This is a genomic window from Variovorax sp. OK212, from assembly GCF_900112425.1.
Lineage (GTDB): Bacteria > Pseudomonadota > Gammaproteobacteria > Burkholderiales > Burkholderiaceae_C > Variovorax.
Genome location: NZ_FOLP01000003.1, coordinates 674,797 through 730,885, shown reverse-complemented (window position 1 = coordinate 730,885; position 56,089 = coordinate 674,797). Strand labels below are relative to the sequence as shown.

The 56,089-nt window shown below is 69.0% G+C and carries 51 protein-coding genes (2 of these 51 running past the window's edge); 24 read left to right on the top strand and 27 right to left on the bottom strand.

Annotated elements, in window-relative coordinates; genetic code table 11:
• The 14 genes from tssK to BM004_RS13710 form a co-directional block, all read left to right on the top strand.
• Window positions 1-861 carry the 3' portion of a type VI secretion system baseplate subunit TssK gene (gene tssK / locus BM004_RS13775; protein ID WP_093214031.1) on the top strand. The gene continues 495 nt to the left of window position 1, outside the view, so only the last 861 of its 1,356 coding nucleotides appear in the window; its start codon lies off the left edge, out of view; it ends in the stop codon at window positions 859-861.
• Window positions 862-877: 16 nt separating this feature from the next.
• Window positions 878-1,534: a hypothetical protein gene (locus BM004_RS13770; RefSeq protein WP_093214028.1), complete on the top strand. Its 657-nt coding sequence runs from the start codon at window positions 878-880 to the stop codon at window positions 1,532-1,534.
• A 52-nt stretch (window positions 1,535-1,586) separates the two neighbouring features.
• Window positions 1,587-2,969 (top strand): type VI secretion system protein TssL, long form, encoded by a 1,383-nt coding sequence (gene tssL / locus BM004_RS13765; RefSeq protein ID WP_093214026.1) that lies wholly within the window; start codon window positions 1,587-1,589, stop codon window positions 2,967-2,969.
• Between the two features lie 21 nt (window positions 2,970-2,990).
• Window positions 2,991-7,043: a type VI secretion system membrane subunit TssM gene (gene tssM, locus BM004_RS13760; RefSeq protein ID WP_093214022.1), complete on the top strand. Its 4,053-nt coding sequence runs from the start codon at window positions 2,991-2,993 to the stop codon at window positions 7,041-7,043.
• A 3-nt stretch (window positions 7,044-7,046) separates the two neighbouring features.
• Window positions 7,047-7,817 (top strand): type VI secretion system-associated protein TagF, encoded by a 771-nt coding sequence (gene tagF, locus BM004_RS13755; RefSeq protein ID WP_093214020.1) that lies wholly within the window; start codon window positions 7,047-7,049, stop codon window positions 7,815-7,817.
• Window positions 7,814-8,878 (top strand): TagK domain-containing protein, encoded by a 1,065-nt coding sequence (locus tag BM004_RS13750; RefSeq protein ID WP_093214017.1) that lies wholly within the window; start codon window positions 7,814-7,816, stop codon window positions 8,876-8,878. Before tagF ends, BM004_RS13750 begins: the two co-directional genes overlap by 4 nt.
• Before the next feature lie 71 nt (window positions 8,879-8,949).
• Window positions 8,950-10,083 (top strand): type VI secretion system baseplate subunit TssG, encoded by a 1,134-nt coding sequence (gene tssG, locus BM004_RS13745; RefSeq protein WP_371269469.1) that lies wholly within the window; start codon window positions 8,950-8,952, stop codon window positions 10,081-10,083.
• A gap of 20 nt (window positions 10,084-10,103) precedes the next feature.
• Entirely contained in the window at window positions 10,104-11,198 is a 1,095-nt protein-coding gene (locus tag BM004_RS13740) for a type VI secretion system protein TssA (protein WP_256219889.1), read from the top strand.
• The gene (locus BM004_RS13735) at window positions 11,198-11,800 is read left to right on the top strand and encodes a hypothetical protein (protein WP_093214014.1); all 603 of its coding nucleotides are present in this window, start codon (window positions 11,198-11,200) and stop codon (window positions 11,798-11,800) included. Before BM004_RS13740 ends, BM004_RS13735 begins: the two co-directional genes overlap by 1 nt.
• Before the next feature lie 137 nt (window positions 11,801-11,937).
• Window positions 11,938-12,297, top strand: a complete 360-nt coding sequence (gene clpS / locus BM004_RS13730; protein WP_070060554.1) for an ATP-dependent Clp protease adapter ClpS — start codon at window positions 11,938-11,940, stop codon at window positions 12,295-12,297.
• 67 nt (window positions 12,298-12,364) lie between these two features.
• Window positions 12,365-14,686, top strand: a complete 2,322-nt coding sequence (gene clpA / locus BM004_RS13725) for an ATP-dependent Clp protease ATP-binding subunit ClpA (RefSeq protein ID WP_093121422.1) — start codon at window positions 12,365-12,367, stop codon at window positions 14,684-14,686.
• 174 nt (window positions 14,687-14,860) lie between these two features.
• Window positions 14,861-16,306, top strand: a complete 1,446-nt coding sequence (gene cls / locus BM004_RS13720; protein ID WP_093121424.1) for a cardiolipin synthase — start codon at window positions 14,861-14,863, stop codon at window positions 16,304-16,306.
• Complete coding sequence (gene sbcB / locus BM004_RS13715; RefSeq protein WP_093214011.1) at window positions 16,307-17,746, top strand: exodeoxyribonuclease I; 1,440 nt, start codon at window positions 16,307-16,309, stop codon at window positions 17,744-17,746. It abuts the gene before it with no gap.
• Window positions 17,747-17,760: 14 nt separating this feature from the next.
• Entirely contained in the window at window positions 17,761-18,201 is a 441-nt protein-coding gene (locus tag BM004_RS13710; protein ID WP_093214009.1) for a DUF3574 domain-containing protein, read from the top strand.
• A 36-nt stretch (window positions 18,202-18,237) separates the two neighbouring features.
• Here the strand turns inward: BM004_RS13710 and BM004_RS13705 are convergent, their stop codons facing one another.
• Window positions 18,238-19,215 carry a Bug family tripartite tricarboxylate transporter substrate binding protein gene (locus BM004_RS13705; protein WP_093214006.1) on the bottom strand — a complete coding sequence of 326 codons (978 nt, stop codon included), beginning with the start codon at window positions 19,213-19,215 and terminating at the stop codon, window positions 18,238-18,240.
• A 69-nt stretch (window positions 19,216-19,284) separates the two neighbouring features.
• On the opposite strand from BM004_RS13705, the gene BM004_RS13700 reads away from it, so the two are divergent.
• The gene (locus BM004_RS13700) at window positions 19,285-20,127 is read left to right on the top strand and encodes an NAD-dependent protein deacetylase (RefSeq protein ID WP_093214004.1); all 843 of its coding nucleotides are present in this window, start codon (window positions 19,285-19,287) and stop codon (window positions 20,125-20,127) included.
• On the opposite strand, the gene BM004_RS13695 is transcribed toward BM004_RS13700, so the two are convergent.
• From BM004_RS13695 to BM004_RS13675, 5 genes are read right to left on the bottom strand one after another with little or no spacing between them, the layout of a single operon-like run.
• A complete protein-coding gene (locus BM004_RS13695; RefSeq protein WP_177206501.1) occupies window positions 20,124-21,374 on the bottom strand; it encodes an immunity 26/phosphotriesterase HocA family protein in 1,251 nt (416 codons plus the stop codon). The genes BM004_RS13700 and BM004_RS13695 overlap by 4 nt on opposite strands.
• A gap of 18 nt (window positions 21,375-21,392) precedes the next feature.
• The gene (locus BM004_RS13690; protein ID WP_093213999.1) at window positions 21,393-22,325 is read right to left on the bottom strand and encodes an alpha/beta hydrolase; all 933 of its coding nucleotides are present in this window, start codon (window positions 22,323-22,325) and stop codon (window positions 21,393-21,395) included.
• The gene (locus tag BM004_RS13685; protein WP_093213997.1) at window positions 22,322-23,182 is read right to left on the bottom strand and encodes a sterol desaturase family protein; all 861 of its coding nucleotides are present in this window, start codon (window positions 23,180-23,182) and stop codon (window positions 22,322-22,324) included. Before BM004_RS13685 ends, BM004_RS13690 begins: the two co-directional genes overlap by 4 nt.
• A 1-nt stretch (window position 23,183) precedes the next feature.
• Window positions 23,184-23,474: an EF-hand domain-containing protein gene (locus BM004_RS13680; RefSeq protein WP_093213996.1), complete on the bottom strand. Its 291-nt coding sequence runs from the start codon at window positions 23,472-23,474 to the stop codon at window positions 23,184-23,186.
• 15 nt (window positions 23,475-23,489) lie between these two features.
• Complete coding sequence (locus tag BM004_RS13675; protein ID WP_143072431.1) at window positions 23,490-23,945, bottom strand: hypothetical protein; 456 nt, start codon at window positions 23,943-23,945, stop codon at window positions 23,490-23,492.
• A 195-nt stretch (window positions 23,946-24,140) separates the two neighbouring features.
• On the opposite strand from BM004_RS13675, the gene ompR reads away from it, so the two are divergent.
• Window positions 24,141-24,863: an osmolarity response regulator transcription factor OmpR gene (gene ompR / locus BM004_RS13670; RefSeq protein WP_093213994.1), complete on the top strand. Its 723-nt coding sequence runs from the start codon at window positions 24,141-24,143 to the stop codon at window positions 24,861-24,863.
• The gene (locus BM004_RS13665) at window positions 24,860-26,269 is read left to right on the top strand and encodes an ATP-binding protein (protein ID WP_093213991.1); all 1,410 of its coding nucleotides are present in this window, start codon (window positions 24,860-24,862) and stop codon (window positions 26,267-26,269) included. The genes ompR and BM004_RS13665 overlap by 4 nt, the downstream gene beginning before the upstream one ends.
• Here the strand turns inward: BM004_RS13665 and BM004_RS13660 are convergent.
• The 8 genes from BM004_RS13660 to BM004_RS13625 are packed head-to-tail and all read right to left on the bottom strand — an operon-like array spanning window position 26,218 to window position 33,734.
• Window positions 26,218-27,126: an isocitrate lyase/PEP mutase family protein gene (locus BM004_RS13660; protein ID WP_093213989.1), complete on the bottom strand. Its 909-nt coding sequence runs from the start codon at window positions 27,124-27,126 to the stop codon at window positions 26,218-26,220. The two genes, BM004_RS13665 and BM004_RS13660, sit on opposite strands and share 52 nt — an antisense overlap.
• Before the next feature lie 31 nt (window positions 27,127-27,157).
• On the bottom strand, window positions 27,158-28,372 hold the full coding sequence (locus BM004_RS13655) for an ABC transporter substrate-binding protein (RefSeq protein WP_093213987.1): 1,215 nt from the start codon (window positions 28,370-28,372) through the stop codon (window positions 27,158-27,160).
• 54 nt (window positions 28,373-28,426) lie between these two features.
• Window positions 28,427-29,170 (bottom strand): ABC transporter ATP-binding protein, encoded by a 744-nt coding sequence (locus BM004_RS13650; RefSeq protein ID WP_093121449.1) that lies wholly within the window; start codon window positions 29,168-29,170, stop codon window positions 28,427-28,429.
• Window positions 29,154-30,005 (bottom strand): ABC transporter ATP-binding protein, encoded by an 852-nt coding sequence (locus BM004_RS13645; RefSeq protein WP_093121451.1) that lies wholly within the window; start codon window positions 30,003-30,005, stop codon window positions 29,154-29,156. The genes BM004_RS13650 and BM004_RS13645 overlap by 17 nt, the downstream gene beginning before the upstream one ends.
• Window positions 30,002-30,988 (bottom strand): branched-chain amino acid ABC transporter permease, encoded by a 987-nt coding sequence (locus BM004_RS13640; RefSeq protein ID WP_093213985.1) that lies wholly within the window; start codon window positions 30,986-30,988, stop codon window positions 30,002-30,004. The genes BM004_RS13645 and BM004_RS13640 overlap by 4 nt, the downstream gene beginning before the upstream one ends.
• Before the next feature lie 10 nt (window positions 30,989-30,998).
• Entirely contained in the window at window positions 30,999-31,862 is an 864-nt protein-coding gene (locus BM004_RS13635) for a branched-chain amino acid ABC transporter permease (RefSeq protein ID WP_093121456.1), read from the bottom strand.
• Between the two features lie 16 nt (window positions 31,863-31,878).
• Complete coding sequence (locus tag BM004_RS13630; RefSeq protein WP_093213982.1) at window positions 31,879-32,424, bottom strand: LeuD/DmdB family oxidoreductase small subunit; 546 nt, start codon at window positions 32,422-32,424, stop codon at window positions 31,879-31,881.
• Complete coding sequence (locus BM004_RS13625; RefSeq protein ID WP_093121461.1) at window positions 32,421-33,734, bottom strand: 3-isopropylmalate dehydratase large subunit; 1,314 nt, start codon at window positions 33,732-33,734, stop codon at window positions 32,421-32,423. Before BM004_RS13625 ends, BM004_RS13630 begins: the two co-directional genes overlap by 4 nt.
• Window positions 33,735-33,894: 160 nt before the next feature.
• On the opposite strand from BM004_RS13625, the gene BM004_RS13620 reads away from it, so the two are divergent.
• Window positions 33,895-34,710, top strand: coding sequence for an IclR family transcriptional regulator (locus BM004_RS13620; protein WP_093121463.1), 816 nt, complete (start codon window positions 33,895-33,897; stop codon window positions 34,708-34,710).
• Between the two features lie 30 nt (window positions 34,711-34,740).
• On the opposite strand, the gene BM004_RS13615 is transcribed toward BM004_RS13620, so the two are convergent.
• The 12 genes from BM004_RS13615 to BM004_RS13560 all read right to left on the bottom strand — a co-directional run bounded on the left by BM004_RS13615 (window position 34,741) and on the right by BM004_RS13560 (window position 49,640).
• Window positions 34,741-36,021 (bottom strand): amidohydrolase family protein, encoded by a 1,281-nt coding sequence (locus tag BM004_RS13615; RefSeq protein ID WP_093213980.1) that lies wholly within the window; start codon window positions 36,019-36,021, stop codon window positions 34,741-34,743.
• Window positions 36,022-36,079: 58 nt separating this feature from the next.
• Window positions 36,080-36,532 (bottom strand): hypothetical protein, encoded by a 453-nt coding sequence (locus tag BM004_RS13610; RefSeq protein ID WP_093123243.1) that lies wholly within the window; start codon window positions 36,530-36,532, stop codon window positions 36,080-36,082.
• A gap of 8 nt (window positions 36,533-36,540) precedes the next feature.
• Window positions 36,541-37,464 carry an ABC transporter permease gene (locus tag BM004_RS13605; protein WP_093213977.1) on the bottom strand — a complete coding sequence of 308 codons (924 nt, stop codon included), beginning with the start codon at window positions 37,462-37,464 and terminating at the stop codon, window positions 36,541-36,543.
• Between the two features lie 145 nt (window positions 37,465-37,609).
• A complete protein-coding gene (locus BM004_RS13600) occupies window positions 37,610-38,674 on the bottom strand; it encodes an ABC transporter permease (protein ID WP_177206506.1) in 1,065 nt (354 codons plus the stop codon).
• The gene (locus tag BM004_RS13595) at window positions 38,674-40,269 is read right to left on the bottom strand and encodes an ABC transporter ATP-binding protein (RefSeq protein ID WP_093213972.1); all 1,596 of its coding nucleotides are present in this window, start codon (window positions 40,267-40,269) and stop codon (window positions 38,674-38,676) included. The genes BM004_RS13600 and BM004_RS13595 overlap by 1 nt, the downstream gene beginning before the upstream one ends.
• Window positions 40,266-41,000 carry an alpha/beta fold hydrolase gene (locus tag BM004_RS13590; RefSeq protein WP_093213970.1) on the bottom strand — a complete coding sequence of 245 codons (735 nt, stop codon included), beginning with the start codon at window positions 40,998-41,000 and terminating at the stop codon, window positions 40,266-40,268. The genes BM004_RS13595 and BM004_RS13590 overlap by 4 nt, the downstream gene beginning before the upstream one ends.
• A 77-nt stretch (window positions 41,001-41,077) precedes the next feature.
• Window positions 41,078-42,061, bottom strand: coding sequence for a 5'-methylthioadenosine/S-adenosylhomocysteine nucleosidase (locus BM004_RS13585; protein WP_256219887.1), 984 nt, complete (start codon window positions 42,059-42,061; stop codon window positions 41,078-41,080).
• Window positions 42,058-44,913 carry a polysaccharide deacetylase family protein gene (locus BM004_RS13580; protein WP_256219886.1) on the bottom strand — a complete coding sequence of 952 codons (2,856 nt, stop codon included), beginning with the start codon at window positions 44,911-44,913 and terminating at the stop codon, window positions 42,058-42,060. Before BM004_RS13580 ends, BM004_RS13585 begins: the two co-directional genes overlap by 4 nt.
• A 21-nt stretch (window positions 44,914-44,934) precedes the next feature.
• Complete coding sequence (locus BM004_RS13575; protein WP_093121483.1) at window positions 44,935-45,936, bottom strand: BMP family protein; 1,002 nt, start codon at window positions 45,934-45,936, stop codon at window positions 44,935-44,937.
• A gap of 179 nt (window positions 45,937-46,115) precedes the next feature.
• Window positions 46,116-46,745 (bottom strand): uracil phosphoribosyltransferase, encoded by a 630-nt coding sequence (upp, locus tag BM004_RS13570; protein WP_093121486.1) that lies wholly within the window; start codon window positions 46,743-46,745, stop codon window positions 46,116-46,118.
• Between the two features lie 40 nt (window positions 46,746-46,785).
• Window positions 46,786-48,192, bottom strand: coding sequence for a URC4/urg3 family protein (locus BM004_RS13565; RefSeq protein ID WP_093121488.1), 1,407 nt, complete (start codon window positions 48,190-48,192; stop codon window positions 46,786-46,788).
• On the bottom strand, window positions 48,189-49,640 hold the full coding sequence (locus tag BM004_RS13560) for a GTP cyclohydrolase II (protein ID WP_371269428.1): 1,452 nt from the start codon (window positions 49,638-49,640) through the stop codon (window positions 48,189-48,191). The genes BM004_RS13565 and BM004_RS13560 overlap by 4 nt, the downstream gene beginning before the upstream one ends.
• 285 nt (window positions 49,641-49,925) lie before the next feature.
• Here BM004_RS13560 and BM004_RS13555 point away from each other — a divergent pair, with 285 nt between their 5' ends.
• Both BM004_RS13555 and BM004_RS13550 read left to right on the top strand, forming a co-directional pair.
• Window positions 49,926-50,516 (top strand): sigma-70 family RNA polymerase sigma factor, encoded by a 591-nt coding sequence (locus BM004_RS13555; protein ID WP_177206500.1) that lies wholly within the window; start codon window positions 49,926-49,928, stop codon window positions 50,514-50,516.
• Complete coding sequence (locus tag BM004_RS13550; protein WP_093121491.1) at window positions 50,513-51,154, top strand: NrsF family protein; 642 nt, start codon at window positions 50,513-50,515, stop codon at window positions 51,152-51,154. The genes BM004_RS13555 and BM004_RS13550 overlap by 4 nt, the downstream gene beginning before the upstream one ends.
• Before the next feature lie 28 nt (window positions 51,155-51,182).
• On the opposite strand, the gene BM004_RS13545 is transcribed toward BM004_RS13550, so the two are convergent.
• Window positions 51,183-52,700, bottom strand: coding sequence for a helicase HerA-like domain-containing protein (locus BM004_RS13545; protein WP_093213965.1), 1,518 nt, complete (start codon window positions 52,698-52,700; stop codon window positions 51,183-51,185).
• 100 nt (window positions 52,701-52,800) lie between these two features.
• Here BM004_RS13545 and BM004_RS13540 point away from each other — a divergent pair, with 100 nt between their 5' ends.
• The 4 genes in view from BM004_RS13540 to BM004_RS13525 are tightly spaced (at most 16 nt apart) and all read left to right on the top strand, a layout consistent with a single transcriptional unit that may run on beyond the window.
• Window positions 52,801-53,112 (top strand): phosphopantetheine-binding protein, encoded by a 312-nt coding sequence (locus BM004_RS13540; protein ID WP_093121496.1) that lies wholly within the window; start codon window positions 52,801-52,803, stop codon window positions 53,110-53,112.
• Between the two features lie 4 nt (window positions 53,113-53,116).
• Window positions 53,117-53,761 carry a COG4648 family protein gene (locus BM004_RS13535; RefSeq protein ID WP_093121498.1) on the top strand — a complete coding sequence of 215 codons (645 nt, stop codon included), beginning with the start codon at window positions 53,117-53,119 and terminating at the stop codon, window positions 53,759-53,761.
• A 16-nt stretch (window positions 53,762-53,777) separates the two neighbouring features.
• Entirely contained in the window at window positions 53,778-55,505 is a 1,728-nt protein-coding gene (locus tag BM004_RS13530) for an ApeI family dehydratase (RefSeq protein ID WP_177206499.1), read from the top strand.
• Window positions 55,505-56,089, top strand: partial view of an acyl-CoA synthetase gene (locus BM004_RS13525; RefSeq protein WP_093213962.1) — the 5' portion only. The gene runs 438 nt beyond the window's last position; only the first 585 of its 1,023 coding nucleotides appear in the window; its start codon is at window positions 55,505-55,507; the stop codon falls past the right edge of the window. Before BM004_RS13530 ends, BM004_RS13525 begins: the two co-directional genes overlap by 1 nt.

Here is a 56,089-nt window from a genome sequence, read left to right as displayed (position 1 = left end):
TGGATCGGCCTGCCGCTCGCCAAGGTCACGGTCCTGCGCTCAGACGGCAGCATCGCGATCGATCCGAACCTCATTCCGCCCGTCGCCGGCTACGGCGCGAGCCCGTTGTTGGCGGACTGGCTCACGAACCTCCATGGCCTGTGCCGGCTGCGGGCACAGTCGCTGGCAGCCCGGCTCAGCGGCAATGACGGCAAGTCGAGTGAAGCGGCGGAGGTGTCCGACTTCCTGCTGCTCCAGATACTCAACCGCTACGAACCGTTGTTCGAGCATTGGCTGCGGGTGCGCGAGACCTCGCCCGAATCCATCTACACCGCGCTGCGGACCCTGAGCGGAGAGCTTGCCACCTTCGTGCGCGCAAGCACGCGCCGCCCCCGGGCGCATCCGGCCTACCAGCACATCGACCCTTACCTGTCCTTCAGGGAACTGATGGGTGACGTCCAGGCCTTGCTCAACGACGTGCTGGTGCGCAGCGCGCAGAGCATTCCGCTGGCCGACCGCGCCAACGGCGTTCACGTCGCGAGCGTCGACCCGTCGGAGCTGCAGGGCTTCTCGAGCCTGGTGTTCGCGGTGGCGGCGCACACACCGCCCGACCAATTGGCCAGCCAGTTTCCGGCGTGCTGCAAGGTCGGCCCCAGTGACCGCCTCGCCGAACTCATCCGCTCGCACCTGCCGGGCATCCCGCTGCAGGCACTGCCGGTGCCGCCTCGACAAATCCCGTTTAACGCGGGCTTCGTCTATTTTCAGATCGACCCGCGAGGCCCGCTGTGGGAGCACATGGCCAGGCATGGCGGCCTGGCGCTTCACGTGGCGGGAGAGTTTCCGGGCTTGCGCCTGGAGCTCTGGGGCGTTCGAGAGAAGTGACACGCCGGAGCAACCCATGACCACGCCCATCACCAGCCTCCAGAAGGAATACATCCGCCTGCTCGACAGCAGCGCGGCGGCCATGACCATCGCCGGCGCCGACATGACGCCGGGCGCCTTCGTGGGCGTGGTCTGGCGCAACCTCACATTCACCGGCTGCGACTTCGCGGGCGACGGCAATGTCAGGTTGGCATCGATGACCGACTGCACTTTCGTCGACTGCCAGTTCCTGGCGCCGAACCACGACTTCGGTGTGATGCAGAAGGTGAGCTTCAGCCAGTGCCGATCGGTCGGCCGGTCGGTCTTCTGCGGCCGCGACGGAAGCAGCGGCGTGGTGTTCGACGGCTGCACCTTCTCGGGCGGCGGATCTGCTCCCGCGGAGTTCGAAGGCATCGGCTGCACGGGCGAGGTGGTGTTTCGCAACTGCACCGGGAGCGGCGACGTGCTCGTGGCCGGCACGCGGCTCATGATGGAGAGCTGCCAGTTCGACAACATGACCTTCGCCATCGGCCGCCAGCGCAGCCGGGGCGCGCCGCTCGCCGCAACGGTGGTCATCGACCACTCGCAAGGCACGGGGGTGTGGCGGATGGTCGACGGCCGCATGAAGACCAGCCATATCCGCAACAGCAGCTTCGAACAGATCGTCAACGACGGTTCCGAGTGCGAGGCCTGACCGGGTCCGCTTCCTTCATCTCGACCAGCCCCCTCATTTTTCCCGACGTGCCATGCCCTACAACGAAGAACCAGACGACGTATTCGAAGGCGCTGGCAGGCGTGATCCGCACGGCGATCCGCTGGACGGCACGGCTGTGGTCCGCAGCTTGGCCGAAGGCCCGGCGCTCGCCCCCGAGGCCGCAACGCAAGATCGTCTTGCCGCAGTCGTGGCGGCGCAGAACCCCTTGCTGGAGGCCGCGCAGCCCTTGTTGCGCGCGCTGGCCGACATGCCGGCGACGCTCGGTGAGGACGGGCTGACGGCCATCCATCGGCTGCTGGAGCGCGAGGTGGCGAGCTTCCAGTCGATCTGCAGCAGCGCGCACCTCAGGCATGAACATGCCGTCGCCGCGAGCTACTCGCTGTGCACGGCGTTGGACGAAGCGGCCAACAGCACGGAGTGGGGTGGAGGCAAGGCCGGCGAGGCCGGTGTCTGGGCCGGCCAGCAATTGGCCGCGAAGTTTCATGGCGACACCAAGGGGGGCGACAAGTTCTTCCTGCTCGTCGGGCGCCTGGCCGCGAGCCCGCAGGAGCACATCGACCTGCTCGAACTGATGTACCAGATCCTCGGACTTGGCTTCGAAGGACGTTTCAGCACGGCTGCCAACGGGCGCCGCCAACTGGAGACGGTGCGTCACCGGCTCTTCAACCTGCTGGGAACCGCGCGTGGCGATGTGCCACAAGACCTTTCCCCGCATTGGAAGGGCGTCGGCGCGGGCAGGTTTCGCTTGCTGCGCAGCGTACCGGTATGGGTGAGTGCATCGCTGCTCACGTTGATCCTTCTCGGCCTCTTCGCCTGGTACAAGTACCAGCTTCTTCACCTCAGCGCCGACGTGGAAGAGCGCATCGCGGCCATCGGCCGGATGCGGCCACCGCCGGCGCCGCCAGCACCGCCGATCAGGCCGCTGCGGCTGAAGGAGCTGCTGGCGCCTGAGATTGCGCGCGGCACCGTCAGCGTGGACGAAGACGACCGTCGCAGCGCGGTCACCTTCAAGGGCGACGACATGTTCGTGCCGGGCCAGGCGCGGATGAACGCGAAGATCCTGCCGGTCCTGGCCAAGGTGGCCGATGAGATCAACCAGGTCTCGGGTTCCGTGCAGGTCACCGGTCACTCGGACAACCGGCCCATCAAGACCCGCGAGTTTCCCGACAACCAGGTGCTGAGCGAGAAGCGCGCTGCCGCGGTGGCCGCCGTGCTGCAAGGCCGAGGCGTGGTGGCCTCGCGCATCCGCACCGAGGGCCGCGGCGACACGGCGCCGATTGCCGACAGCGCGACGGCCAGCGGACGCGCGAAGAACCGCCGGGTCGACATCGTCGTCACGCAGGGCGACGACCGCAGCCATCCGGTCGTGCGGCCGGTACCGCCGCCGGCACCGCGCGCGGCTGTGGTGCGCTAAGGGCAGCCAAGGAAGCTTTTCATGCAATACCTCAAACAGTTCCTGGCATTTCTCTTCTCGCGGCAGATGCTCGCCTTTGCCGCCATGGCGCTGCTGGCGCTGGCGATCTGGTTCATCGGACCGTTGCTTGCCATCGACGGGCTGCGCCCGCTGGCCGCGGTCGGGGTGCGGGTCACCTTCATCGTCCTGCTGCTGGTGCTCGGCATCCTCTGGCTGGTCTCGGGGCCGTACAGCCTGGTGGGCATTGCCGCACTTTGCCTGCTGGTGTGGCACGCCGGGCCGCTGCTGGCCGTCGGCGCGGCCAAGCCGCTGGCGCCGGCCTGGTTGCGCGCTGCCTTCATCGCGGCCATCCTGCTGGCCTGCGTGCTCTACTGGCTCTACAGGTTGTGGCAGGCCCTGCGCAACAACGAAGACCTGCTCGCCAGGCTCCTGAACTTCGGCCGCGACACCGGCAAGGACGACACGGGCAAGGAGGAGATCAAGACGGTCACCGCGGCCGTCAACCGCGCCCTGGCGCAGCTCAAGGGCTTGCGCGGCGCTGGCGGATTGCGCCGCGTGTTCGAGGGCAAACGCTATCTGTACGAGTTGCCCTGGTACATGATCCTGGGCAGCCCAGGCGCCGGCAAGACCACGGCCTTGCTCAACGCCGGGCTGCAGTTTCCGTTGGCGCGCCAGATGGGCCATGCCTCCAGGCGCATGGTGTTCAAGTCGGAAGGTGGCACGCTGCACAGCGACTGGTGGTTCACCAACGAAGCCGTGCTGATCGACACCGCCGGCCGCTACACCACGCAGGAAAGCAATCCCGTGACCGACCCGGTCGAGTGGCGCGGCTTTCTGGGCCTGCTGCGCAAGCACCGCACGCGCGCGCCGCTCAACGGTGTGATCGTGGCACTCAATGCGGCCGAACTGCTGACCATGACGGCCATGGAGCGCGCCGAACATGCGGGCATGGTGCGCGACCGGCTGGCCGACATGCGCGAGGAACTGGGCATCCGTTTCCCCGTGTACGTGGTTGTCACCAAGATGGACCTGCTGCGCGGATTCAGCGAGTACTTCCAGTCGCTCACCAGCGAAGGGCGCACGCAGGCCTGGGGCTTCACCTTGCCGTTCCATGGCATGAAGAGCTCCCGTGCCGCCGTGGAACGGCGCGAAGCATTGCGCGCGCAGATGCAGGCAGAGCTCGCGTTGCTCAAGGAGCGGCTCGCGGCCGGATTGCGCACGCGCCTGAACGAAGAGTTCGACGTCGAGCGCCGCAAGCGGCTGTTCGCCCTGCCGCAGGAACTGGCGGGGCTGGCGGGTCCGCTGGTCCCGATGCTCGACGAGATCTTCCTGGCGTCACGCTTCGACCGGACGCAACTGCACGACACCTTGCGCGGCGTCTATTTCACCAGTGGTGCGCAGGCCGACACGGACTTGCCGGCCGACCCCGGCACCTTGTTCCAGCGGCTGCAGCGCAGCCTCGGTGTGCTGCCCCGAAGGGCAGCCGGCTCGGCGCCGACGCGTGGGCAGCAAGGCTTCTTTCTGCAGGACGTGCTGACCAGGGTGATCATTCCCGAGGCGCACCTGGTGCGCCCGAACCTGCGCTGGGAGTTTCGCTTCCGGCTGCTGCGGCTGGCGGGGCATGCGCTGTCCGTGGTGCTTTTTCTCTGGCTTGCCAGCGCATTGGCACTCAGCTTCGGCAACAACCGCCTTTACCTGGACACCGTGGGCCAGCGCGCGCAAGTGCTTGCCGGCCAGGTGCGCACGCTGTTCGCCAACTTCAACCCCGCGGGCGTTCCCGACGTGCTCAACGGGGCCCGCGAGCTGCCGGGCTATGTCGGCCTCGATCTCGACAACCCGCCCGGCAGTTTTCTCTATGGCCTGTACACAGCACCCCCGATCCTGGGCGCGACCGGCGAGGCCTATGCGCGGTTGCAGGACCACATGCTGCTGCCAACCATCCTCAAGCGTGTGGAAGCCGTGCTGGCGCAGAGTGTGAAGGACGGCGACGCCAAGACCGCCTACGAGACCCTGCGCGTCTACAAGCTGCTGCACGACCGCGAGCGCTACATGAAGGGCGGCGCGCGCGACGTGCGCAACTGGGTGCTCAAGGACTGGGAGAACGCGGACAGCGCCGCGGCCTTCGGCGGTCGCGCCTCCATGATCGATCACGTGACGGCGCTCTTTTCCGGCGAGCGACCGGTGCAGTCGGGCTCGTTGCCCAACGAAGCGCTGGTGCGCTCGGTGCAGGACTTCCTCAACGGCAATACCTCGACCCAGCGCGTCTATGAAAGGGCCAAGGCCGCCATGCTGCCCGAGGCGCCGCAGGAATTCACGCTGGTGCGGGCGGTCGGGCCGCAGGCCGGCACGGTGTTCTCGCGGGCCGGCGGCCTGCCGCTCGAGAAAGGCGTGCCGGGGCTTTTCACCTACGACGGCTACCACGACGTCTTCAACAGGCGCCTGCCGGAGTTCGTGGGCCGGGCGCTGGACGACGATGCCTGGGTCATGGGGCGCGACGGCACCGTCGCCGGCGTCGCGGGAGGCCAAGCGAAGGCCGCGCAATGGGTGGACGAGGCCGCCCGCAAGCTGCAGAACGATCCTTTGCTCGAGGACATCCGCCGGCAGTATCTGGCGGAGTACGCGCGGCACTGGGAAGCTTTCCTCGAATCGATTCGCACCGTCAGCGGCAGCGACCCCATCGGAACCAACAGCACGACCGGAACCAACAGCACCAGTCTCGGCTTCGACCTGAATGTGCTGCGGCAATTCGCCGCGCCCGATTCGCCGTTGGCACGGTTGGCGCGCGCGGCCGCACGGGAGACCACGCTGTCTCGCCCGTTAGCCGTTCGTGCGCAGGAGGACAAGGGCTTTCTCGACAAGGCCACGGACGAGCTCAACAAGCAGACCAACGCCCTCGGCAGGAATCTCGGCATTCGCGCGGAGGAGCGGCTCGAGAAACAGATCGTCGACAACCGCTTCGCGGCGTTGCGCGAAGTCGTGACCGGCCAACCGGACATCGGTGCGGCAAGCACCGGCGCCGCAGGGGCCAAGGCGGGGCTTGAATCGGTCTCCGGCCTGGTCAACGAGTTCTATACCTTGCTGGTCGTCGCCGACACGGCACTCGCGGCCGGCAACCTGCCGCCCGGCGGGACAGAAGTCGGCGCGCGCCTGAAGCTGGAGGCCGGGAAACTCCCGGCGCCTTTTCGCGAGGTGCTGAGTGCGCTGGCTACCAGCGGCAGCGACAAGGTCGTGCAGGGTTCGGCGGGCATCCTGCGCAACCAGGCGCAACTGCAACTCGACCGCATCATGGGCCTGATGGCGATGCAGGTCAGCGAGCCTTGCAAGCGGGGCGTGGAGGGGCGCTATCCGCTGGTGGCGGTGGCGCAGGACGCGTCCATCGAGGACTTCACTCAGGTGTTCGCGGTCGGCGGCGCTGCCGACGAGTTTTTCAACAAGTACCTCGCCGCATACGTCGACACCAGCGTGCGCCCATGGCGCTACAAGGATCCGAACACCGCGAACGCCATGGTCGGCGCAGAGGGCGCGGCCCTCGGCGTGGCGCCGGCGCCCGCCACCACGGGCCCGACGCTGCTCGGCGAGCTGCTCCAGCTGCTGGCCCGCAGCGGTCCGAACCTCGACGCCTTCTATCGGGCGCAGCAGATCCGCGATCTCTTCTTTCGCGACGCGGGCGGCAAGAAGTTCGCCTGGAAGATGGAGGTGCGCGTGCTCGAACTCGAACCCGGCATCACGGACCTGGTTCTCGACATCGACGGGCAGGGCCAACGCTACGTGCACGGCCCGGTGCAGCCTTTGCCGGTGAACTGGCCGGGACCGCGGGGTGGCTCGATGGCGGAGATCACCGCGAATCCGCGCATCTCGGGAGCGACCTCGACCATCCTGACGAACGGGCCGTGGGCGCTTTTTCGCCTGCTTGAAAAAGGGCGCATCGTGAACACCGCGACGCCGGGCCGCCTGAGCGTCGAGTACGCCTTCGACGGCCGCAAGGCACTGATCGACATCAATTCCGGAAGCCAGCCCAATCCGCTCAACAGCGACGTGCTCAAGGGCTTCCGTTGTCCCGGCAGGGCGGCCTGAGCCATGTGGCCCCGATGGATCGATGGCTGGCGCATCACGGCACCTGCCATCTGGGGGAAGCTGCCGGATCACGCAGACTTCGTGCGCAGCGGCGTGCGCCATGGCGAGCTGGAAGCATGGGCGGGCTGGCTCGACGAGCAAAGCCACAGCGCAGGCGTCGATGCCAGCGCCAAGGCGGTGGCCTTGCCCGCCGCTTTCGTCCTGCCACCCGGGACGCTTGCGTTTGCGCGTCGGCGCTTCGTGCTGGGTGTGATCGCGCCGTCGATCGACCGCGTGGGGCGCCATCACCCCTTGGTGGTGTACCAGAAGGCCCAGCCGCGTTGGGTGCTGCGGCATTTCGAAGCGCAGCTTCGGCAGCCGTGCGACTGGCAGTTCTGGCTGGCTCGCGCGGTAGCCCGCCATACGCAGGTGGAAGGCCGCGCCAATCTTGCGGCGATGGAAGGTACGGTGAAGGCGTTGTGGCGCGCGCAGGCCGGGGTGTTGGGCGCAGGGCGGAGCAACGACGACGAGGCGGAACAGGTGCAACAGGCCCGACAGGCTCAACAGGCGCAGCAGGCCCATCGCGCCGTCTGTTTGCTCGATCACTGGGCCGGCCCGTCGCTGCAGGACGACCTCGGTGCGCGACTCCATGGGGTTCGTTACCTGCCGTGGTCCGACTGGCCGCAGCGTTTGAGCGACGCGCGCGCCGAGAGTGCGTTCTGGCAGCAGGACGCGCAAGGGCGTTTTGTCGGCGCAGCCAACTGCTTGCAGAAATTGTGGGGTGGCATGCCATGAGCACCATGAACAGTCCTGGGGCGTCCACCGGCCCCGGCGAAATCCCGCCCTTGCGCCTTCGCCTGACGCATCGCGCGGGTGATGCCCGCAGCGGGGCATTGCGCATTCCCGCGGCCGGCGCCGGCATGGCCGACGCCCTCGAACTGTGCGGCGAACGCCAAAGCGACGCCCAGTGGCGCCTGGCGAACATGTGCCGCGTCGCCTGGAACATAGAAGCCGGGCGTTGGCAACTGCTGAATGGCAGTTTCACATTGACGTGCGTGGTCAACGGCGAACGCGTTCCCGGGGGCGGGTCGGTCCCCATCGCCGAGGGTGACTCACTGGAACTCGGGCTGCTGCGTTTCGTGGTGGAGCGGGAGGAGGGCGAAGCCTCCGAGGATCCGACGCCCGTGGCGTTCGGCAGCAAGGGGCCGATCGCACAGGAGCCATCGGCTTTCGACCTGCGCGATCTGGCAGCTCACGCCGAAGACGGTACCGGCATGGCAACGCACCCGAATCCTTTCGGGATGCTGGGCGTCTCGGGCGCGGGAGGGCGTTCAACGCAAGACGTCCTTTCGGCATTGATGGACTCGTCAGCGCAAATTACACCGCATGCCGCACCTGTTCTTTCTCCAGAAGCACCGCTGCCCAGATCCGACGAACCGCTGACCTTGCTCGACGAGCTCCATGACGAGTTCGTCCGGGTGGTGCGCGACCCCGGCCAACTTGCCGGACGCACCGACTGGGAGGGCCTCCTGGCGACGGGCGGCGAGCCGGCCCCCTCGCTGGACGACCTCCAGAGGCAGGCGGAGCCTTACGCCTTGCTGCGCGACATCCTGCTGCCGCGTGAAGGCATCGATCGCATCATCGAAGAGTTCGAGCCACTGGCGCACTCCGGCCTGCTCGATGCAGCGGAACCCGAGGACGTGCTGAGCTTGTTCGCTCCTGAACTGGCCCGCGACGCAAAGGTCCCGTTGCCTGGCCTCACGCGGCGCGAGCATCACGCGCTGTCGCCGGACAGCCACGTTCGCATCGGCTCGACGCGCACAGATGCCGGTCTCGATGAGGGCACACCCCATTGAAGCGCGATGCTGTCCCGCAGCCGCAGCCGCAGCCGCAGCCGCAGCCGATGCCGATGCCGATGCCGATGCCGATGCCGATGCCGATGCTTGAGCGGCTACGCCGAACGCCATGGAAGTTCGGCTTCTTCGCCTTGCTGCGCCGGCTTGGCGCGCAGCATGCACAGGAGCCACCGATAGGGCTGGCGAGCCGTCCCCAGCAGGAGTCTTTTCGCCTGGGGCAGGCGGCCGCGCTGACCTTTGCGCCGCGCGAAATCGCCGAAGCCGTGCTGCCGGGCGAAGAGGGCGCGCAAGTGCCCGGCGCCGCGAATCCCCGCTCGGGGAACAACCCGAGGCTCCCCGTCGTGCGCGTCTACGGTCTCGGCATGCTCGGACCGAACGGCCCGTTGCCGCTGCACTACACCGAGATGGTGCGCGAGCGCAGCGAGAACCACAACGACACGACGCTCGCGGATTTCCTGGACCTGTTCCATCACCGCTACCTGACGCACATTTACCGGGCGTGGGCGCAGAGCCAGGCCGCCGCGGGGCTCGATCGTATGAACGACGAGGTCTTCAGCGGCTATGTCGCCCGCTTGACGGGGCACGACCCGCTGGAGATCCGCGATTCGGTGCTCCCCGCCCATGCGCGCCTTGCGGCATCGACGCACCTGGGCCGGGAGGCCCGCAACCCCGATGGGCTGGCCGCCACGCTCGCGCGATTTTTCGCGGTGCCGGTGCAGTTGCACGAGTTCGTCCTCCACTGGATCCGCATCGATTCGGACGACCGCAGCCATCTGGGCCAGGCGCGGGCCTCCAGCGTCATGGGCGTGGGCGCGATCGCCGGGGAGGTCGTGGCCGACCGGCAGAACAAGTTCCGGCTGGTGCTCGGGCCGCTCAGCCTCGACCAGTACCTGGGCTTCACGCCGCAGGGGCGCGACCTGCCTTTGCTCGTCGAGTGGGTGCGCGGCTTCGTGGGACACGAGTTCGTCTGGGAAGTCGAACTGCGCGTGCGCAACGACAGCACGCCGCCCGCGCGGCTGGAAGACACCGAGAAGCTGGGCTGGTCGACCTGGCTCGGCGGGGCCGAAGGCGCAGGGCCAGCCAGCGGGGCCGATCCGGCCGGCAAAGGCGCCGCGCAAGCCGGCGGCTACACCGTCGGGATGGTCTTCGAACCCGAGCAGTACGTCGGGTCCCGCTGTCGCGACGCCGCGCCCGCGGCAGTTTGAGTTTTTTCGTTCGCATCACCATGACCCACGCCGTCCCTTCCAACGCCTCGCCCATTTCCCGTTTGCGCATGCCGCACGACGCCGTGCCGGACTGGCTGCATCCCATCAGCGCCGACACGCCCTGCGGTCCGAGTCTCGAATACGACGCCGAGTACGCCGTGCTGCTGTCGCGCATGCTGCCGCGCGGGGTTGCCCAGTACGGCGACTTCGTCGGCACGCCGGAGGCGCCGAACTGGGCGGAGATCGAGCGCGACTGCCGGCGCCTGCTGTTGCGGACCTGGGACATCAACCTGCTGATCTGGCTCTGCAGGGCCCGCACGCGGCTTGCCCAGGCCGCGGGGCTTGCGCAATCGCTGGTCGCGCTGGCCGAAGTCTTGCAGACCTGGCCCGATGCCATTCACCCGCAAATGGTCGTGGAAGGCGAGCGCGATCCGGCCGTTCGTGCCAATGCCCTCGCGGCGCTGGCCGACCCGGACGGGCTCTTGGGCGACGTACGCGACATCGTGGTCGCAGCGAACGCCGCCCGCCACCTGACCGTTCGCGAGGTGGAACGCGCCGGGGCCGTGCCTCGGCCGCTCGATGCTCCCAGTCCCGATTCGATGGCGCAACAACTGGACGAACTGCGGCTGGCTTCCGATGCCTCGGCCCCGGTGCGGCAACTCGCCGAGGCGTCGCGTGCCGCACGACGGATTGCCGTGTGGTCCGCCGCCCACCTGGGCCAGGACGCGCCTTCGCTGAAGCCGTTGGTGGTTTTATTGCAACTTTTCGATCCGGTCGAACGAGCAGTGAGCGAGAGGGTCGGCGAACCGGCCCATCCGCTCGAGAGCTTCGGTGCCCCTGCGATGCCGATCACACCCGCGACGTCCGATGGCGCTGGCGTGCGCGTCGCGTGGCGGGAAGATGTGCGCGACAGCCTCCGGGTCGCGCGCGAATGGCTTGAAATCCATGAGCCCAGCAGCCCGGTCGCGGTCCTGCTCAAGCAGGCCGAACGCATGATCGGCCGGCGTTTCTGCGAGGTGGCCGACGCGATTCCGCTCGATCTGCTGCGCAAATGGGAGGGTGAACGGGACGGCGAACGGGACCCCAAAAGGGATGCCGAAGGGGAGGTCGCTTGATGCACGGCATGTCGCTCGGCTTGCCGATCGTCTGCTTCCTCGTCGGCGCGCTGGGCGCTGTTCTGGGGGCGTGGGTCTACACGCGCAGGGCGACCGCGCAACTGGAGGCCCTGCGGTGGACGCTCGAGTTGGCCCGCGAGAAGGCCGAGCGCGACACGCAACTGGCCTCGCTGTGCGTGCCGCAATGGGTGCAGCAAGCCGTCCGGCTGGAGTTCGAACGTCTGGGAAAGCTGCAGGCGGCGCAATGGAGCGAGCAGGCGCGCGAACAGCAACGGTGGCAGGCCGAGCAGGACGTGTTGCGCCGCGGGGAGTGGCAGGCCTTGCAGGGCAATGCTGTCTGCCGGGTGCCGCCGGTGATGGCGGCGCCGGCGCCGGTGGCGCGGCCGCAAAGAATGCCGGTTGCGTCGCCGACCACCGAGCAGATGCGCCGATTCGAACCACCGAAAGCTCCGCTGCCAACACCAGTGGCCGCCGCGGAAGCTCCCGAGCGGGAACTCAGCGACGCGGAAATCGACGCATTGCCGCCCGATTTACCGGCGCCGGCACGTCCGCCAGGAAAAAAATTGCCGGCGCCCAAGGCGCGGGTGCTGCGCAATATATGAAAGACCGGCCTCGCGCCGGTTTTTTTATGTGCAATTTCTGTTGTCGGCAACGACGCAAGGCCCTTGATTTGTCGAATACGCGCCACCAAGTCCTCTGGCGTCGGCACGCCGCTTGCACGCTCTATAGAATCTTTTTCATGGCAACGAGAATTCCAAAAACTCCAAACACCCCGCCGGCGCAGAAACCGGCGGGCGATGACGGAGATTCGGTCGTCCTGGAGCGCCGGCCGCAGAAAACTGCGCCGCCCCAGATGTACCAGGTGGTCATGCTGAACGACGACTACACGCCGATGGAGTTTGTGATCGTCGTGCTGCAGGAATATTTCAGCAAGGATCGCGAAACCGCGACCCAGATCATGCTCAAGATCCACCTCGATGGCCGCGGCGTCTGTGGGGTTTATTCCCGCGATATGGCGGCCACCAAGGTGAACCAGGTGATGGAAGCGGCCCAGCAAGCCGGGCATCCGCTGCAATGTGTCAGCGAACCGGTTGCATGAACCAGTTGAATTGCGCAAGCTCCAACCCATCTGAGAACTTATTTACAGCAAGGCAAAAGGAAATCACATGATTGCCCAGGAACTGGAAGTCAGCTTGCACATGGCCTTCGTCGAGGCCCGGCAGCAACGCCACGAGTTCATCACCGTGGAACATCTGCTGCTCGCTTTGCTGGACAACCCGAGCGCCGCGGAAGTTCTGCGCGCCTGCTCGGCCAACGTCGACGACCTGCGGGCGTCGCTCACCAACTTCATCAAGGACAACACGCCCCAGGTGGCGGGTACCGATGATGTCGACACCCAGCCCACGCTGGGTTTCCAGCGCGTGATCCAGCGCGCCATCATGCATGTGCAGTCCACCGGCAACGGCAAGAAGGAAGTCACCGGCGCCAACGTGCTGGTCGCGATCTTCGGCGAAAAGGACTCGCACGCCGTGTACTACCTGCACCAGCAGGGCGTCACCCGCCTGGACGTGGTCAATTTCATTGCCCACGGCATCAAGAAGAGCGATCCGCCTGAAGCCGTCAAGGGTACCGGCGAAGCGCCTTCGGGCGAGGGCGAAGAGGGCGGCGGCGAACGCAACGAGAAGGCATCGCCGCTTGAGCAGTTCACGCAGAACCTCAACCAGATGGCCAAGGACGGCAAGATCGATCCGCTGATCGGCCGCGAGTACGAGGTCGAGCGCGTCATCCAGATCCTGTGCCGCCGGCGCAAGAACAACCCGCTGCTGGTGGGTGAGGCCGGCGTGGGCAAGACGGCCATCGCCGAAGGCCTCGCATGGCGCATCACGCAGGGCGACGTGCCGGAGATCCTGGCCGAATCGCAGGTGTTCTCGCTCGACATGGGCGCGCTGCTGGCCGGTACCAAGTACCGCGGCGACTTCGAACAACGCCTGAAGGGCGTGCTCAAGTCGCTCAAGGACAAGCCGAACGCCATCCTGTTCATCGACGAAATCCACACCCTGATCGGTGCGGGCGCAGCCTCGGGCGGCACGCTCGACGCGTCGAACCTGCTGAAGCCGGCGCTGTCCAGCGGCCAGCTCAAGTGCATCGGCGCAACCACCTTCACGGAATACCGCGGCATCTTCGAGAAGGACGCGGCCCTGTCGCGTCGCTTCCAGAAGGTCGACGTGGTCGAGCCGTCGGTGCAGGAAACCGTCGACATCCTGAAGGGCCTGAAGTCGCGCTTCGAGGAACACCATGGCGTGAAGTACGCCGTGGCGGCCCTGCAGGCTGCCGCCGAGCTCAGCGCCAAGTACATCAATGACCGTCATTTGCCCGACAAGGCGATCGACGTCATCGACGAAGCCGGTGCCGCCCAGCGCATCCTGCCGCCGAGCAAGCGCAAGAAGACCATCAGCAAGACGGAAGTCGAGGAAATCGTGGCGAAGATCGCGCGCATTCCCCCGGCCAACGTCAGCAACGACGACCGCGGCAAGCTGCAGACCATCGAGCGCGACCTCAAGAGCGTGGTGTTCGGCCAGGACAAGGCGCTCGAAGTGCTCGCCTCGGCGGTCAAGATGGCGCGTTCGGGCCTGGGCAAGGGCGACAAGCCGATCGGCTCGTTCCTGTTCTCCGGCCCCACGGGCGTCGGCAAGACCGAAGCCGCGAAGCAGCTCGCCTACATCATGGGCATCGAGCTGATCCGCTTCGACATGTCGGAGTACATGGAGCGTCATGCGGTGAGCCGCCTGATCGGCGCGCCTCCGGGCTACGTCGGTTTCGACCAAGGCGGTCTGCTGACCGAGGCCGTCACGAAGAAGCCGCACTCGGTGCTGCTGCTCGATGAAATCGAGAAGGCGCACCCGGACATCTTCAACGTGCTGCTGCAGGTCATGGACCACGGCACGCTGACCGACAACAACGGACGCAAGGCCGACTTCCGCAACGTCATCATCATCATGACGACGAATGCGGGCGCCGAGACCATGAACAAGGCGACCATCGGCTTCACCAACCCGCGCCAGGCGGGCGACGAAATGGGCGACATCAAGCGCCTGTTCTCGCCCGAATTCCGCAACCGGCTGGACGCCATCGTCAACTTCAAGGCGCTCGACGAAAACGTCATCCTGCGCGTGGTCGACAAGTTCCTGCTGCAGCTGGAAACCCAGCTCAGCGAGAAGAAGGTGGAAGTCACCTTCAGCGACAAGCTGCGCAAGCACCTGGCGAAGAAGGGCTTCGATCCGTTGATGGGCGCGCGTCCGATGCAGCGCCTGATCCAGGACACGATCCGTCGTGCACTGGCCGACGAACTGCTGTTCGGTCGCCTGACCGACGGTGGCCGCCTCGAAGTCGACCTCGACGACAAGGACGAAGTGCTGCTCGACATCCAGCCGCTTCCGAAGAAGGAAGGCAAGTCGAAGCCCGAAGCGGAAGAAGCCGCCACGGGTTGAGAGAACCGGGCGAGCCGCGGCCCATAAGGCCGCCGGCCTGCCTCGAAAGCGCCTGAAAAGGCCGGTAGCATTCGCGCTGCCGGCCTTTTTCTTTGGGCGCGGCCACTTCGACCGACTTCTCGCTCCCTTTCATTCCCCTTCGCTCCTTTTCGCTCCTTTTCGCTCCCTCTTGCCTTGATCCTCCCCGTCCTCAGCCCCGAATGGAAGACCGGCCTCTCCCTCGCATGGAGCGGCTACATCGCGGTGCTGTCGATCTGGATCGTGATGCAGAAGCGCGCGCCGGTGTCCACGATGAGCTGGATCCTGTCGCTCGCGCTGCTGCCGTTCGCGGGCTTCGTCATCTATTACTTCCTCGGGCCGCAGCGCCTGCGCAAGCAGCGGCTCAAGCGCCTGCGCAGCCGCGCCAGCGCCTTCGCCCAGGCCGACGTGGCGCGCCTGCGCGACGCCGCGCAGAACGCGCCGCCGGCGCTGCAGCAGATGGCCAGGCTGGGCACGGCGACCTGCGGGCTGCCGGTGTCGAGCGCGGTCGACGTCGAGCTGCTCTCGGGCGGCGCGCGCACCTTCGACGCCATCTTCGACGCCGTGCGCGCCGCGCAGGACCACATCCACCTCGAGTACTACATCTTCGAGCCCGACAAGATCGGCACCGCGCTGCGCGACCTGCTGGTCGAGCGTGCAAGGCAGGGTGTGACGGTGCGCCTGCTGATCGACGCGCTGGGCTCCAAGCGCATCGGGCGCAAGTTCATGGCGCCGATGCTCGAGGCGGGCGTGAAGCTGGCGCTGTTCCACGACACCAAGATCGGCCGCCGCCTGCGCCCGGTGACCAACTACCGCACCCACCGCAAGATCGTGGTGTGCGACGGCCGCGTGGGCTTCACGGGCGGCGTGAACATCACCGACGAGGAAGACAAGCGCACCAATCCCGACGCGTACCACGACGTGCACCTGCGCATCGAGGGCAGCGCGGTGCGCTGGCTGCAAACCACCTTCCTCGAAGACTGGACCTACGCCACCGGCGAAGACCCGCGCGGCATGGACGACACGCTGAACGCGCTGCTGCCGCAGCTGGAGGCGGGCGACATCCCGGTGCAGATCGTCACCAGCGGCCCCGACAACGCGATGGAAGCCATCCACCGCATGCACGTCGAGGCCATTCATTCGGCCACGACGCGCGCCTGGCTCACCACGCCGTACTTCGTGCCCGGCGAGCCCGCGCTCATGGCGCTCACCAGCGCCGCGCTGCGCGGCGTCGACGTGCGCCTGCTGGTGCCGCGACGCAGCGACTCGGCCATCGTGAGCGCCGCCGCGCGCTCCTATTTCGACGAGCTGATCGCCGCCGGCGTGAAGGTCTGGGAATACAAGGCGCGCATGCTGCACTCCAAGACCTTGGTGGTCGACGACCATTGCGCGATGATAGGCACCGCCAATTTCGACAACCGCAGCTTCCGCCTCAACTTCGAGGTGTGCGCGGTGGTTTATGGTCCCGAACTGGCCCGGCCGCTGGCGGCGCAGTTCGAGACCGACCTGCACAGCGCCGGCGCGGTGCGCGCCAACCGGCCCCAAAGTTTCTGGCGTCGCCTCGGCGATGCGATTGCGCGCTTGTCTTCACCCTTGCTCTGAATGAACCACACCTTTCTCTGGCACGACTACGAAACCTTCGGCGCCGTGCCGCGCCGCGACCGCCCCTCGCAGTTCGCCGCCATCCGCACCGACGCCGAGCTGAACGAGGTCGGCGAGCCGCTGATGGTCTATTGCAAGCCCGCGCCCGACTACCTGCCCAGCCCCGAGGCCTGCCTGATCACCGGCATCACGCCGCAGGTGTGCCTGGAGCGCGGCATTCCCGAGCACGAGTTCGCCGCGCACATCGAGAAGGCCTTCTCCCAGCCCGGCACCATCGGCGTGGGCTACAACACCATCCGCTTCGACGACGAGGTCACGCGCTTCCTGTTCTGGCGCAACCTGATCGACCCGTATGCGCGCGAATGGCAGAACGACTGCGGCCGCTGGGATCTGCTCGACGTGGTGCGCCTCACGTATGCGCTGCGCCCCGACGGCATCCAGTGGCCGAAGAAGGAAGACGGCAAGCCCAGCTTCAAGCTCGAAGACCTGGCGCGCGCCAACGGCCTGCTGCATGAATCGGCGCACGATGCGCTGTCCGACGTGCGCGCCACCATCGCGCTGGCCCGCCTCATTCGCGACAAGCAGCCCAAGCTGTTCGACTTTGCCTTCAGCCTGCATAAGAAGGACCGCGTGGCCAGCGAGCTCGGCCTGCCGGCCATGCGCGAGACCGCCAAGCCCTTCCTGCATGTGTCGGGCATGTTCCCGGTCGAGCGCGGCTGCATCGCCGTGATGTGGCCGCTGGCCAGCCACCCGACCAACAAGAACGAGCTGCTGGCCTGGGACCTCGCGCACGACCCCAGCGAACTGCGCGACCTCGACGCCGACACGCTGCGCCTGCGCCTGTTCACGCGCACCGCCGACCTGCCCGAAGGCGTGGTGCGCCTGCCCATGAAGGGCGTGCACCTGAACAAGTCGCCGATGGTGGTGGGCAACCTGCGCACGCTGGCGCCGGCCATGGCCGAGCGCTGGAACATCGACCTCGACACCGCCATGCGCCACGCCGCCATCGCGCGCGACCTGCCCGACATGAGCGCCATCTGGTCGCAGGTGTACGCCCGGCCGAAGGAGGCCGCGCCCGACGTCGACGAAGACCTCTACGGCGGCTTCGTCGGCAACGCCGACCGCCGCCGCCTCAACCAGCTGCGCGCGCTGTCGCCCGAAGAGCTGGCCAAGGACCGTACCGGTTTCGACGACGGCCGGCTCGACGAGATCCTGTTCCGCTACCGCGCGCGCAACTGGCCCGAGCTGCTCAACGAAGACGAGACCGAGCGCTGGGAATCCTTGCGCGTGGCCCGGCTGTTCAAGGGCGAGGGCGGGGCGCGCACCATCGAGATGCTGTTCAGCGAGGTCGATGCGCTGTCCGAAGAGGCCGACGAGCGCGCCGAGGAAATCCTGGGCGCGCTCTACGAGTACGCCGAGGCGATCGCGCCCGAGGCCTGAACGGTCACCGCGCCATGACACGCACCTCGTTCTCGCTGATGGCCGCCGCAACGGTGCTTGCCCTCGCCGGGTGCGGCGCCGTGCCGCCGGCGACTGTCGCCGCCGGCCGATGCGGCAGCGGCTTCGAGGCCTTCGAGCGCGACACGCTCTACTTCGGCCGTGCCATTCCCGCGGGCGGCCAGGTCTCGGACGCCGAATGGGGCGCCTTCCTCGACGAAAACGTGACGCCGGCCTTTCCGCAAGGCCTGACGGTGATCGACGCCACCGGCCAGTGGAGTGGCGTGCAGGGCGTGCAGGGCGGTGTGGTGCGTGAGCGTTCCAAGATCGTCGTGCTGGTGCATCCGCGCAGCGAGAAGGACGACGCGGCCATCACGCGCATCGTCGGCGCCTACCGCCTGCGGTTCGCGCAGGAGGCGGTGCTGCAGGAGCGGCAGGCGGTCTGCGTTCGCCTCTGAGGCTGCGGGGGGTGGTTGCCGGGGTCGGGTTCCAGCCTACAGCTTGATCCCCGCGCCCTTCACCGTCGGCCCCAGCACGTCGACCTGCTCCTTCACGAAGCCGTTGAACATCGCCACCGATTCCGGCTTGGCCACGATGCCCAGCTCGGTCAGCTTCTTCTGGATCTCGGGCATCACCAGCACCTCGTTGCACGCGGTGTTGAGCCGTGCCACCACGTCCGGCGGCAGCCTCGCAGGGCCCGAGAGCCCGAAGAAGTTCTCCAGCACCAGCTTCGGCTGGTGAAGCTCCACCATCGTCGGCACGTCGGGCATCAGCGGGGAGCGCTGCGTGCCCGTCACCGCCAGCGGCACCAGCTGGCCGCTCTTGAAGAACGGCACGTACGCGGTGATCACGTCGATGCCCACCGGAATGGTGTTGGCGATCAGGTCGGTGGTCATCGGTGCGCCGCCGCGGTAGGGCACGTGCACCATGTTGATCCCGGTGGTCTTCCTGAGCAGCTCGCCGTGGATGTGGCCGATCGACCCCGGCCCGCCCGAGCCGAAGTCCATGCGCCCGTCCTTGCGCGCCGTCGCCTCGAACTCGGCATAGGTCTTCAGGCCCGACGGCTTGCTCGCCATGACCACCAGCGGCGCCGCGCCCAGGTAGGCAATGTGGGTGAAGCCCGTCACCGGGTCGTAGGGCTGCTTGTCGAGCGTGAACGGCCCGAGCGCGATGGGCGTGGTGTTCGACAGCATCAGCGTGTAGCCGTCGGCCGCCGCGGCGGCCACCTGCGCGCCGCCGATGGTGCCGCCCGCGCCGGGCTTGTTGTCGACCACCACGGGCTGCCCGAGTTTCTTGGCCAACTGCTCGGCCATCACGCGCGCCAGCACGTCGCTGGAGCCGCCGGGCGGGAAGGTCACGACGATCCTGATCGCCCGGTCGGGCCATTGGGCGAAGGCGGGCAGGGCGGCCGAGGCGACGCCCGCGGCCAGGATGTGCAGCGCACCGCGGCGCGTGGGGCGAAAGGATGTCATGGCGTTCTCCGCAGACGGATAAGAACGAGGCCTTTAGCAGGAATCGGGCCGCCGACTTATGCTGGCCGCATGTCCGCCAATCCCCCCGCGCGCACCGCGCCCGCCGCGCTAGCCGACTTCGCCACCCGCCACCCCAGGCTCTTCGTGCTCACCGGCGCGGGGTGCAGCACCGAATCGGGCATTCCCGACTACCGCGACGCAAAGGGCGAATGGAAGCGTCCGTCGCCCGTCACCTACCAGGCCTTCATGGGCGAGGACTCGACGCGCCGCCGCTACTGGGCGCGCAGCCTGATCGGCTGGCCGACCATGGCCGGTGCGCGGCCCGGCGCTGCGCACCGCGCGCTGGCGCAGATGGAGCAGGCGGGCCGTGTGGGCCTGCTGCTCACACAGAACGTCGACGGCTTGCACGACGCCGCCGGCAGCCGAGACACCATCGACCTGCATGGACGCATCGATACCGTGCGCTGCATGGCCTGCGAACGGCGCATGCCGCGCGCAGCGCTGCAGCTCGAGCTGCGTGAACGCAATCCGCACTGGGCCGCGCTCGAAGCCCGCACCGCACCCGACGGCGACGCCGACCTCGAAGGCCACGACTTCTCCGCTTTCGACGTGCCAGCCTGCGCGCACTGCGGCGGCCTGCTCAAGCCCGACGTGGTGTTCTTCGGCGAAAGCGTGCCCAAGGAGCGCGTCACCGCGGCCTTCGCGGCACTGGAAGCGGCCGATGCGGTGCTTGTGGCCGGCTCGTCGCTGATGGTGTATTCGGGCTTCCGCTTCGTGCAGGCAGCGGCCGCGGCGGGCAAGCCCGTGGCGGCGGTGAACCTGGGCCGCACGCGGGCCGACGAGCTGCTCACGCTGAAGGTCGAACGACCGGTGGGCGAGGCGCTGGAGGAGCTGGCGAGCGAGCTGGCTTAGGTGTTCGCCTTGGGTGCGCGCTTGGCCTGGGGCTTGGCTTTAGGCTTGCTTTTGGGCTTGCTTTTGGGCTTGTTTTTGAGCGTTGGCTCCGCCGGTTGCATCTGCGCAATGAAGGCCTCGGGCGACAGGCTGCCGGCCCACTGCGCATACGCGGCATAGTCCGCCACGCCGTCGCACCCGATCTCGGCCAGCACCCGCTTGAACGTGGCGGCGTGCTCGGGGTGCCGCAACTCCCAGGGCCGCCCCGGCACGCGGCCCGCCAAGGCTTCCTGCAGGGGCGTGCGGTCCAGCATGCCGATGCCCATGCCGCTGTCGGTTTCGTCGCCGATCGCTGCATCCGCCAACCGGTGCCAGCCGAATCCCCAGTAGAAGAACGCATGCCCTTCCTGCGTCGGCGCCGTGCCGACACCGCAGGGAAAGTCGATGTCGCCAGGCACCAGCGCCTTGCGGCCGATGACCGGAAACCCGCCCCAGAAGAGCTGGTTGTCCATCATGGTCTGGGCCGGCAGCAGCGGCCAGGCCGACAGCGCTTCGACGCCGGGGTGCGGGTCGGCCGATGCGCCGTCGAACAACCGCACGATGAGCGGCACCGACATCACGTAGTGCCAGGGGTGGTCTTGCGGCAGCAGGCCGGCCGCGCGAATTTCCTTCAGGCTGCCCAGCAGCAGGCCGAAGCCGTAGCGCGTGTCGTCGATGCGAAAGCGAAAGACATCGCCGGGGCGGTACTTCAGCTGCTGGCGCGGGGCCGACTTCATCTCGGCGATCTCCTGGTGCAGGCCATCGGAGATGCGCTGCATCCGCGCACGCAGGTAGACGCGCAGCTCGGCGTGGTTGTGCAGGCTGCCGTCCTGCCAGAAATCGATGGCGCGCATGTTGCGCGTGTTGAGCGCGGAAACATCCGATTCCTTCAGCCGCTCGCCGATGAACGAGGCCTGGAACCAGCGGCCGTTGGCGCGCTCCGTCATGAGCAGCACGGCCGCGGAGATCTTGCGCTCCTTGCCGCGCGACGTCTTGGGCAGCAGGAAGGCGCGTTCGCGGGTTTCGAGCAGCGTGTCGACTTCGAGGTACCCGTCGGCGCCCGCGCGCAAGAACTTGCGCAGCGTGCCGCCGTCGAAGAAAGCCACGGTGTCCTTGAACATCACGCGCGTCCAGTGCGGCTCCACCGGGTCGAGGCCGACGCTGTCGCGCTCCGCGTTGTCGAGTTCGAAGAAAGGCTGGGGCAAATTGGAGGAGGGCTGCTTCGGCATGCCCTCCATCCTAGTTCGCTAGCTTTGCGGCTTGCCGATCGCACCCTGGGCGCCCAGGGCGCCCGTGGTGGCCTTCGCGCCCTGCGCCCCCACCGATCGCACGAACGCATCCACCGCCGCGGTGTAGCCGCCCGGCAACCCCAGCTCCGCATTGATCTGCGCATGCGAAAGATCTTCGGGCAGCACCTCGGCGCGTCCGCCGGTGGCTGCCACCCGCGTCGCGAACTGCTGCGACTGCGTGCACGACCCGTCGCGCCGCTGCGTCGAGCACACCAGCAGCACCGGCGCCGCACTCGGCGCGAGCGTGTCGGTCGGGGAGACGGCGCGCCACAGCGCGGGGTCGCTGCCGAACACGCGGTCGTAGAAGTTCATGTGCCGCCGCCGCATGAGCCCCGTGGTGTCCAGCGCGGCGCTGTCGAGCGCGATGGTGCCGAGCCAGGGGCGCGCGCCTTGCTGGCGCGCGATGTCGGGCGAGGCGCCGAGCAGCGCCACCAGGTGCGCGCCGGCCGAGTGGCCCATCAGCACGAAGCGGCCCGCGTCGCCGCCCCACGAAGGCGCGCTGGCCTGCGCAGTGGCCACCGCGCGCGCCACGTCCTGCGCCTGCTGCAGCACGTCGACCTGCGGCACGAAGCGGTAGCCCACCGACACCAGGATGAAGCCCTGGTCGCGCACCCAGTGCTCGACCTTCAGGTCGATCACCGAGGCGGCCGCCTTGTCGCCGAACATCCACGCGCCGCCGTGCACCATCACCAGCACCGGCGCACCGTGTGCGTTCGCGGGCAGGTAGACGTCCATGCGCTGGCGCGCGTCGGGGCCGTAGGGCAGGTCGGCGATGCGGCGGATGCCGGCGGGTGTCCCAGGTGTCGCGGGTGCGCCGGGTTGCTGCGCCATTGCAGGAAAAAAGGCCAGCAGCCCCAGCCAGGCCGCGCAGATCCGAAGAAGACGTGTCATGAAGAAGCTCCCGGAGGGCCGAAGAGGGTGGAGATTTTCGCGCGCCAGCCGCGGGCTTTCCAGAGGTCGCGGCCCAGGTTCGCCCATTCGTGGAAGGCGATGCGCAACGGGTTGTGCGTGCGCAGCGGCGTGGTCAGGCCGTAGCGCAGCGCCACGTCCTCGCGCTCAGCGGCGAAGGTGCCGAACATCCGGTCGAACACGATCAGCACGCCGCCGTAGTTGCGGTCCAGGTACTCGGGGTTGGACGCGTGGTGCACCTTGTGGTGCGTGGGCGTGTTCAGCACCCATTCGAGCGGGCCCAGGCGCGGCATCCACGGCGCGTGCAGCCAGAACTGGTACAGCAGGTTGGCGGCCAGCGTGGCCACCACCGCCAGCGGCGGAAAGCCCAGCCACACCAGCGGCGCGAAGAACAGCGCGGTGCCGGTGAGCTTGCCGGTCCAGCCCAGGCGCAGCGCGGCGGCCAGCGTCAGCTCGTTGGGCGAGTGGTGCACCGCATGCGTGGCCCAGAACCAGCGCACCCGGTGCGCCGCGCGGTGGTACCAGTAGTAGCAGAACTCCTGCCCGACGAACAGCAGCGCGAAGGCGGCGGGTGTGGCCAGCGAAATCGTGTCGACGCGGTGGGCATGCGCCCAGGCCAGCACCGGCGCCGCAATCGACAGCCCCAGCGCATCGACCGCGCGGCGGCCCACGGCATCGGCCAGCGAGGCGCCGTAGGCGCGCCAGTCGTAGGCCCGGTGCCGCACAAAGGTCTGCACCAGCCCTTCGAGCGTGGCCGCGGCCAGCACGAAGACCAGCAGGGCGGTCAGCCAGACGGCAATGCCCGGCCCCATCGATTCGCGAAGCACATCGAAGGACATGCTATTTCTGCCGCCCGTTGCGCTGCTGGGTCGCGGCGTAGGCCTCGATCTGGTTCATCGTCACGCTGCCTGCATGGGCGCTGTCGATGGTGTCGAAGTTGCGGTAGACCCAGGGCATCTTGCCGCGGGCTTCGTCGCGCGTGAGGCGGCCGTCGATGTTGGTGTCGGCGGCGCCGAAGCGCTTGTGCAGTTCGCTGCGCATCTGCTCGACGCGGCCGGCATCGGGCGCCTGCGCGCAGGCGGTGAAGGAGGCGGTGGCAAGCACCAGCAGAAGGGCGTGGCGGGTGGTCATGGCGGTGCCTTTCGCTCAGCGGCAGGGAATGACAGCGCCGGCGGCGCTGTAGCAGGTGGCGCTGTGGGTGAGGCCGGTGCCGCTGCTGTAGCTGGTGCTGCTCTGCACGCTGTTGCCGGTGGCGGCGCTGGTGGCCGTGGTGCTGCGGCCTTGCGTCACGTTGCCCGACGCATCGCGTGTCGCGCTGCCGCTGCTCTCCACGTTGCCGCGTGCACCGGAGGCCGCAAAGCCGCTGCGGTGGCTGGCCGAGCCGTCGGGGTTGACCGAGGTGGTGCCGGCGCGCGCCGCATAGCCGCCGTCGGGGCCGCGCATGCCGCGCATGTTGCTTGCGGTGGTGCCGCCCGCGGCATCGGGCCGCACGACATGGCGGCTGGCCGCGGCGGCCTCGGTGGCCGAGAGCGTCATGAGGGCCGTGATCGACAAGGCCCCCGCCAGCATGGCGAAGGTCGACGGGAAAAGAACGCGCTTCATGTCCGGAACTCCTTTGCGGTAGCGGCCGCGCACCGTGCGAAGCCATGCCAGCGACTGTGGGCGCGAGGTGTGAGCCAGCCATGGCGGCGCCGGGCCGGTTCATGACAATCCGTGAGCGCGCACGCGGGGCCCTGTCATCGTTTGTCATGATTTCGGGCCCGGCCGGCCGGCCCGGGCGCCGTTACGATCCCCCGCATGACCGAAGCGCTGGCCCGCATCCTGATCGCCGACGACGAAGCCGACCTGCGCGCGCTGCTGCAGCGCTACCTCGGCGACCAGGGCTATGCGGTGCGCACCGTCGAAAGCGCCCAGCCGCTGGACAAGCTGCTGGCCCGAGAGCGCTTCGACGTGCTGGTGCTCGACGTCATGATGCCGGGCGAAGACGGCCTGGCCGTGTGCCGCCGGCTGCGCGCGCAGGGCGAGACCATTCCCATCCTCATGCTGACCGCGCGCGGCGACCCGGTCGACCGCATCGTCGGCCTCGAGATGGGCGCCGACGATTACCTGCCCAAGCCCTTCAACCCGCGCGAACTGCTGGCGCGCATCCAGGCGCTGGTGCGGCGCCAGCGCATGCTGGGCGCGCACACCGGGCCCGCGCCGGCGCAGGAAAGCGTGCGCTTCGGCGCGTTCACGCTGCACCTCGGCGAGCGGCGCCTGGAGCGGGCGGCAGACGGCGGCATGCAGGACGTGCCTCTCACCACCGGCGAATTCGCGCTGCTGCAGGCGCTGGCGCTCAACGCCAACCGCCCGCTGGGCCGCGAGCGCCTCATCGAGCTGGCCCACGGCCGCGCGCACGAGGCCACCGACCGCAGCATCGACGTGCAGGTGATGCGCCTGCGCAAGCTCATCGAAGCCGACTCCGCCCAGCCGCGCCACATCCGCACCGTGTGGGGCGTGGGCTACCTGTTCGTGCCATGAAATTCCTGCCGCGCAGCCTGTTCGGGCGCAACGCGCTCCTGATCGTGACGCTCATCGCGCTGGGCCAGATCGGCGGCGGCCTGCTGCTGCGCGAGATGATCATCAAGCCGCGGCTCGACCAGATTGCCGACAGCGTGGCGCGCAACGTGGCGGCCATCCGCGCGGGGCTCGTGGCGCTGCCGCCGGCGCAGCGGCCGGCGTTCGTGGAGGGGTTCAACCGGCAGGCGCTGGCGGGCCGGGCCGAGCGTGCCGATCGTGCTGGACGTGCGGACAAGGCGCGCGAGCAGCAGGCCGTCAGCCCGCGCGTGCTGCTCACGCCGCTGGAGCGCGGCTTCGTGCGCTCGGTGTCGGCGCGTGTCGCCAGCCAGGGCGTCGAGGCGGTGTGGCGCCGCGAGACCGACGGCGGGCTGGCGCTGCGGCTCACGCTCGACGGCAGCGACCACTGGGTGGTGATGCCGGGCGTGCTGCCCGCGCGCGAGTTCACGGGTGCGATGGTGGCGGTGTCGATCGGCAGCGCCTTGCTCGCGCTGGCCGGTGCGCTGTGGTTCCAGCGCCGGCTCAACCGGCCGCTGGTGCGCGTGGTGGAAGCCGCTCGAACGCTGGCCCGGGGCCAGGAGCCCGCGCCGCTGCCCGAAGACGGGCCCACCGAGGTCGCCACCGTGAGCCGCAGCTTCAACCAGCTCGTCGGCAGCCTGCGCCAGACCGAGCGCGAACGCGCGCTGATGCTGGCCGGCATTTCGCACGACCTGCGCACCCCGCTGACCAAGCTGCGCCTGGGCGTGGAGATCGTGCGCGACCGCATGGAGCCCGAACTGGTGAGCAGCATGACGCGCAGCGTGGAGGAGATGGACGCCATCGTCGGCCAGTTCCTCGACTTTGCGCGCGGCGACGCAGACGAGCGGCTGGCGCCGGCCTCGCTCGACGACCTGGCGCGTTCGCTGGCCGAGGCCAGTGCCGATCACGGCCGGCCGGTCAGTTTGCAGCTGGGCGGTGTGCCATTGCTGCCCTTGCGCCCGCAGGCGATGCAGCGGGCCATCGGCAACCTCGTGGAGAACGCCTGGCGCCATGGCCGGGCGCCGGTCACGCTGTCGACCCGCGTGTCAGGCGAAGAAGCGATCGTCGAGGTCGCGGACCACGGCGACGGCATCGACCCGGCCGAGGCGGAAGCGCTCAAGCAGGCTTTTCGCCGCGGCCATGCCGACCGCAGCGGCGCGGCCGGCGCGGGGCTCGGCCTGGCGATCGTGCAGCGTGTCGCGCAGGCGCATGGCGGGCGGCTCGAACTCGACACGCCGCCCGGTCAGGGCCTGCATGCGCGGCTGTGCGTGCCGCTGCACCCGTCACTGCACATGTCGCTTCAGGCGGCGCGCTTCAGTGCCGGCTCCGCCTCGTCGGCTTTCACCTCGTAGTACGCCTGCCGCTCCTCGATGGCGTTCCAGCCGATGATGTCCTTGAACGCCGGCATCGTCGTCTGGCCGCTCGGCAGCCCGTCGACGTCGCCGGTACGGCGCTCCGACAGCACCTGCAGGTTGGCCTGCAGCGCATGCACCGTGCTCATCAGCGTCACGATGGGGTAGGTCGCGAAGGCCGCCACCGACTCGATCTGCGCGCGGCTCAGCTTGGCCATCCACAGCCCCTGCATGAGCTGCAGCGACAGGCGCCGGCCCGTGGCCTCCTTGAGCTTCACCAGGTCCTCGAAGCCCTTGAAGGTGCGCGAGATCGGCTGGATCAGGTCGGCGCCGGCCTCGGCGTACTGGCACGCGCGGTCGGTCGCCTCCGACGGGTCGATGGCATCGGTGCGCGCCACGATCAGAAAGTCGGGGTCCTGGCGCGCATCCACCGCCGCGCGGATCTTCGCCACGGCGTCGCGCACCGGCACCAGCGGCATCGTCGTGGCGGCGGCGGGGCAGCGCTTGGGGCTGAACTGGTCTTCGATGGAGATCGCGGCCACGCCGGTCTTCTCGAACTCGCGCACCGTGCGCGCCACGTTGATCACGTTGCCGTAGCCGGTGTCGGCGTCGGCAAAGATCGGCTTCTTCACGACGTTGGCGATGCGGTTCACCACGCCCACGTTTTCGGTCAGCGTGTACAGCTCCACGTCGGGCTGGCCCAGCAGCGAGGCCGAGATGCCGAAGCCCGTGGTGAAGATGCCGTCGAAGCCCGACTGGTCGACGAGCAGCGCCGAGAGCGCGTCCTGCGCGCCGGCCATCCAGAAGGTGGGGCCGGAGGTGATGCGCGCGCGCATCGTCTTGCGAACTGAGGTCATGGGAAAAGTGCTCCTTCGGAAAAGTGGGAAATCAACGCTTCACCGGGTCGATGTACCCGCCGAGCGACACGAACTTCTGGTCCTTGAGTTCCATCAGCGCCACGCCGGTCTGGCCGCGGCGCGCATAGCCGCCGGCGCTCAGCGGCTGGAACGAAATCTTCGGCCCGATCTTCTGGTCGAAGCCGGTCATGCCATCCAGCGCGGCCACCACCTTGGTGCGGCTGGGCTCGTTGCCCGCGCGCTTGAGCGCCTCGACCGCCACCGCCGCGGCCGAGTAGCCCATGAGCGCCGTGGAGGAGGGGGCCGACTTCGGGTAAAGCTTGGTGTAGCGCGTGAAGAAGTCCTTGATGACCGGGTTGTCGCCTTCCACCGCGTCGTAGTACGAGGCCACATACAGCTTGGCCGGGCTCTTGCCCAGCAGCTCGACGAACTTCGGGTCGTTCAGGCCGCCCGCGCCGAACACGGTCGGCTTCCAGCCCAGCTTTTCCGCGCCCCGGAAGAACAGCACGGCCTCCTGGCCCAGCGCATAGACGATCACCACGTCGGGCTCGGCCTGCTTGAGCTTGAACACCTGCGAGGTGATGTCGGTGGCAAAGCGCTCGAAGCTCTGCGCCTCCACCAGCTTCAGGCCGTGCTTCTCCAGCTGTTTGCTTGCGATGTCGTAGGCCGGCTTGCCCCAGCCGTCGTTCTGGTAAAGCATGGCGATCTTCTTCGCCTTGAGCTTCTCCACCGCGTAGTCGATGTAGGCGGCCGTCTCGGTCGACTGCGGCGAGGGCAGCACGTACAGCAGCTCGCGCGGCGGCGTGGAGGTCAGGTCGGAGATGCTCAGCGCGCCGATGGTCGGCACCTTGCGGGTCGAGCTGTACTCGTAGGCGCTGATGTTGGTGGCGTGGCCGATGTTGCCCACCATCGCCAGCACGTTGTCGCGCTCCACCAGCAGCTTGGCGTTGGCCACCGACTTCGCGGGCTTGAGCTCGTCGTCGTAGGTGATGAGCTTGATCTTGCGACCGTTCACGCCGCCCTGTTCGTTCACCATGTCGAAGTAGGTGCGGATGCCTTCGTCCACCGCCTTGCCCATGTAGGCCAGCGTGCCCGACATCGGCTGCGACGAGCCGAGCACGATCTCCTTGTCGAGCACGCCCTCGGCCTTGTTCTCGAAGGCGAAGGCCAGGGTCGGCAGTGCGGCGGCGCACAGCAGGGCGGCGCCGGCGGCGAGCACGGTACGGCGCGAAGCGGGGTGGGTCATGGGTCTGTCTCCTGTCATTGGTGTGGGGGAAAAATCTGCGTGGCCTCAGCCGCCTCAGCCGCCCAGGTAGGCGCGGCGGATGTCCTCGTTGCCGGCCAGCTCGGCGGCCGGCCCGTGCATGACGACGCGGCCGGTCTCGATGACGTAGCCCTCGTCGGAAATGTCGAGCGCGATGTCCGCGTCCTGCTCCACGATCAGCAGCGTGAGCCGCTCGCGGTCGCGGATGTCGCGCAGCGTCGAGAAAATGGCGTCCTTCATGATGGGCGCCACGCCCATCGAGGGCTCGTCGAGCATCAGCAGGCGGGGCTTGGCGAGCAGGCCGCGCGCAATCGCCAGCATCTGCTGCTCGCCGCCCGACAGCGTGCCGGCGCGCGAGGTGATGCGCTCCTTCAGCCGCGGAAAGTAGCCCAGCACGCGGTCGATGTCCTCGCGCACCTCGCCGGCCGGGCGGGTGTAGCCGCCGAGCACCAGGTTCTCCTTCACGGAGAGCTGCGCGAACACCATGCGGCCCTGCGGCACGTGCACCACGCCGCGGCGCACCAGCTGTTCGGCCGGCACGTTGGCGATGCTGCGCCCGTCGAACACCGCGGTGCCGCCGGACACCGGCAGCAGGCCCGAGAGCGCGCGCATCAGCGTGGTCTTGCCCGCGCCGTTGGCGCCCAGCACGCACACGATGCCGGCCGCCGGCACCTCGATCGACACGCCGTGCAGCGCGCGGATCTTGCCGTAGGCGGCGCCCAGGTTGTCCACGCGCAGCAGCGGTTCTCCGCGCTTGCTGTCTTCAACGGCGTTTGCCACTCTTGCCTCCTCCGAGATAGGCCTCGACCACGGCCGGGTTCTGTTCGATCTCGCGCGGCGAGCCCTGCGCCAGGAAGGCGCCGTTGTGCATCACGGTGATGGTGTCGGAGATCGACATCACCAGCGGCATGCTGTGCTCGATGAGCAGCAGCGTCGCGCCCGTGGCCTGCTGCAGCCGGCGCAGCGTGTCGCCCAGCGCGTCGATCTCGCGGTTGTTCATGCCGGCGGCCGGCTCGTCGAGCAGCATCAGCACCGGCTCCAGCGCCATGGCGCGCGCCAGCTCCACCAGCTTCTGCGTGCCGTAGGGCAGGTCGCGCACCAGCGTGTGGGCATGCGCGCCCAGCTTCAGGCTGTCGATGATCTGCTGCGTGCGTTCGCGCTGTTCGCGCTCTTCGCGGCGCTGGCGCGGCAGCCGCAGCAGCGCCTCGGCCAGCGTGCAGCGCATGGCGCCCGAGCGCGCGATGAGCACGTTGTCGAACACCGTGAGTTCCGCGAACAGCTCCAGGTTCTGGAAGGTGCGCGCAATGCCCAGGCGCGAGATCTGGTGCGCCTTGCACTTGAGCAGGTCGTGCTCGCCGTGGGCGGTGCGCAGGCGCATCGCGCCCTTCTGCGGCGTGTAGAAGCGGCTGATGCAGTTGAGCATCGTGGTCTTGCCCGCGCCGTTCGGCCCGATCAGCGCGTGCACGGTGCCGGGCATCACGTCGAAGCCGACGTCCTGCACCGCGACGATGCCGCCGAAGCTCATGCGCACGTCCTGCAGCGACAGCAGCGGGGCCGTGCCGGCCGGGGCTTGCGCGCGGGTGGCGACGGGGGCGCCGTCGATCAGTGCCCTCATCGCGGCACCTCCGAACCCGATGCCGCACCCGATGCTGCATCCGCGCCCGGCAGCTTCTTGCGCTTGAGCAGGCTGGCCAGCCCGTCGGGCAGGAACATCAGCGCCAGGATCATCGCCACGCCGTACAGCGCGCGCTGGAACTGGTCGAAGCCGAAGTAGGTGAGCAGCTGCGGCGCGCCGATGACGAACACCGCGCCCAGCACCGAGCCCATGATCGAACCCAGCCCGCCCACGATCACCATCGACACGAAGCTGATCGACACCATGATGTTGAACAGCGACGGATCGATGAAGCGCACCACCGGCGCATACAGCGCGCCCGAGAGGCCCGTGTAGAACGCGCACACGCCGAAGGCGATGAGCTTGAGCTTGGTGGCATTCAGGCCCAGCGCGCGCGAGGCGGTCTCGCTGCCCTTGAGCGCGAGGAAGCCGCGTCCGAAGTGGCTCTGCGAGAGGTTGCGCGCAATCCACAGCGCGGCACCCAGCACCACGGCCACGAACAGGTGGTAGGCCCGCTCGTCCAGCGCGAAGCCCAGGAGCGTCGGGCCGGGCGCGCCCATGCCGTTCTCGCCGCCCGTGAGCTCGCCGCCGGACTTGGCGATTTCCACCGAGATCATCACGAAGCCCAGCGTGGCGATGGCCAGGAACACTTCCTCCAGCCGCAGCACCGGCAGCGCCAGCAGCACGCCCACCACGGTGGCAATGGCCGCCGCGATGAGCATCGACAGCACCAGCGGCACGCCGAAGTGCGTCGTGAGAATCGCGCTGCCGTAGGCGCCGATGCCGAAGAACACGGCGCCCGCCATCGAGATCAGGTTGGTGTAGCCCGTCAGGATGTTGGTGCCGAAGGACGCGAGCGTGTAGATCAGCACCAGCGTGAAGATGTAGAGCACGTAGCCGCCCGGAATGAGCGGTGCGAGCACGAACAGCAGGATGAAGGCGAGCGGCGCCAGCCAGGGCCGCGAATCGAAGATGCGAGTCATGGTGCTTGCCTCAGACTTTCTTGACCTGGCGCCGTGCCAGCAGCCCGTGCGGGCGCAGGATCAGGATGGCCAGCATCACGATGAAGGGCACCGCGTCCTTCCATTCGGAGGACAGGTAGGCGCCGGTGAGGTTGGAGGTCACGCCGATGATCACGCCGCCCAGCAGCGCGCCGGGCATGCTGCCGATGCCGCCGAGCACGGCCGCCGCGAAGGCGAAGTGCAGGGCGCTCTGCATCATCGAGAAGTGCACGAAGGTCAGCGGCGCGATCAGCAGGCCCGCGGCCGCCGCGATCACGTGCGACAGCGCCCAGGCCAGCGAGTAGATGCGCTTGATGGGAATGCCCATGAGCCGCGCGGCCGTGGGGTTCTCCATGGTCGCCTGCATGGCGATGCCCAGCCGCGTGAAGCGGAAGAACGCGAACAGCGCGCCGGCCAGCGCCGCGCACACGCCCACGATGCCCAGGTCGATGCCCGAGACGATCACGCCGCCCAGGTCGATGGGCGCGGCCGGGAACACGCTCGGCAGCTCCTGCGTGTCCTTGCCCCAGATCCAGATGGCGAGGTCGCCGAAGATCAGGAACAGGCCCAGCGTGCAGATGGCCGACGACAGCAGCGCCTTGCCGATGAAGCGGCGAATGATGAAGCGCTCGATCAGCATGCCGAGCGCCGCGCCGAACAGCAGCACGATGGGCACCACGGCCCACATCGGCAGGCCCAGGCGCACCAGCGTGCAGGCGGTGAAGGCCGAGAGCATGGCCGCCTCGCCGTGCGCGAAATTGAGAATGCCGGTCGCCTTGAACACCATCACGATGCCCAGGGCGATCAGCCCGTAGATGGCGCCCAGGGCGACGCCGCTCACGATCATCTGGAGCATGCGGTGTGCTCCGGGCTCAGGCCGCGGACGGCGCAACGGACGACGGCTCGCCCTGCTTCGCCAGCCGTGCCTTCAGGTACGGAATGAAGCCGCCGGCCTCCAGCGTGCCGCGCTCCACCGACGACAGCCGCTCGAACGGCAACTGCCTGCCGCTGCCGACGTTCGTGACGGTGCTGGCCTCCCAGTCGACCTTCAGCTCGTCCCAGCGCGTGGCGATCTCGCGGATGCCGGGGCAGGTGACCAGTGGAAAGCCCATGCTGATCTCGCCGCGGAAGAAGCCCGGCGAGAACGACTCGGCAATCACGCCGGCCACGCCCAGGTGGCGCATGGCGCGCATCGCGGGGTAGTGCGGATGGCCGTAGCCGAAGTTGTGGCCGCCCACGAGCAGGTCGCCCTTTTTCACGGACTTGGCAAAGTCGGGGTCGTAGCTCGTCATGGTGACGGCCGCCAGCTCGTGGATGTCGGTGATCTTGATGTTCTTGATGCCGACGATCAGGTCGATGTCGAAGTCGTCTTCCTTGAAGACCCAGGCCGCGCGGCCTTGCAGGTTGGACATGCTCATGCGGCGCTCCCTTCGAGGGCGCGGGAGGCCTTGGCTTTGGCTTCGGCAGCTTCGGCCAGGTACGGGCGGGGGTCGGCAATGCAGCCTTCGAGCGCGGAGGCCGCCACCACCGCCGCGTTGCAGATGAAGATTTCCGAATCGGCGCTGCCCATGCGGCCCGGGGTGTTCAGCGTGCCGGTCGACACGGCGCGCTGGCCGTCGGTCATGGTCGCGATGCGGCCGTAGCAGTAGTCGCAGCTCGACGAGCTGATGAAGGCGCCGGCGTCCACCAGCGTGGAAATCAGGCCCTCCTTGGCGGCCTGCGACATGATGGCCTGCGAGGTCGGCACCACGTGCAGCTGGAAGCCCGGCTTGATGCGGCGCCCGCGCAGCACGTCGGCCGCGGCGCGCAGGTCTTCGAGCCGCCCGCTGGCGCAGGAGCCGAGGTAGCCGGTGTGCACTTCCAGGCCCGCGTATTCGGACAGGTCGCGCGTGTTGGCGGGGCTGGGCGGCGCCACCACGATGGGGGTGAGCGCGCTCACGTCGATGGTCACTTCGCGGTCGTACACGGCGTCGGCGTCGGGGTAAACCGGGTCGAGCACGATCTTCGAGCGGCCTTCGGCGTAAGCCAGCGTCCTGGCGTCGGGGGCGATCAGCATGGTGGTCGCGCCCAGGAACATGGCCTGACCGCAGATGGTCTGGCGGCCTTCGATGCTCATCTCGTCGATGACCGGCCCGCACAGCTCGACCACCTTGAAGCGGCACGACGACGGGCCCAGCACGCGCACCATGTGGTGGAACACGTCGCGCGCCATCACGCCGGGCTGCAGCGTGCCGGTGAGCTCGATCTTCACCGTGCCGGGCACGGTGAGCGCCATGGTCTCGCTCACGAAGGTCTCGAGCACGCTCTTGCGCGCGCCCATCGCCAGCGTGCCGAAGGCGCCGAGCTGGCTCACGTGGCCGTCGAAGTGCACCGCGAACGCGCCCGGCGTGGCGTAGCCCAGCTCGGCCGACACCTGGTGGCCGATGCCTTCGCGCTCGTGCACCGGCACGCCCTGTTCCTTGCCCCAGGCACGGGTGACCTTGTGCAGCTCTTCTTCCTTGGGCGCCGTGGCCGGGACCATGTGGTCGATGAAGAGCACGAAGCGCTCGGGGCTGGGCACCTTGTCCACGCCGAACTCTTCTTTCGCTTCCTTGAAGAACACGTCGGTGTAGCCGGGGAAGTCGTAAGCGATCACGAAATCGGGACGGGCCAGCACTTCCTCGCCGGCGCGAACGCTGGGGCGTCCGGCCACGCGGGCCAGGATTTTCTCGGTCATCGTTTGGGGCATCTGCATTCCTTGTGTATCCACAATGTGGCGACGTGTGTTGTCGCGTCCCATGAATTACAGATGAGCCGGCCTTTTGCCCCGGATGAGGATAACCCTTAAATATCCACAATGTGGATGCAATATAAAGCGACACCTAGGAGACAAAACCGGAAGGGCAGACATGGCAGGAAAAGAATCGCCACAAGGTGAGAACGCACGCACCGGCACGCAGAGCATCGAGCGGGTGGTCGGCATGCTCCGCGTTGTGGCGTCCCGCGGGCGGCGGGGCATGCGCATCGGCGAAATCGCGGCGACCAGCGGACTGCCGCAGTCGACCTGCGCGCGCATGCTCACGCGGCTGGAAATCGAAGGGCTGGTCGATCGCGACGTGGCCACGCGCAAGTACTTTCTGGGGCCGCTGCTGTACGAGCTGGGCCTGCTCGCGCGGCCGCGCTACCGGCTCAGCGAGCTGTGCGACGGCGCGCTGCACCGGCTGGCCGACCTCACGCAGGACACGCTGTACCTCAGTGAGCGCAGCGGCATGGAGGCGGTGTGCACCAACCGCGCGCTGGGCGACTTTCCGATCAAGGCGATGCCGCTGGACATCGGCATCCGCCGCCCGTTGGGCGTGGGCGCGGGCGGCCTGTCGATGCTGTGCGCCATGCCCGAGGCGGAGGCCGAAGCCATCATCCAGGCCAACGGCCATCGCTACGAGAAGTTCGCCTCGTTCACGGCCGACTTCCTGCGCGAGGCCGTGGCGCAGGGCCGGGCGCGGGGCTACGCCTTCATCGACAGCGTGGTGACGCCGGGCACGGGCGCCATCGGCATCGCGTTCCCCAAGAACAACCCGGTGGGCGCGATCAGCATCGCGGCCATCTCGGGGCGGCTCGGCGCCGACCGCTGCGACGACATGGCGCGCGAACTGCGCCGCGAGGTGCGCAAGATCGAGGCCGCGCTGCTCGGCAACACCGCGCCGGCGGCCGCCGAGGACGACTGACCCGGGCCTGGCGCCGGCGTGTTGTCCAGCTCAGCGCCGGGGCGTCATCCAGCTGGTCGAATCGCCGCGGCCGGCGATGTGCAGGCTCGCCGTGGCCGCGGGTGTTTGCGCCAGCAGCTTGCCCTTGCGGAACACCTTGAGCCGCGTGGCGCGCAGGCGGATCGCCTCGACCGGGTCGCGCGCCTGCAGCAGCACGAAGCTCGCCTCGCAGCCCGCCGCGAGGCCATAGCCCTCCAGGTGCATCACGCGCGCGGCGTTCGTGGTCACCGCCTCGAAGCACTGGCGAATGCCGGCCTGGCTGGTCATCTGCGCCACGTGCAGGCCCATGTGCGCCACTTCGAGCATGTCGCCCGAGCCCATGCCGTACCACGGGTCCATCACGCAGTCGTGGCCGAACGCCACGTTCACGCCGGCGGCCATCAGCTCGGGCACGCGCGTCATGCCGCGGCGCTTGGGGTAGGTGTCGTGGCGGCCCTGCAGCGTGATGTTGATGAGCGGGTTGGCAATGACCGCCACGCCGCTTTGCGCGATGAGCGGCAGCAGCTTGCTCACGTAGTAGTTGTCCATCGAGTGCATCGACGTGCAGTGCGAGCCCGTCACGCGGCCCTGCAGGCCCAGGCGCTGCGCCTCGAACGCCAGCGTCTCGATGTGGCGCGACAGCGGGTCGTCCGACTCGTCGCAGTGCATGTCGACCAGCTTGCCGCGCCCGGCCGCCATTTCGCACAGCAGCTTCACGCTGGCCGCGCCGTCGGCCATGGTGCGCTCGAAATGCGGAATGCCGCCGACCACGTCCACGCCCTTGTCGAGCGCGCGTTCGATGTTCGCGACACCGCCCGGCGAGCGCAGCACGCCGTCCTGCGGGAACGCGACCAGCTGCAGGTCGAGGTAGGGCGCCACCTGGCGCTTGACCTCCAGCAGCGCATCGACGGCGAGCAGGCTCGGGTCGCTGGTGTCCACGTGCGTGCGCACCGCGAGCAAGCCCTTGGCCACCGCCCAGTCGCAGTACGCCAGCGCGCGCTCGATGAGCGCCTCTGCCGTGAGCAACGGCTTCAGCTCGCCCCACAGCGCAATGCCTTCGAGCAGCGTGCCGCTCTGGTTGACGCGCGGCAGGCCGTAGCTCAGCGTGGCGTCCATGTGGAAATGCGGGTCGACGAAGTGCGGCGAGAGCAGCAGGCCCTGCGCGTCGAGCGTCTCGTGCGCGGCTGCGGCAAGGCCCTCGGTGACTTCGGCGATGCGCCCGCCCTGCACGGCGATCGACATGCCTGTGCGGCCGTCGGGGAGGGTGGCGTTGGTGATGAGGAGGTCGAGCATCGTGGGTCTTTGTGATCGTGGGGCGGACGGTGTTCGTTCGGTGCTGGCCCCGGTAGTTTCAGCGCGTGCGCTGCGGCCGGAAGCGGTACTGCCCCGGCGCCGGACCGACTTCGATCGTGACGCGGCGCAGCTTGTCGTCGTGCCCCGAGTCTGCCTTGGCCGTCACCACGATGCCGCGCGGCGTGGCGCGGCAGGTGAGGTCGCTCAGCGCGATCTCCGCATGGTCGTTGTCGAGCTCCGCGACCGCGACCGTGTGCTCGGCATGCAGGCTGCCGTTGGCGTCGCGCGTCATCCACTGCACGTAGAGGAACGACTGCGCGTACTGGTCGGCATGCACCACGCGGTAGGTGCCGTGGTGGTCCTTGCCCCAGGTGCCGCACAGCTGCACCCAGCTCACGGCGTCGGGTGTCTTGAAGGTCTCGTAGCTGTAGTCGGCGCCCAGCGCCTGCGCGTTCGCGCCGCACAGCGCCAGCGAGGCGGCGAGCAGGGCGCCGCGCGCGGTGGAGGTCATGGTCATCGTCAGCGTTCTCCCTTGCGGTAGGGCTTCATCAGTGCCTGTGGGTAGCTGGCCTTGCGTGCCACCAGCACCAGCGCCAGGATCGACAGCAGGTACGGCAGCATCAGGTACAGCTGGTAGGGCAGCACGGCGTCGCCCGATTGTTGCAGCCGCAGTTGCAGCGCGTCGAAGAAGGCGAACAGCAGCGCGCCGAGCAGGGCCTTGCCGGGCCGCCACGAGGCGAACACCACCAGCGCCACGCAGATCCAGCCGCGGCCGTTCACCATGTTGAAGAAGAAGGCGTTGAAGGCCGACAGCGTGAGGAACGAGCCCGCCATGCCCATCAGCGCCGAGCCCGCGACGATGGCGCCGGTGCGCGTGGCCGCGACCGACACGCCCTGGCTTTCCGCGGCCTGCGGGTTCTCGCCGGCCATGCGCAGGGCCAGGCCCAGCGGCGTGCGGTACAGCACCCAGCCGACCACGGGCACCAGCAGCAGCGCGAAGAGGGTGAGCGCGGTCTGCGCGCTCAGGATGGGAACGGGCAGCCAGTCCATCGGCGCGAAGGGCGTGATGGTCGGCGGTGTATTCACCTTCGGAAAGCTCACGCGGTAGCCGAAGTAGCTGAGCGCGGTGGCCAGCAGGGTGATGCCCAGGCCGGACACGTGCTGAGAGAGCGCGAGCCCGACGGTCAGGAAGGCATGCAGCAGGCCGAACACCATGCCGGTGAGCGCGGCCACGCCCACGCCCACCCACAGCGGCGCGCCGGCATACACCGCGAGCCAGCCGGTGAATGCGCCCGCGACCATGATTCCCTCGATGCCGAGGTTGAGCACGCCCGCGCGCTCGCACAGCAGCACGCCGAGCGTGCCGAGGATGAGCGGCGTGGCGATGCGCAGCACCGCGACCCAGAAGGCGGGGTTGGCGAGGATGTCGAGGAAGTCGGTCATGCGGTATTTCTCCCTCCCCTTCCGGGGGAGGGTTGGGGTGGGGGCTGGCGGCTTCCACCGCCGCGCGGCTTCGAAGGCCGCGTGCCCCCATCCCAGCCTTCGCCCGGGAGGGGAAGGGGCAAGGCAGAAGAAATGAAGGCTCCTGTCATTTGTTCATCCTCACCCTGTATTGCGTCAGCAGCGTCGCCACCAGCACCGCGATCAGCGAGGCCGCGACGATCACGTCGGCGATGTACGTCGGCACGCCCACCGCGCGGCTCATGGTGTCGGCGCCGACCAGCACGCCGGCCACGAACACGCCGGCCGCGATCACGCCCAGCGGATGCAGCCCGGCCAGCATCGCGATGACGATGCCCGTGTAGCCGTAGCCCGGCGACATGTCGAGCGTGACGTAGCTGGTGCGGCCCGCCACCTCGATGGCGCCCGCCAGCCCGGCCAGCGCGCCCGACAGCAGCGCCACCATGGCCACGGTGCGCGTCACCGGCACGCCCGCGAAGGCCGCGGCGCGCGCGTTGGCGCCCACGGCGCGGATGTCGAAACCGAGCACCGTGTACTTGAAGACGGCCCACGCCATCACCGCGAGCGACACCGCCCACAGGAGCCCGGTGTGCACGCGCGTCTGCGCGATGAGCTTGCCCAGCTCCAGGTCGGACTGCAGCGACACGCTCTGCGGCCAGCCCATGGCGCTCGGGTCTTTCATCGGCCCGTCGAGCAGCGCCGACACGCCCAGCAGCACGATGAAGTTGAACAGCAGCGTGGTCACGACCTCGTCGACGCCGAGCTTGTTCTTCATGAGCGCGGGGCCCAGCAGCATCAGCGCGCCGGCCACCGCGGCGGCCAGCATCATCAGCGGGAACAGCAGCCAGGGCGACAGCTCGAAGCCCGTGCCGCCATGCATGCCGCCCACGGCGACGGCGGCCAGGGCGCCCGCGTAGAGCTGGCCTTCGGCGCCGATGTTGAACAGCCGCGCCTTGAAGGCGACGGTGGCGGCCAGCCCGGTGAGGATCAGCGGAATGGCGCGGGTCAGCGTTTCGCTCCACGCGAACACCGAGCCGAAGCCGCCCTGCAGCAGCAGCGCGTAGGTGCGGCCGACCGGCGCGCCGGCCCACATCACCAGCAGCGCGCTGACCGCCATGGTGAAGACGATGGCGCCGATGGGTGCCAGCACCAGCGCGGCGCGCGAGGTTTCGTGGCGTCGTTCGAGCCGCATCATGGGGCGGCCTTCCGGGGTTGAGACGCCGTGGCACCCGCCATGGCCAGGCCGATGGCTTCGCGGGTCCAGGCCGCGGCGGGGCGCGCTTCGCCGAGGTGGCCGCCGTGCATCACGGCCACGCGATCGCCGAGCGCGAGCACTTCGTCGAGGTCGTCGGAAATCACCAGCACCGCCGCGCCGGCGTCGCGCGCGGCAATGAGTTGCTGCTGCACATAGGCGACCGCGCCGATGTCCAGGCCCCAGGTCGGCTGGTGCGCGACGATGAGGCGCGGCGCGCGGTTCGGGTACTTCTTGTTGTCGTCGCCCCTGGGCTGTTCAGGCGGCTCGGGCGCCAGCAGGGCGCGTCCCAGGATCAGTTTCTGCATGTTCCCGCCGGAGAGCGAGCGGGCCGGCGCCATCAGGCCGGCGCCGCGCACGTCGAATGCCTTTTCGATGCGCCGCGCATGCAGGCGGGCGGCGGCGCGCTTCACGAAGAACGACCAGCGCGAGAACACCGGGCTGCGCAGCCGCTCGGACACCGCGTTCTCCCACACCGGCAGGTCGCCGACCACGCCGACCGCATGCCGGTCTTCCGGAATGCGCGCCACGCCGCGCTGCACCAGCCGGGCGGGCGAGGGCGGCAGCGGGCGGCCCATGAGCTGCGCAGAGCCCGCCGTGGCGCGGCGCGTGCCGCACAGCAGCTCGGCCAGCGCCACCTGCCCGTTGCCCGAGACGCCGGCGATGGCGGTGATCTCGCCCGCGCGCAGCGTCAGCGACACCTCGCGCAGCCGGTCCTGCCCGCCGTCCTTGCCGGGCGTGGTGCTCACATGGTCGAGCACGCAGACCGCGTCGCCCACCGATTTCGCCGGCCGCCGCTGCGGCGCCTCGACCGCATGCCCGACCATCCACAGCGCAAGCTGCGCCTGCGTGGTGTCGGCGGTGAGCGCCTCGGCCACCAGCTTGCCGCCGCGCAGCACGGCCACTCGGTGCGACACGCGCAGCACCTCGCCGAGCTTGTGGCTGATGAAGATCACCGACAGGCCCTGCGCCACCATCTGCGCGAGCGTGGCGAACAGCGCCTCGCTTTCCTGCGGCGTGAGCACCGCCGTGGGTTCGTCGAGGATCAGGATGCGCGCGCCGCGGTACAGCGCCTTGAGGATTTCCACGCGCTGGCGCTCGCCGACCGACAGGCTGCCGATCTTCGCGTCGGGCTGCACCGGCAGGCCGAAGCGCTGCGCCACTTCCAGCAGCCGTTCGCGCGCGGCGGCGCGGCGCGACACCGGGCGCCACAGCGGTTCGGTGCCCATCATCACGTTGTCGAGCACGCTGAGGTTGTCGGCCAGCGTGAAGTGCTGGTGCACCATGCCCACGCCGGCCGCCAGCGCGGCCTTGGGGTTGCCCGCGGGCAGCGGCGCGCCGAAGACCTCGATGCGGCCTTCGTCGGCGACGTAGTGGCCGAACAGGATCGACATCAGCGTCGACTTGCCGGCGCCGTTTTCGCCCAGCAGCGCGAGCACTTCGCCGGCCTGCAGGTCGAGGGAGATGGCGTCGTTGGCCACCAGGCTGCCGAAGCGCTTGGTGATGCCCGCGAGCCGGAGCACGGTGGAGTTCATGTCGAAGCGGGCACGGGTTCCCCGAGCTCGCGGCAAAAGTTTTCGATGGCCCGCGCGGTGGCGTCGGGCGCCGCCTGCAGCAGGCCGTGCGGGCCTTCCAGGCGCACCACGCGCAGGTCGGCCAGCACGCGCTGGATGACACGCGCCGCCTGCGCGGGCACCACGCGGTCCTGCATGGCCTGCAGGTACATCGAGGGTACGCGCACCTGGGCGAGCTTGTCGACCACGTTCACGCGCTGCACTTCCTTCATGCGGTGCGTCATGACGGCGCCCGACACCTTGCGCATGGACGCCTGCAGCAGCGCGGCCAGCCGCGGCGTGGCGAAGCGGCCCAGCAGAATGCGGCGCACCGGCCCGGCCATCTGCGGCGCGTGCAGCAGCGTCATCAGCAGGTCGATCAGCCCACCGCGCATCAGCGCCAGCCCGGGGCTGGGCGGCCGCGCGAAGCTGCAGCACAGGATGAGCCCGCGCAGGCCCGGCGGCGGCGAGGCCGCGATGGAGATGGCCAGCGGCCCCGAGAACGACTCGCCCAGCAGCACGAAGGGCTCGCCCTCGGGCAACCGCGCGAGGTGCGCGCGCACCAGTGGCTCGAGCTCGCTGTAGCCCAGCCGCTCGGTGCCGGAGTAGCGCACCACGTCCACCGGCGCGTGCGCGCCCATGGCTTCGCGCAGGGGTTCGAACAGATCGCCCGTGCCGTCCATGCCCGGGAGCAGGACGAGGCGCACGGGCATGGCTTGGCGGGCGTGGCGGGCGTGGCGGATGTCGCCAGTGTCGCGGGTGTCGCGGGTACCGGGGACGTGGGCCGCCGTCACTTCCAAGCGGCGAGGAAGGCCAGCATGACCTTGGCCGAGTTGTCCGCCGCGATGCTCATGAAGGTGCCCATCTCGTTCTCGCCGTCGCCGCCGCCCGCGAGGTCGCTGAGCGAGCGGAAGGCGATGTAGGGCACGCCGTTGCTGTAGGCGACCATGCCCACGGCGGCGGTTTCCATGTCGAGCACGTTGGCCTGGAAGGTCTTGTAGGTGTATTCGCGGTAGGCCTTGTTGTCCATGAAGGCCTGGCCCGAGACGCCGTTGCCGCCCACCACCAGCTGCGGCTTGCGCGGCAGGCACTTGCCGGCGCCGCAATTGGCCAGCTCGACGTTGCGGATGCCGCGCGCCACCTCGAGCATCCTCGGGTCGGCCTCGAACCAGAACTTGCGCGCGATCTCGGGCTTCGCGGCCGAGCGCACCTCGACCGGCCGCGGGAACATCATGCCGAAGTTGGGCAGCGTGGCGTCGGTGATGAAGGGCGGCGCGGTGAACTTGCCCGGCGCGGTTTCGCGCGCCATCAGCACCTCGAGGTACTGGCCCCACTGCGCCGGCACCGTCACGTCGCCCACGTGCAGCTGCGGGTTCACGCCGCCCGCGATGCCGCTGAACACGATGTTCGTGACGCGGAAGCGGTTGAGCACCAGCTGCGTGTTCATGGTCGCGTTGGTCATGCTGATGCCCGAGAGGAACAGCACCACGGGCTTGCCTTCGAGCGTGCCGGTGGTGAACTCCACGCCGTTCACGCTGTGCTTGGCCGGGCCTTGCAGGCGCGTGAGCAGCAGTTTCAGCTCGGGCTCGAAGGCCGACATCACCGCGATGCGCGGCGTGTCGTCCAGCCGCGTGCTGCTGTTGATGCTGGCGCCGCCGGGCCGGTAGACGCCGGCGCAGCCCGCGAGCGCGGTGAGCGCAAGACCCAGAGCGGCGGCAAGGAACGGGCGGCGCAGGCGCGCGAGCGGGTGCGCCAGCAGGAGCGATGTCGTCATGAGTTGGTGGTCGGTAGTGGAGGGCGGTGCGCGGCGTCGGGCGTGGCGATCCAGGCTTGCAGCGCCGCGATGCGCGGGTGCTTCGGCGCCAGGCCGACGAAGGTGGTGTACGCGGCCAGCGCCTTGGCGTCGTTGCCGGCCTGCAGGTAGGCGTCGCCCAGGTTCAGGTAGGCCAGCGCGCGGCTGCCGTCCATCTCGATCGCCTGTTCGAACCAGCGTGCGGCCTCGACCGGCTTGCCGCGCTTGAAGTACACGAAGCCGAGGTTGTTGGCCGCCAGCGCAAAGCGCGGCTGCAGCTTCAGGGCCTCGGTGAACGCGGCCTCGGCCTCGTCGTAGCGGCGCTCGCGGTACAGCTGCAGGCCGCGGTCGTTGGCGCGCTGGGCGGCCACGCGCGGCGACAGCGGCGCGGCGGCCGGCATGGTGAGCTTGGCGTCGGCGCCGTCGAGGTTCTTCACGACCACCTCGATGGCGGGCGCGGCGGCAGCGGATGCGCCTGCTGCACCGGCCTTGGGCGCCGCGGCCGTGTGCACCGCCTGCTCGTTGGCCTCGTCGATGCGCTTGTTGACCTGGCTGGCCGCGGCGTCGAGCTGCAGGCTGTCGCCGCTCAGGCCTTCGCGCTCGGCGGGCAGCTCGAACACGAACTCGCCGCCCTCGGAGCCCGGCAGGCTGCCGAAGGCCGGCGTCTGCCGCGCGATGGCCGAGACCGCGGGCGACACATAGGCCGCGAGCTCGGTGCCGGTGATGACGCCGTCGCCGTTCAGGTCGGCCTTGCCCGACAACGCCTGCAGCATCGTCCAGGTGAAGACCGAATGGCCGCCGGGGCCGTCGTCGGCCACCTGCTGGTCGGCCCCGCCGGCGGTGATCATCTGGCGGCCGATGCGGCGCGCGTTGTCACTCAGGAAGTTCTTGCTGCTGCGCGGCCCGCCGCCGCGCGTGAGGCCCAGGCCCGAGTAGCAGGCATCGATCATGAAGAGCACGTGCTTGGCCGACAGCGCCTCGGCCACTTCCTGCAGCTGGGGCATGGAGATGGCGTCGGCGGCCAGGTCGTCGGACGTGGCGTCGACCGGCACGATGTAGCCCACGTCGCGCCCGCTCGCGAGCTTGCGGGTGCTGCCGTGGCCGGCGAAGAACACCAGCACGCGGTCGTCGCGCTTCACGCGCTTGGGGTCGGTGAGCTTGTCGTTGAGCACCCGCAGGATGTTGGCGCGCGTGGCCTGGGCGTCGTACAGCGCGGTGACGTTCTCGGGCTTGAAGCCCAGGCGCGTGACGAGCTGCTGCTCCATCGCCTTGGCGTCGGTCACCGCGTGGTGCAGGCCGGGCCATTGGGCGTACTTGTCGATGCCGATCACCAGCGCGTGGCTCTCGCGGTAGAGCGTGTCGCCGGCGGTGGCGGCCACGCCGTCGTCGGGCGCCGGGCGCTTGGCCGCGTTGACGACGAACTTGCCGTCGCGCCAGGTGGCGAAGCGGTAGCCGTCGGCCACCAGCTGGTCGAGCACCGTGGGCAGGGCCTGCACGGTGCGGCCCTGGATGTCGTGGAACAGGATCACGCCGCGCTTGGCCTTGTCGACCTCGGCCAGCACGCGGTCGGCGATCGACTTGGGCACGGGGTCGGCCCAGTCCATGGAGTCGACGGTCCACAGCATGGAGCGCAGCTTGAGCGCCTCGACCGTGGTCAGCTTGGCCTCGTTGCGCGCGCCGTAGGGAAAGCGGAACAGCGTCGACTGCGGCCGGCCCGTGGCGTCGAGCAGGGCCTCGGTCTCGGTGGCTTCGTTGCGCACCGCGTCGTCGGTCATCTTGGCCATCATGCCGTGGCTGAAGCTGTGGTTCGCCAGCGTGTGGCCGGCGGCCAGCACGCGCTTGGCGACCGCGCCGTTGGCGCCGAGCTGGGCCTTGCCCTGCGCGTCGAGCTTGCCCAGGTTCTGGCCGAGCTCGAAGAAGATGCCGGGCGCGTCATAGCGCTTCAGGATCTCGAGGATCTCGTCGGTGTGCTTCGCGTGCGGCCCGTCGTCGAAGGTCAGCACCACGGTCTTGGGCGGCAGCGAGGTGCCGAAGATCTCGCGCGTGTCGGCGCCTTCCTTCTCCTTGGCTTCCTTGCCGCCGCCGGCGGACTGGGGCGCCAGCGTGTAGGGAACGATGGTGCCGAAGTCTTTCAGGATCTGTTCGCGCGAGTACAGGGCCTGCAGCTTGGCCACGTAGTCGGCCCATTTCTCGCGCTTGGGCTCGATGCCGCGCTGCGCGAAGCGGCCGAACACGTCTTTCAGCTCGCGGTCGTAGGCCTGCTCGATCTCGGCGAGCACGGCCAGGTCTTCGCTCGCGCGGCGGCCCAGCTTGAGGCCGGGCAGCGACTGCGCCTGGCTGTAGCGCGTGCTCAGCTCGCCCAGGAATTCCTTGAACGCCAGCCGGTCGGCGTCGAACCAGCTCGGCTCGCTTTCGATGCGGTCCAGCAGCGCGTTCAGCGCCGGCACGGTGGCCGGGTCGGTCATCTCGCCGGCCTGGGCGATCAGCGCGCGCTGGCGCTCCTGCATGTCGTGGAACAGCATCTGCCCGACCGCACCGATGGCGCGCTTGCCGGCCGCGTCGAGCGTGCGCTCGCCGGTCATCAGCACGATCATCTGGCGGTGCGCGGCGAGCAGGGCGTCTGCGCGTTCCTGCAGGGCGGCGGGAATGCCGACCGGGGCCGCGGCCGCGGGAGGCGCGGCGGCCGAAGAAGCCGGGGCTGCCGGTGGCGCGGCCGCCGGCACAGGCGCTGCCGCTGTCGCGCTCTGCGGCTCACGCTGGCACGCGGCCAGTCCCATGGTCAACGCCGCAACGGCCACGGCAAGGCCTGCGATCTGCCATCGCGCACGTTTCATGGGCATCGGGGGCTCGGCTTTTTACTTGGCGGTGGATTTGGGCTGGCCGTCGTCCACCTTCACGGTGAACTTGCCGGCCAGGATGTCGGCCTGCCTGGCCTTCACCTTGGCAACGATGTCCGCGGGCACCTTCTTCTCGAAGGTGCCCAGCGGCGCCAGCTCGGAGCCCTTGTGCTTCATCTGCGCGTACACGCCGTAGTCTTCGGCCGCGAACTTGCCTTCCTTCACCAGCTTGATCGCACGGTCGGCCGCGGGCTCGAAGTTCCACAGCGCGGAGGCGACCACCGTGTCGGGGTACTGGCTCTGCGTGTCGATCACGTTGCCGATGGCGAGCTTGCCCTTTTCCTTGGCCGCGTCGGACACGCCGAAGCGCTCGGCGTACATCACGTCCGCGCCCTTGTCGATCATCGCGAAGGCCGCTTCCTTGGCCTTCGGCGGGTCGAACCAGCTGTTGATGAAGCTCACGCTGAACTCCACCTTCGGATTCGTTTCCTTGGCGCCGGCCATGAAGGCGTTCATCAGGCGGTTGACTTCGGGAATCGGGAAGCCGCCGACCATGCCGATGCGGTTGCTCTTGGTCATGCCGCCGGCCACCATGCCGCTCAGGTACGCCGGTTCCTGGATGTAGTTGTCGAACACGCTGAAATTGGGCGCCTGCGGCTTGAGCGACGAGCCCATCAGGAACGCGACCTTGGGAAAGTCCTTGGCCACCTTGCGCGCCGCGGCTTCCACCCCGAACACCTCGCCCAGGATCAGCTGGTTGCCCGCCGTGGCGTACTCACGCATCACGCGTTCGTAGTCGGCGTTGCTGACGTTCTCGGTGGCCTTGTATTCGATCTCGCCGCGCGCCTCGGCCGCTTTCAGCGCCTTGTGGATGCGGCCCACCCATTGCTGCTCGAACGGCACGGTGTACACCGCCGCCACCTTCAGCTTGGCCTGCGCCAGCGCGAGGCCGGGGGCGCCGGCCGCAAGCGCGGCGGCAACGGCCACGGAACGAATGATCAATTGACGGCGTGCTGTCACGGTGCTTCTCCTCGGTTTATTCAAAAGATACGCGCTGCAATCCCCATGCCCGCTTGCCAGGCTCCCGGACGGACCCCTTCCAGAAACACCGAGGAACCGGCTCTGCCGGGCCTCAGGTGTTGCCCCCAGTAAGGGGGAAGGAGAAGCGACACGAAGTGCGCGGAGCCTGGGTGCGAGCGTTACTTGGTGCCGAAGATGCGGTCGCCCGCGTCGCCCAGGCCCGGCAGGATGTAGCCGTGGCTGTCGAGTTCGCGGTCGATCGCGGCCGTGTAGATCGGCACGTCGGGGTGCGCGGTCTGCATGGTCTTCACGCCTTCGGGGCAGGTCAGCAGGCAGACGAACTTGATCGACTTGGGGTTGAGCTCCTTCAGGCGCTCGACCGCGGCCACGGCCGAGTTGCCGGTGGCCAGCATGGGGTCGACCACGATCACGTCGCGGCTGTCCATTTCGCCGGGCATCTTGAAGTAGTACTCCACGGCCGTCAGCGTCTTGGGGTCGCGGTACAGGCCGATGTGGCCGACGCGCGCGCCGGGCACCACGGTCAGCATGCCGTCCAGGATGCCCGTGCCGGCGCGAAGAATGGACACCAGCACCAGCTTCTTGCCGTCGATGACCTTGGCCTGCATGGTTTCCAGCGGGGTCTCGACCTCGATGTCCTGCATCGGCATGTCGCGCGTGACCTCGTAGGCCATCAGCATGCTGATTTCGTTGAGGAGCCGGCGAAAGCTGTTGGTGGACGCGTCCTTGCGGCGCATCAGCGTGAGCTTGTGCTGGACGAGGGGGTGGCTGACGAGGTGGACGTTGCTCATTGGAATTGTGCGTGTGGCGTTGCTGGGATAACCCGAGAGTCTAAAAGACGGTGCCGTCGCTCTCGATCAACAGAGGCGGCGCCCCGTCGCGCAGGCGCTGCGCCAGCGCCCGGCCGGCCGCCCAGGTGCCGCCCTCGAGCACGCAGGCCAGCGGCAATTCTTCCTCGGTGCGGTCGAGCACCTTGCGCACGCGCGGCGCCACCTCGTCGAGCAGCGCCACCGTGAGCGCGCGCCATTCGACGATGAACTCGTCGCCCACCTTCCAGCGGCGGGCCAGAAAAGCCGGGTCTTTTGGCACGATCACGCCGCTGTCGATCAGCAGGCCGCCGTTGCGGTACTCGGGCAAGGCGGTGAGCGCGTCGAGGTGGCGCACCTTCACGCCGGCCCATTCGAAGGGTTCGAGCAGCGAGTAGGTCAGCCACTGCGACAGCTTGTGGAACGGCATCCACCCGTTGGTGAGCCCGGGGCCGCGCACCGCGCTGTGGCGCCAGCAGTCGCCCAGCGCCAGCGCGGGGTCACCCGAGCCGATGCCGCCCGCGCTGTCGCTGCCGTCCGCCGCGATGCTGTCCACGGCATTGGCCGCCGGCCAGATGCGCGAGAGCGTTTCCAGCAGCAGCGACAGGATCTGGTGCGCCGTGATTTCCGCGGTCGGTGGCGCGGCCGGGCCGTAGGGGCCGACCAGCGCGTCGAACAGCTTGCCGGGGCGCCCGTCGTCGCCGAAGGTCTCGGGCTGCTCGTTCATGGCCTCGCCCAGGCGCCGCAGCAGCGTGGCGCGGCCCGCCAGGCCGACCAGCGGGTTCACCTCGCTGACCTGGAAGGCGTCGCCGAGCCGGTCGGCCACCAGGCCGCGCAGGCCGGCCGCGTCGACCTGGTAGGGGTTGTCGGGGTTGGAGGAGAAGAGGCCGGCGCAGAAGGCGTGGTAGCTCGCCACGCCCAGGCCTTCGGAGCGCGTGAAGCGTTCGCCGGTGGCCGACTCGGTGTAGTGCCAGTCGGGGCCGGCGCCGGCGTCGAGCAGCACGCTGACCAGCACCAGGTCGATGTGGGCGCGGGCGCGCTGGCGCGCGTCGCGTTCGCCGAGCAGGGTGTTGAGTTCTTCGAGGCGGTTGACGCCGCCGGCCTCGAAGTGGCGCCAGCGGCTGTGGTACGGAATGGTGTCCCACGGATAGCGCTCGCGCGTGACCTCGGCGACGTTGCGCGCGGCGTCTTCCAGCGCGCTGTCGTCGCCGATGCGAAACCACTGCGATTCGCCGTTGCGCGCGCGTGCCAGCAAGGCCGCGGCGCGTTGGCGGACGGCGGTGGTGGTGCGCAGCAGGCTGGCCGCGCCGGCGGCATGGCCGGCGTCCACGGTGAATTCGATCGACGGATCGACCTTGCCCGCGCCGCCGGGCGGCAGGCTGCCGGAACCGTCGACGGGCATATGGGGGTCGGTGTTGTGGCTGGTGGTCATTCGGTGAGTCCGCGGCCCTTGGCCTTCTTGAGTTCGTCGGCGTCCGGCACCGGGCCGGGTGTGAAGTAGCCGGCGGCCATCTTCGCGTCCATCTCGACGCGGGCGTCCGCCGGAATCAGTTCGTCGGGAATGTTCACGCGCTCGCCGATCTCGATGCCCGAGCCGGTGATCGCGTCGAACTTCAGGTTGCTCATCGACACGAGCCGATGGATCTTCTGGATGCCGAGCCAGTGGAAGACGTCGGGCATCAGCTCCTGGAAGCGCATGTCCTGCACGCCGGCCACGCACTCGGTGCGCGCGAAATACTGGTCGGCCGTGTCGCCGCCCACCTGGCGCTTGCGTGCGTTGTAGACCAGGAATTTGGTCACCTCGCCGAGCGCGCGGCCTTCCTTGCGCGAGTAAGCGATGAGGCCCACGCCGCCGCGCTGCGCGCCCTGGATGCACTCCTCGATGGCGTGCGTGAGGTAGGGCCGGCAGGTGCAGATGTCGGAGCCGAACACGTCGGAGCCGTTGCACTCGTCGTGGATGCGCGCGGTGAGCTCCACCGTGGGGTTGGCCAGGTCGCGCGGGTTGCCGAAGATGTAGAGCGTCTGCCCGCCGATGGGCGGCAGAAACACCTCGAGGTCGGAGCGCGTGACCAGCTCGGGGTACATGCCACCGGTTTCCTCGAACAGGGTGCGGCGCAGGTCGGTCTCGGAGCAGCCGAAGCGGCGCGCCACCTCGGGCAGGTACCACACGGGCTCGATGGCCGCCTTGGTCACCATGGCGGCGCCGCCGGCGGTGAGGAAATGGCCGTCGGCCTTGAGGCGGCCGCTTTGCAGCGCCTCGATCACCTCGGGCAGGATCACGTGGGCCTTGGTGATCGCGATGGTCGGGCGAATGTCATAGCCGGCCGCCAGTTCGGTGGAGAACACGTCGGCCACCAGCGCGCCCCACGGGTCGAGCGACACGATGCGCCCGGGCTCGCTCCACTGCGGGTAGGGGCCGATCACGTCGGTGGGCGCGGTGTTGGTGAGGTCGGCCTTGTGCTCGCGCTTGAGCGCGCCCGCCGCCACGGCCAGCGCGCGGTAGACGCTGTACGAGCCGCTGTGCGTGCCGATCACGTTGCGGTGCGCCCGCTTGGTGGTGGTGCCGACCACGGGGCCGCGCTCGGCGGCGGTGGCGGCGCCCCAGTGGATCGGCAGGGCGCCGAAGCCGCCGGCGTGCGAGGTCAGGCGGATGTGGCCGGTCGACGAGGAGGCGTGCAGCGGCGGGGTCGCCAGCGGGGAGGTGGCCAGGGGCGAGGTAGCCAGCGGCGATACGGGGAAGGGGGGCGTGAGGCCGGCCGGCGTGGTTTGCTCCGCCAGCGGCAAGGATGACAAGGGCGACGGAGCGGACGAAGCGGATGAGGCGGTCGAAGCAGCCGAGGAGGGGGAGGAAGAAGGGATCGTTGTGCTGTCGGCAGACATTGGTGGCCCTCAAAAAATGCAATGTACCGACCGCCCGCGCGGCTTGCAAGCCGCGCGGGGACGGACAACGCCGCGTCCGGGGCGCGGCCGATGGCTCGGCGAACAACGTCCAGGCCGCGATTCGTGCCACCTCCGGCGCCGGGCGGGTCCGCCGGACATGGCCGCTCCTTCCATGGAATTTCAGTGCGGGCGTGGGGTCGTGGCGAGCCGGGCCGAGCGGGTGCGGTGGCTCGCGGCACAATCCTGCACGACTATTTTTCGACGAGGCTGTAACCGGCCGACCGGATGGCACGAAACACCATAGGCAGCAGGACGAATTCGAGCGACGTGGAAGCGGCGCTGCGCAGCCTGTTCCTTCGCGGCCTCGACGGCGACGCGAAGGCGTACCGCGAATTCCTGCAGCAACTGAGCGCGCATCTGCGCGCCTTTCTGGGCAAGCGCCTGTTTGGCTGGCCCGATGAAGTGGAAGACCTCGTCCAGGAATGCCTGCTCGCCATGCACAACCAGCGCCACACCTACCAGAGCGACCAGCCGTTGACGGCCTGGGTGCACGCGATTGCGCGCTACAAGATGATCGACCTGCTGCGCGCCAAGTCGGTCCGCGACGACCTGCATGACCCGCTGGACGACGACCTGGCCGTGTTCGCCGCGTCGGCCGAGGAGGCCAGCGACGCCAGGCGCGATCTCGGCGGGCTGCTCGAGTCGCTGCCCGAGCGCCAGCGCCTGCCGATCGTGCACGTGAAGATCGAGGGGCTGTCGGTGGCCGAGACGGCGAGCCTCACGGGCATGTCGGAGTCGGCCGTGAAGGTGGGCATCCACCGCGGGCTGAAGTCGCTGGCCGCCCGCTTCGGCAACCGCTGGGGAGAAGCCGCATGAAGACCGACGAGCTCATCGCGATGCTCGCCACCGGCGACGTGGCCGCGCCGCGCCGCGCCGCGAGCCGGCGCCTGCGCATGGCGCTGCTGGCCGGCGTGCCGGTGTCGCTGCTGATCCTGTTCGCCGAATACGGCATGCGGCGCGACATCGTGCAGGCCATGTTCTGGCCGATGTTCTGGGTCAAGGTGCTGTTTCCGCTGTGCATTGCCGCGGCGGGCTACGTGGCGGTGCAGCGGCTTGCGCGCCCGGGCGTCGAGGCCCGCCATGCCTGGATGGGCGCGGCGTTGCCGGTGCTCGGCATCTGGGTGCTCGCGGCGATCGCGTGGTTCACCGTGCCGATGGCCGAGCGCATGCCGTCGCTGATGGGGCAGTCGTGGCGCATCTGCGCGGCCAGCATCGGGCTGATGGCGCTGCCGGTGCTCGCGGCCACGCTGGTGGCGCTCAAGGGGCTGGCGCCCACGCGGCCCGCATTGGCGGGCGCCGCGGCCGGTGCGCTGGCCGGCGGGGTGGGGGCTTCTGTCTATGCGCTGCACTGCATGGAGCTCACCGCGCCGTTTCTTGCGGTCTGGTACGTGAGCGGCATCGCGGTGCCGGTGCTGGCCGGCGCGGTGCTGGGGCCGCGGCTGCTGCGCTGGTAGGCAGCCCCGGCTTCCAGCTTCTAGCTGGTCAGCGCTTCTTGCTGCCGAAGATCCCGCCCAGCACGCCGCGCAGGATCTCCTTGCCCACCGAGGTGCCCATGGTGCGCACCGCCGACTTGGCCATGGTCTGCACCAGACCGTCGTGCTTGGCGCCGCGTGGGCCGGTGGTGCCGAACAGCATGTCGTTGAGCATGCCGCCCATGCCGGAGCCCGAAGCCTCCGCAGCGGGCTTGCCGCCAGGCAGCGTGGCGGGCGGCGCGTCGGGCGCGCTGTCGGCGCGGCCCTTGAGCTTTTCGTAGGCCGATTCGCGGTCGACCGTCTTTTCGTACACGCCCGCAACCAGCGACCCGGCAATCAGCGCCTTGCGCTGGTCGGGCGTGATCGGGCCGAGCTGGCTGGCCGGCGGCAGCACGAACGCGCGCTCGGTCACGCTCGGGCGGCCCTTGTCGTCCAGCAAGCTCACCAGCGCCTCGCCCACGGCAAGCTCGGTGATGGCGGTCTCGATGTCCAGCCCCGGCTTCTGCCGCATGGTGCTGGCGGCCGCCTTCACGGCCTTCTGGTCGCGCGGCGTGAAGGCGCGCAGCGCGTGCTGCACGCGGTTGCCGAGCTGGGCCAGCACGGAATCGGGAATGTCCAGCGGGTTCTGGGTGACGAAATACACGCCCACGCCCTTGGAGCGCACCAGGCGCACCACGAGCTCGATGCGCTCCACCAGCGCCTTGGGCGCCTCGTTGAAGAGCAGGTGGGCCTCGTCGAAGAAGAAGGCCAGCTTGGGCTGGTCGGGGTCACCGACTTCGGGCAACTGCTCGAACAGCTCCGACAGCATCCACAGCAGGAAGGTGGCGTACAGCCGCGGCGAGTTCATGAGCTTGTCGGCCGCCAGGATGTTGATGACACCCTTGCCGCCCTCGGTCTGCATGAAGTCGGCGATGTTGAGCATCGGCTCGCCGAAGAACTTGTCGCCGCCCTGGGTCTCGATCTGCAGCAGGCCGCGCTGGATGGCGCCCACGCTGGCGGCGCTGATGTTGCCGTACTGCGTGGTGAACTGGCTCGCGTTCTCGCCCACGTACTGCAGCATGGCGCGCAGGTCTTTCAGGTCGAGCAGCAGCAGGCCGTTGTCGTCGGCGATCTTGAACACCAGGTTCAGCACGCCGGCCTGGGTTTCGTTCACGTCGACCATGCGGCCCAGCAGCAGCGGGCCCATGTCGGACACCGTGGCGCGCACCGGGTGGCCCTGGTCGCCGAACACGTCCCACAGCGTGACGGGGCAGGCCGCGGGCTCGGGCGGCTCGATGCCGCGTTCCTTCAGCGTGGCGGCCAGCTTGCCGCCGATGGCACCCTTCTGGCTGATGCCGGTCAGGTCGCCCTTGACGTCGGCCATGAACACCGGCACACCGATGCCCGAGAGCTTCTCTGCGATGGTCTGGAGGGTGACTGTCTTGCCGGTGCCGGTGGCCCCGGTGATCAGGCCGTGGCGGTTGGCCAGGCCGGGAAGCAGGGCGCACTCGATGGCGTCATGCCGTGCGATCGGAAGTGGGTCGGCCATGGGGGGCTCCGGGTCGTAGCGAAAGGGGCAGTCTAATCAAGCGGCACTCCTATAATCCACGGCCGCACGGTAGTTCAGGAAAAAGTTTCAGGAGGTTTTTTTGTCATCGACTGCTCAGCCCCCCATTCCCGCCTCTGGCGACGCATCCGAACAGTCGCCGATTGAAAAAGAGCTGGCCGTGTTGCTCGTGAACGCGCTCAATCTTGAAGTCGCGCCCGAAGACATCGTGCCGACCGACCCGCTCTACGGCGAAGGCCTGGGACTCGACTCGATCGACATCCTCGAAGTGGCGCTCGAAGTGTCGCGCCGCTACGGCTTCCAGCTGCGCTCGGACGACGAGCGCAACCAGCAGATCTTCCAGTCGCTGCGCACGCTCGCGACCCACGTCGCCCAGCATCGCGCCGCTACCTGATCCCATGTCTCGATGGCGAATAGCACTCCTGCTGGTGGTAGGGGTGGCTTATGCCGGCCTCTCTCACTGGATGACGGTGTTCCACCCCACGGCGCCCTGGGCGGTGGTGGTGTTGCTCGGCCCGCTCTGGCTGGCCGCCATGGGATTTGCCGCGAGCTGGTTCGGCCGATGGGGCTTTGCCGCCGCGGCCGCGCTGGGCGTGGGCGGCTTCGCGCTCGTCTTCCTCGGTGAGGCCGGCGACCCGAACCGCCTGTACGTGATGCAGCACGTGGCGATCAATACCGCGCTGTGCGGTTGGTTCGGCTCCACGCTGCGCGGCCACGGCCTGCCGCTGATCACCCAGTTCGCGCAGCGCGTGCACCCGCTCAAGGGACACATGCTGGCCTACACCACGCAACTGACGCGCATCTGGACCGCGTTCTTCGCGCTGGTGGTGGTGGCGTCGATCGCCCTCTATTTCACCCGGCCGTTTTCCGACTGGTCGCTGTTCTCGAACGTGCTGTGCCCCGTGATGGTGGCGCTGCTGTTCGTGGGCGAGCACCTGGTGCGGTACCGGCTGCATCCCGAATTCGAACGCACGCGGCTGGTCGATGCCGTGCGCGCGTTCTACGGCACATCGTCGGTGGATTCCAGCGCCGGTGGCCGATGACACAGGCGTGGCCCGCGTGACGACAGATACCTCGACCTCGGAACCGGCCGGCTTCCTGGCATTGCTTGCCGAGCGCGACCCCGATGCCCCCCTGGCCTGGCGCGCGGGCGTGCCCGTGAGCACGCGGCAGTACCTGGCCGACGTGGCGCGCTTCGCGCCCACGCTGCCGGCGCAGGGGCCGGCCGTGAACCTGTGCGTCGACCGCTACGCCTTCGCCGTGAGCCTGGGCGCCGCGCTGGTGCGCGGCCATGCCAGCCTGCTGCCGCCCGACGCGCGGCCCGACACGCTGGCGCGCCTGGTCGAATCGGGCGGGCCGAACCTCTTCGCGCTGACTGACGATGCGAAGCTGCAGACCCCTGGCATGCAGCGCGTGCTGATCGAAGACCGCTCCAGCCTCGAAGGCGATGCCGGCGCCGCGGTGCCGCGCATCGACGGCGCCATGCACGCCGCCAGCCTGCTGACCTCGGGTTCGACCGGCGTGCCGCAGCCGCATGCCAAGACCTGGCGCACGCTGGTCGGCGACGTCGCGGTGGCGGTGAAGCGCCTGTGCCGCGTGCTCGAGCGGCCCACGCTCGAAGGCCTGACGCTGGTGGCGACCGTGCCGGTGCAGCACAGCTACGGCCTCGAGTCGTCGGCGCTGCTGGCCATGCTCGGCGGTGCCGCGTTCGAAAGCGGCCGGCCGTTCTTTCCGGCCGACGTGGCGCAGACGCTGGCCTCGGTGCCGCGCCCGCGCGCGCTGGTGACCACGCCGTTCCACCTGAAGACGCTGCTGCTGTCGGGCATCGCGCTGCCGCCGGTCGACCTCATCCTGTCGGCCACCGCGCCGCTGTCGCCGCAGCTCGCGCAACAGGCCGAGCAGGCCATGGGCGCCGTGCTGCTGGAGATCTACGGCAGCACCGAGTCGGGGCAGGTGGCCACCCGCCGCACCACCGACAGCGAGATCTGGGAAACCTTCGGCGAGATCAGCGTGCACGCCGAGCCCTCGGCCGACGGCGGCCCCGAGCGCTTCATCTTCCAGGGCGACTTCATGCCCGAGCCCACGCCCATGGCCGACGTGCTCGAGCTGCTCGACGAGCGCCGCTTCCGCCTGTTCGGCCGCGCCAACGACCTGATCCACGTGGCCGGGCGGCGCAGTTCGCTGGCGCACCTGAACTTTCATCTGAACAGCATTGCCGGCGTGGACGACGGCGCCTTCTGGCTGCCCGACGAGGTGGCTGACGGCGTGGTGCGGCCGGTGGCCTTTGTGGTCGCGCCGACGCTGAGCGCGGGCCAGATCATCGCGGCCTTGCGCCAGCGGCTGGAGCCGGTGTTCGTGCCGCGCCGCGTGGTGCAGGTCAAGGCGTTCCCGCGCGAAGGCACGGGCAAGCTCACCGTGCGGGCGCTGCGCGAGTTCGCGCTGGCGCAGCTCGCCGAGGACGACACGCCGGTGCAGATGGCGCACACCGTGCCCGCCGACCATCCCGTGTTTGCCGGGCATTTCCCGGGGCAGCCGCTGCTGCCGGGCGCGCTGGTGCTGGCCGAGGTGATGGAAGCCATTCGCCGCGTGCCGGCGCTCACCGCGCGCCTGGGCGCCAACCCGACGCTCGCCGCCGCCAAGTTCCTGGCGCCCGTGCGGCCCGGCAGCACCCTGTCGATCGAGCTGCAGCCGGAAGCCGGCGCCGCGCGCGGCGTGCGTTTCGACGTGCGCTGCGACGGCGTGGTGGCCGTCACCGGCCGCTGGACGGCCGTGCAAGATTCGGCGTGATGAAGCACACGCACGTCGAGGCGCACGCCGTGAAAGAGGCGGCCCACACGAGCCAGGCGTCTCACCCGACCCCCAAAGGGGAGAGCGGCGACTGGGCCCGTGCGCCCGAGCGCAGCAACATGCTCGCGCTGCGCTTCATCGTGTTCATGGCGCTGTTCTTCGGGCGCCACGTCACGCGGCTGCTGCTGCCGCCGATCGCGCTGTACTTTCTCCTGTTCGCGCCGGCGCAGCGCCGCCACATCAAGCGCTACCTGTTCCGTGCCATCGGCCCGCGCGCGGGCTGGTTCGACGGTTTCCGCCTGCTGCACGCCTTTGCCTCGACCGTGCTGGACCGCGTGTACTTCCTGCGCGGGCGCATGGACCTGTTCGAGGTGAAGATCGAAGGCAACGAGCCGGTCGACGCCGAGCTGGCGAGCGGGCGGGGTGCCTTCCTGCTCGGCGCGCACGTCGGCAGCTTCGAGGCGCTGGGCGCCTGCAAGCAGCAGACGCACCAGCGCGACATGCGCCTGGCGATGCTCATGTACCCGGACAACGCGCAGCGCATCACCGGCATCCTCAACGCCATTGCGGTGCCCGAACTGCGC

Excerpts from the sequence above, each read along its gene's own strand:
- BM004_RS13770 (WP_093214028.1), top strand. The coding sequence starts at position 878 with ATGACCACGCCCATCACCAGCCTCCAGAAGGAATACATCCGCCTGCTC.
- tssL (WP_093214026.1), top strand. The coding sequence starts at position 1,587 with ATGCCCTACAACGAAGAACCAGACGACGTATTCGAAGGCGCTGGCAGG.
- tssM (WP_093214022.1), top strand. The coding sequence starts at position 2,991 with ATGCAATACCTCAAACAGTTCCTGGCATTTCTCTTCTCGCGGCAGATG.
- tagF (WP_093214020.1), top strand. The coding sequence starts at position 7,047 with ATGTGGCCCCGATGGATCGATGGCTGGCGCATCACGGCACCTGCCATC.
- BM004_RS13750 (WP_093214017.1), top strand. The coding sequence starts at position 7,814 with ATGAGCACCATGAACAGTCCTGGGGCGTCCACCGGCCCCGGCGAAATC.
- tssG (WP_371269469.1), top strand. The coding sequence starts at position 8,950 with ATGCCGATGCCGATGCTTGAGCGGCTACGCCGAACGCCATGGAAGTTC.
- BM004_RS13740 (WP_256219889.1), top strand. The coding sequence starts at position 10,104 with ATGACCCACGCCGTCCCTTCCAACGCCTCGCCCATTTCCCGTTTGCGC.
- BM004_RS13735 (WP_093214014.1), top strand. The coding sequence starts at position 11,198 with ATGCACGGCATGTCGCTCGGCTTGCCGATCGTCTGCTTCCTCGTCGGC.
- clpS (WP_070060554.1), top strand. The coding sequence starts at position 11,938 with ATGGCAACGAGAATTCCAAAAACTCCAAACACCCCGCCGGCGCAGAAA.
- clpA (WP_093121422.1), top strand. The coding sequence starts at position 12,365 with ATGATTGCCCAGGAACTGGAAGTCAGCTTGCACATGGCCTTCGTCGAG.
- sbcB (WP_093214011.1), top strand. The coding sequence starts at position 16,307 with ATGAACCACACCTTTCTCTGGCACGACTACGAAACCTTCGGCGCCGTG.
- BM004_RS13710 (WP_093214009.1), top strand. The coding sequence starts at position 17,761 with ATGACACGCACCTCGTTCTCGCTGATGGCCGCCGCAACGGTGCTTGCC.
- BM004_RS13705 (WP_093214006.1), bottom strand. The coding sequence starts at position 19,215 with ATGACATCCTTTCGCCCCACGCGCCGCGGTGCGCTGCACATCCTGGCC.
- BM004_RS13700 (WP_093214004.1), top strand. The coding sequence starts at position 19,285 with ATGTCCGCCAATCCCCCCGCGCGCACCGCGCCCGCCGCGCTAGCCGAC.
- BM004_RS13695 (WP_177206501.1), bottom strand. The coding sequence starts at position 21,374 with ATGCCGAAGCAGCCCTCCTCCAATTTGCCCCAGCCTTTCTTCGAACTC.
- BM004_RS13690 (WP_093213999.1), bottom strand. The coding sequence starts at position 22,325 with ATGACACGTCTTCTTCGGATCTGCGCGGCCTGGCTGGGGCTGCTGGCC.
- BM004_RS13685 (WP_093213997.1), bottom strand. The coding sequence starts at position 23,182 with ATGTCCTTCGATGTGCTTCGCGAATCGATGGGGCCGGGCATTGCCGTC.
- BM004_RS13680 (WP_093213996.1), bottom strand. The coding sequence starts at position 23,474 with ATGACCACCCGCCACGCCCTTCTGCTGGTGCTTGCCACCGCCTCCTTC.
- BM004_RS13675 (WP_143072431.1), bottom strand. The coding sequence starts at position 23,945 with ATGAAGCGCGTTCTTTTCCCGTCGACCTTCGCCATGCTGGCGGGGGCC.
- ompR (WP_093213994.1), top strand. The coding sequence starts at position 24,141 with ATGACCGAAGCGCTGGCCCGCATCCTGATCGCCGACGACGAAGCCGAC.
- BM004_RS13665 (WP_093213991.1), top strand. The coding sequence starts at position 24,860 with ATGAAATTCCTGCCGCGCAGCCTGTTCGGGCGCAACGCGCTCCTGATC.
- BM004_RS13660 (WP_093213989.1), bottom strand. The coding sequence starts at position 27,126 with ATGACCTCAGTTCGCAAGACGATGCGCGCGCGCATCACCTCCGGCCCC.
- BM004_RS13655 (WP_093213987.1), bottom strand. The coding sequence starts at position 28,372 with ATGACCCACCCCGCTTCGCGCCGTACCGTGCTCGCCGCCGGCGCCGCC.
- BM004_RS13645 (WP_093121451.1), bottom strand. The coding sequence starts at position 30,005 with ATGAGGGCACTGATCGACGGCGCCCCCGTCGCCACCCGCGCGCAAGCC.
- BM004_RS13640 (WP_093213985.1), bottom strand. The coding sequence starts at position 30,988 with ATGACTCGCATCTTCGATTCGCGGCCCTGGCTGGCGCCGCTCGCCTTC.
- BM004_RS13635 (WP_093121456.1), bottom strand. The coding sequence starts at position 31,862 with ATGCTCCAGATGATCGTGAGCGGCGTCGCCCTGGGCGCCATCTACGGG.
- BM004_RS13630 (WP_093213982.1), bottom strand. The coding sequence starts at position 32,424 with ATGAGCATGTCCAACCTGCAAGGCCGCGCGGCCTGGGTCTTCAAGGAA.
- BM004_RS13625 (WP_093121461.1), bottom strand. The coding sequence starts at position 33,734 with ATGCCCCAAACGATGACCGAGAAAATCCTGGCCCGCGTGGCCGGACGC.
- BM004_RS13620 (WP_093121463.1), top strand. The coding sequence starts at position 33,895 with ATGGCAGGAAAAGAATCGCCACAAGGTGAGAACGCACGCACCGGCACG.
- BM004_RS13615 (WP_093213980.1), bottom strand. The coding sequence starts at position 36,021 with ATGCTCGACCTCCTCATCACCAACGCCACCCTCCCCGACGGCCGCACA.
- BM004_RS13610 (WP_093123243.1), bottom strand. The coding sequence starts at position 36,532 with ATGACCTCCACCGCGCGCGGCGCCCTGCTCGCCGCCTCGCTGGCGCTG.
- BM004_RS13605 (WP_093213977.1), bottom strand. The coding sequence starts at position 37,464 with ATGACCGACTTCCTCGACATCCTCGCCAACCCCGCCTTCTGGGTCGCG.
- BM004_RS13600 (WP_177206506.1), bottom strand. The coding sequence starts at position 38,674 with ATGCGGCTCGAACGACGCCACGAAACCTCGCGCGCCGCGCTGGTGCTG.
- BM004_RS13595 (WP_093213972.1), bottom strand. The coding sequence starts at position 40,269 with ATGAACTCCACCGTGCTCCGGCTCGCGGGCATCACCAAGCGCTTCGGC.
- BM004_RS13590 (WP_093213970.1), bottom strand. The coding sequence starts at position 41,000 with ATGCCCGTGCGCCTCGTCCTGCTCCCGGGCATGGACGGCACGGGCGAT.
- BM004_RS13585 (WP_256219887.1), bottom strand. The coding sequence starts at position 42,061 with ATGACGACATCGCTCCTGCTGGCGCACCCGCTCGCGCGCCTGCGCCGC.
- BM004_RS13580 (WP_256219886.1), bottom strand. The coding sequence starts at position 44,913 with ATGAAACGTGCGCGATGGCAGATCGCAGGCCTTGCCGTGGCCGTTGCG.
- upp (WP_093121486.1), bottom strand. The coding sequence starts at position 46,745 with ATGAGCAACGTCCACCTCGTCAGCCACCCCCTCGTCCAGCACAAGCTC.
- BM004_RS13565 (WP_093121488.1), bottom strand. The coding sequence starts at position 48,192 with ATGACCACCAGCCACAACACCGACCCCCATATGCCCGTCGACGGTTCC.
- BM004_RS13560 (WP_371269428.1), bottom strand. The coding sequence starts at position 49,640 with ATGTCTGCCGACAGCACAACGATCCCTTCTTCCTCCCCCTCCTCGGCT.
- BM004_RS13555 (WP_177206500.1), top strand. The coding sequence starts at position 49,926 with ATGGCACGAAACACCATAGGCAGCAGGACGAATTCGAGCGACGTGGAA.
- BM004_RS13550 (WP_093121491.1), top strand. The coding sequence starts at position 50,513 with ATGAAGACCGACGAGCTCATCGCGATGCTCGCCACCGGCGACGTGGCC.
- BM004_RS13545 (WP_093213965.1), bottom strand. The coding sequence starts at position 52,700 with ATGGCCGACCCACTTCCGATCGCACGGCATGACGCCATCGAGTGCGCC.
- BM004_RS13535 (WP_093121498.1), top strand. The coding sequence starts at position 53,117 with ATGTCTCGATGGCGAATAGCACTCCTGCTGGTGGTAGGGGTGGCTTAT.